Origin of the sequence: Modestobacter sp. L9-4, assembly GCF_019112525.1 — a bacterium.
Taxonomy (GTDB): domain Bacteria; phylum Actinomycetota; class Actinomycetes; order Mycobacteriales; family Geodermatophilaceae; genus Modestobacter.
Genome location: NZ_CP077800.1, coordinates 1424228 through 1481898, shown reverse-complemented (window position 1 = coordinate 1481898; position 57671 = coordinate 1424228). Strand labels below are relative to the sequence as shown.

Sequence of the window (57671 nt, the reverse complement as noted above, 5' to 3'; positions counted from 1 at the left end):
CCGTCGAGGCCGTCGAGACCCAGGCCCCTGAGGCCGAGGTCGCCCCCGAGCCCACCGGTCCGACCTTCGCCCAGCTGGGCCTGCCCCAGCCGCTGGTCACCGCGCTCGAGCGCAAGGGCATCCGCCACCCGTTCGCCATCCAGACCTCCGCGCTGCCGGACGCCCTCGCCGGGCGCGACGTGCTCGGCAAGGCCGCCACCGGCTCGGGCAAGACGCTGGCCTTCGGCCTGCCGCTGCTCGCCCGCCTGGGTGCCGAGCCGGGTCAGGGCCGCCGCGCACCGCGCGGGCTGATCCTGGTCCCGACCCGCGAGCTGGCCCAGCAGGTGCACGACAACCTGGCCCCCCTCGGCCAGTCCATCGGCGTGCAGCTCGCTGCCGTCTACGGCGGGGCCTCGATGTACCGCCAGATCCAGCAGCTCCGCCGCGGCGTGGACGTGCTCATCGCCACCCCCGGTCGCCTGCAGGACCTGATCAACCAGGGTGAGACCACGCTGGCCGAGGTCGTCGTCTCGGTCATCGACGAGGCCGACTTCATGTCCGACCTGGGCTTCCTCCCGGTGGTCAAGGAGCTGCTCGACCAGACCCGCACCGACGGCCAGCGGCTGCTCTTCTCGGCCACGCTGGACGGCGAGGTCGACACCCTGGTCCGCCGCTACCTCAAGGACCCGGCCCGCCACGAGGTCGCCAAGGCCGAGGACTCCGGTCCCCAGGCCGAGCACCTGGCCTACAGCGTGTCCTTCCCGGACAAGCTGAAGATCGCCGAGGCGATGGCCGCCCGTCCGGGCCGGATCATCATCTTCGTGCGCACCCAGCACGGTGCCGACCGGCTGGCGGAGAACCTGCAGCACGTCGGCATCAACGCCGAGCCCATCCACGGTGGTCTGCCCCAGGCAGCCCGTCGTCGGGCGCTGGAGGCCTTCACCGACGCCCGCAGCCCGGTGCTGGTGGCCACCGACGTCGCCGCCCGCGGCATCCACGTCGACGACGTGTCGCTGGTCCTGCACTACGACCCGCCGGCAGACCACAAGACCTACCTGCACCGCTCCGGCCGCACCGCGCGCGCCGGTGCCGCGGGTGTCGTGGTCTCCCTGCTGCTGCCCGACCAGGTGGGACAGGCCAAGCGCCGGTTCCGCCAGGCCAAGCTCGACCCGCCCGTGTCGCGGATCCGCCCGGGCGACGCCCCGATCGCGGAGCTCGTGGCCGGCGGCACGTTCGTCGAGCCGATCGTCCGTCCGGCGCGCTCCTCGAGCCGTCCGGCCGGTGCCTCCGGTGGGCGTCGTCCCTCCGGTGACCGTCCGGGTGGGTACCGCTCCGGTGGTGCCCCCCGTCGTCCCTCCGGCGACCGCGATCGCGCGTACGGAGACCGCCCCTCGGGCGAGCGCTCCTACGGCGACCGGGATCGCTCGGCCGGTGCCCCCTCCGGCGACCGCGACCGCTCGTACGGAGACCGCCCCTCGGGCGAGCGCTCCTACGGCGACCGGGATCGTTCGGCCGGTGGCGACCGCCGTCCCGGTGGGTACCGCGGCTCGGCCGAGGGGCAGCGCTCCTCGGGTCGGCCCGCCCGCCCGGCGCGCTCCTACTGACGTAGGACCCCTTCCCCCCTCGGCACGTCCGGGGCGGGGGAGGGGCCGGCCGTCCTGACCGGCGGCACCTGAGAACGGCGACGGCCGGCTCCCGCACTGCGGGGGCCGGCCGTTGCCGTTTCCTACGGCCCCGCTGCCGGGGCCTGTCCTCAGCGCTGCACGTCGCTGCGCAGGACCAGTGCGGTGGCGACGTCGGCGACCACGTCGTCCCAGGCCGCGGCCAGTGCCGGCGACTCCTCGGCCGACAGCGGGGCGCCGGGCTCGGACTCGCCCCGGGCCACCGCGCGGCCCAGCGGCGCCCCGGCGCCGAGCAGCTGCTGCACCCGGGCCAGCCCGGCGTACTCGGCCAGGTCCAGGGCGCCCTCGGCCGGCTGCACCAGCGCGGAGTGACCGACCAGGCCACCGGCGCCGCGGGCCACCTCGGCGAGCACCTCGGTCAGCTCGGTGAGGTCGTAGCGGTCCTCGTCGGCCGGCAGCGGCATGACGTCGGTGTCGGCGACCTCCGGCCACGAGGCGATCTCGCTGAGGTCGTGCCGCTCGTCGCCGGCGCAGAAGCGGGCGAGGTCGACGGGTGAGGGGAAGACGAACACCTGCCCGTCCCGGCCGAGGAAACGGGCGCGGTCCTCGACGTAGCAGCGCAGGGTCACGCCGCTGACCTGCGGGGTCACCACCTCGACCGGGAGGATGCCGACGGCCTCCCAGAACTCCTGGGCCGCGGCGACGGCGGCCGGGCTGGCGGTGAGCCCGCTGCCGCTGCGGATCGTGCGGATGCCGGCGGTCGCCGCCTCCGCCGGGGCGGCCGCGGTGGACCCGGCGGCCGGGCGGGCAGCGGGGGCGACGTCCACGTCGTCGTCCTCGTCGTCGTCCAGCTCGTCGAGGTCGGCCGGCTCCGCGGTGCGGGACTCGGCCTCCTCCGCCGCAGAGGGGTAGTCGTCGACGGAGACGGTGCCCGCGCCGGACCAGTCGAGGTGGTCGTCGAGGTCCTCCAGGACGTCCTCCCACAGCTCGTCGATCGCGGTGCCGAGCCGGCTCCAGCTCTCCTCGCCGTCCCGGCCGACGAAGGCATCGATGCCCAGGCCCAGGGCGGCGGCCTCGGGACGGGCGACCAGCTCGGCGACGGCCTCGAAGCCGGTCTCCTCGTCGTCGTCCTCGTCGTCCTCGTCGCCGGTGGCGGCGTCGCAGCACTCGGCGAGCCGGCCGACCATGTCCAGCACCGCGGCCAGCTCGTCGACGGCCCAGCGGTCGGGGTTCTCGGCGACGACGTCGTAGACACCGTCGAGGTCGTAGCGGTGCTCCTCGTCCGGCGTGAGCTCAGCTGCGGCCAGGCCGGCGACGACCGGCCAGACCGGGTGGTCGGCCAGGTCGTGGTCGGTGCTGGTGCGGCAGAACGCCGCCAGCGCCGCCGGCGAGGGGAACAGGTGCACGACCGCGGTCGGCCCGGCCTCGGGGTCGTCGTCCGGGCCGGGGTCGACGGTGCCGCCGAGGAAGGCCTGCCACTCCTCGCCGTCCTCCTCCCACGGGGGAGCCCACAGGGTGTAGCCCGTGCGGTCGTCGAGAGTCAGGGCGATGGGGACGATGCTGGGCCTGGCCACCCGCCCATCCTGCCGGGTCGGACTGTGAGTCCGCATGGCGGTGCTCGCCGGGGTGGCTGCACCCCCATCGGGTGCCAGTCGGAGGACCCCGTCCTCCCCGACCCGCCGCGAGCGCCGGGCCGGGACCCGGGACGGGGCCTCACACGCCCATGGGATGCCAGACCGACTTCGTCTCCAGGAAGGGGCGCAGCCGCGACAGCCCGGGGTCGCTGCTCCAGTCCGGCTCCTCGGCCGGGGCGCGCAGCACCCGCTTGACCGTGCCGGCGGCCGAGCGCTCCAGCTCCATGGCCAGCGGCCCGGCGGTGCCGGCCAGGTCGATCGCGTCGACGTCGGCGTGCTCGGCCAGCCACGGGCCGATCTCCGCGGCGTCGCCGGTGAGCAGGTTGACCACCCCGCCCGGGACGTCGGAGGTGGCCAGCACCTCGCCGAGGGTGATCGCCGGCAGCGGGCGGCCCTTCGAGCTCACGACGACGGCGGTGTTGCCGCCGGCCAGCACCGGGGCGAGCACGCTGACCAGGCCGAGCAGGCTCGACCGCTGGGGCGCCAGGACGGCGACGACCCCGGTGGGCTCGGGCATCGAGAAGCCGAAGTAGGGGCCGGCGACCGGGTTGCTGCTGCCCAGCACGGCGGCCAGCTTGTCGGTCCAGCCGGCGTACCAGACCCAGCGGTCGATGGCGGCGTCCACCTCGGCCCGGGCCTTCGAGCCCGACAGCCCCTCGCCGGCGGCGACCTCCTCGGCGAACTGGGCTGCGCGGCCCTCCAGCACCTCGGCGACCCGGTAGAGCACCTGACCGCGGTTGTAGGCGGTGGCCGCCGACCACTTGGCGAACGCACTACGGGCGGCGACGACGGCGTCCCGGGCGTCCTTGCGGGAGGCCCAGGCGGCGTTGGCCAGGAAGTGGCCGCGGGCGTCGGTCACCTCGTAGGTGCGGCCGGACTCCGAGCGGGGGAACGCCCCGTTCACGTACAGCTTGTAGGTCTTGCGCACGGTGAGCCGGTCGGACATCAGGCGTCGCCCTTCAGGTACGCGGCCAGGCCCTGCCGGCCGCCCTCGCGGCCGTAGCCGGACTGCTTGTAGCCGCCGAACGGCGAGGTCGGGTCGAACTCGTTGAAGGTGTTGGCCCACACCACGCCGGCCCGCAGCTTCGAGGTGATGGACAGGATCCGGGAGCCCTTCTCCGACCAGACGCCGGCCGACAGCCCGTAGGTGGAGTTGTTCGCCTTGGCCACCGCCTCGTCCGGGGTGCGGAAGGTGAGCACGCTCAGCACCGGGCCGAACACCTCGTCCCGGGCGATCCGGTGGGCCGAGGAGACGCCGGTGAAGACGGTCGGCTTGAACCAGTACCCGCGGGCCGGCAGGTCGCCCTCGGGCTGCCAGCGCTGCGCGCCCTCGGCGTCCCCGGCGGCCACCAGCTCGCGGATCCGCTCCAGCTGCGGCGCGGAGTTGATCGCGCCGAGGTCGGTGTTCTTGTCCAGCGGATCGCCCACCCGCAGCGTGCCGATCCGCCGCTGGAGCGCGGCCACGACCTCGTCGTGCACCGACTCCTGCACCAGCAGCCGGGAGCCCGCGCAGCAGACGTGGCCCTGGTTGAAGAAGATGCCGCGGACGATGCCCTCGACGGCCTGGTCGACCGGGGCGTCGTCGAAGACGATGTTGGCCGCCTTGCCGCCCAGCTCCAGGGTGAGCCGCTTGTGCGTGCCGGCCACCGTGCGGGCGATCGAGCGGCCCACCTCGGTCGAGCCGGTGAAGGCGACCTTGTCCACGTCGGGGTGGCTGACCACCGCGCGGCCGGTCTCCCCGGCGCCGGTGACGATGTTGACGACGCCCGGGGGCAGGTCGGCCTGCTGGCAGATCTCGGCGAACAGCAGCGCGGTCAGCGGCGTGGTCTCCGCGGGCTTGAGGACGACGGTGTTGCCGGTGGCCAGCGCCGGGGCCACCTTCCAGGCCAGCATCATCAGCGGGAAGTTCCACGGGATGACCTGACCGGCCACGCCGAGCGGGCGCGGGGCCGCACCCAGGCCCGCGTGCTCGAGCTTGTCGGCCCAGCCTGCGTGGTAGAAGAAGTGCGCCGCGGCCAGCGGGACGTCGACGTCCCGGCTCTCCCGGATCGGCTTGCCGTTGTCCAGGGTCTCCAGGACGGCGAACTCCCGCGCCCGCTCCTGCAGCAGCCGGGCGATGCGGAACAGGTACTTGCCGCGGTCGGCCGGGCGCATCGGGCCCCAGGTCTTCACGAACGCCCGGCGGGCGGCGCGCACCGCGCGGTCGACGTCGGCGTCGGAGCCGGTCGCGACCTCGCTGAGCACCTCCTCGGTGGCCGGGTTGACCGTCTTCAGCGGCGTGCCGGTGCCCTCGGTGAACTCGCCGTCGACGAACAGCCCGTAGCTGGGCCGCAGGTCGACGAGGGAGCGGGACTCCAGGGCCGGGGCGTACTCGAAGATGCTCATCAGTCGACGCTCACGTGGTCGGGGCCGGAGTAGTGGCCGGTGCGGAGCTTCTGCCGCTGCAGGAGCAGGTCGTTGAGCAGGCTGGAGGCACCGAGGCGGAACCAGTCGGGGGACAGCCAGTCCTCGCCGACGGTCTCGTTGATCAGCACCAGGTGCTTGACGGCGTCCTTGGTGGTCTTGATGCCGCCGGCGGGCTTGACCCCGACCTGGCGGCCGGTGGCGGCGCGGAAGTCGCGCACGGCCTCCAGCATCACCAGGCAGACCGGCAGGGTCGCCGCGGGGGAGATCTTGCCGGTGGAGGTCTTGATGAAGTCACCGCCGGCCAGCATCGCCAGCCAGGACGCGCGGCGGGCGTTGTCCAGGGTGACCAGCTCCCCGGTCTCCAGGATGACCTTCAGGTGCGCCGGTCCGCAGGCCTCCTTCACCGCCACGATCTCCTCGTAGACGTCGAGGTAGCGCCCGGCCAGGAAGGCGCCGCGGTCGATGACCATGTCGATCTCGTCGGCGCCGTTCGCCACGGCGTCCCGGACGTCGGCGAGCTTGACCGCGCGGCTGGCCCGACCGCTGGGGAACGCGGTGGCGACGGCGGCGACCTTGATGCCGGTGCCGGCCAGCGCCTCCTTCGCGACCCCGGCGAGGTCGCCGTAGACGCAGACCGCGGCGACCGCCGGGCAGCTGGGGTCCTCGGGGTCGGGGCGGCGGGCCTTGGCGGCCAGGCTGCGCACCTTGCCGGGGGTGTCCGAGCCCTCCAGCGTGGTCAGGTCGACCATCGAGATGGCGGTGTCGATCGCCCACGCCTTGGCGGTGGTCTTGATCGACCGGGTGCCCAGCACCGCCGTGCGCTGCTGGGCGCCCACCTGGTCGACGCCGGGCAGCCCGTGCAGGAACGCGCGGAAGGCGGCGTCGGAGCGGGTCACGTCGGCGAAGGGGTCCGGCGGCGTGCCGGCCGGGCCGCCGACCGCGGGCTCGTCACCGGCCAGCGCGTTCGGGTCCAGCACGTGGGTCATGCCCGTCATTCTCCACGGCCGACGGTGCCGGCCCCGGGTCCGCTCCCGCCGGAGGTGCCCCGGTCAGGCGGTGGACCGGCCGTACGGCAGGTCCCGGTGGGGTCACGGCGTCGCCGTGCCGTGCAGCCGCCGGGCGTACCGGGCGTAGCTGCGCCGGGCCAGCCGCGGCACCACCACCCGCGGCACCAGCGGGGCGTGCGCCAGCATCCCCCGGACCACCTCGGGGTCGGCCCGGTACATGATCATGCCGAAGACCAGCGGCAGCTGCCGGCGCGGCAGCCCGTCGACGCCCTCCTCCCCGAGTCGCTGCCACTCCGTGGGGGTCATGTGCACGGCGGCCAGCGGCAGGAGGTGCTCCTCCTCGGCCGCCAGGTGCTCGGTGGTGCGGGCCAGCAGCGCCTCCAGTGCGGTCGCCAGGTCGTCGCGCTCGGCGGCTCCGGCGGTCGCCCGCCAGGCGGTCACGGCGGCGGTCACGTCGGACTGCGCCCGGGCGATGCCGTCGTGCTGGCTCTCCATCCGGGCCACGGTGTCGCGGTCCGCCGCCGGAAGGCGCGGCCCGAGCACCGGCCAGAGCAGCCGGTCCTCACCGGTGTGGTGGTGGTGCAGCAGGGCGCCGAGGAGGTCGACGTGGTCGGCGACGACGGCGGCGCGCGCCGTGTCCCCGGACGTGACCGCGCGGACCAGCGCCGGGGCCTGGCCGAACTCGCGGCGGAACGAGTCGTGCACGACCACCATGTCGCGGGTGTCGACGGTGGTGGGCGGGTGAGCGGTCATGGGGTTCCCGTCCTGACGGGGTGAGGAGCACGGACCTGGCGGGTGACGCTGGCGACGAGCCGTCCGGGGCGTGCAGCTCCCGCACCGGGACGGCGGCCCGGAGAGCCCCCGGGCAGGTGGACACGCCCCGCGGTGGACGTCACCGTCCGTGTCCCTCACCGGTGACCGTCCTCAGTCCTCCGGTGGTGGTCAAGACCCCGGCGCGCGGCAGAGCGGTCCTCGTCGTCGGGACGGCGGGTCGTCCGGTACGGGTGCCCCGCCCCGGTGCCGTCCGGTGTGCACCGGCTCCCGGGGGACCGCTCCGACGAGCGCTGGTCGGCGGGGCGCCCACCGGCCGTGTGGAACGGTGGGGTGCATGACGCCTCAGGTCCGACGTCGTCCGCTGTCCGCCGCCCTGACCTGGACCACCGCCGTCCCGGTGCTCGCGCTCGTCGTGCTGGCGCTCACCTGGGGGCGGTACCTGCCCGCGGTGCTGTCGGTGCTCGTCGCCGTCGTCCTCATCGGCGCGGTGCTCGCTGCCGTCCACCACGCCGAGGTGGTCGCCCACCGGGTGGGGGAGCCCTTCGGGTCGCTGGTGCTGGCCGTCGCGGTGACGATCATCGAGGTCGCGCTCATCGTCACGCTGATGATCTCCGGCGGGGACGACACGGCCACGCTCGCCCGCGACACCGTCTTCGCGGCCGTGATGATCACCTGCAACGGCATCCTCGGCCTGTCCATCCTGCTCGGGGCACTGCGCCACGGCACCGTGTCGTTCAACGCCGAGGGCACCGGCGCCGCGCTGGCCACGGTCACCACCCTCGCCGTGCTCAGCCTCGTGCTGCCGACCTTCACCACGGCCGCCTCCGGGCCGCAGTTCTCCCCGGGCCAGCTGGCCTTCGCCGCCGTCGCCTCGCTGGCCCTCTACGGCGCGTTCGTGCTCACCCAGACCGTCCGGCACCGCGACTTCTTCCTGCCCGTCGCCGAGGACGGCCGCGTGCTCACCGACGACGACCACGCCGACCCGCCGTCCGCCCGGGCGACGCTCACCTCCCTCGGTCTGCTGCTGGTCGCCCTCGTGGCCGTGGTCGGGCTGGCGAAGGTCGAGTCGCCGGCCATCGAGGACGCCGTCGCCGCCGCCGGGTTCCCGCAGTCGTTCGTCGGGGTGGTCATCGCACTGCTCGTGCTGCTGCCGGAGAGCATCGCCGCGGCCAAGTCCGCCCGCCGCAACCGGCTGCAGACCAGCCTCAACCTCGCCTTCGGCTCGGCGATGGCCAGCATCGGCCTGACCATCCCGGCGATCGCGCTGGCCACCATCTGGCTCGACGGCCCGCTGCTCCTGGGGCTGGGCTCCACGCAGGTGGTGCTGCTGGGCGTGACCGTGGTGGCCGCCGTCCTCACCGTGGTGCCCGGCCGGGCGACCCGGCTGCAGGGCGTGGTGCACCTGGCGCTGCTGGCCAGCTTCGTGTTCCTCGCCGTCAACCCCTGAGGGAGGAGCCCGCTGCCCCCACGCCACGCCCCGCGCGGCGCGGGCCCCTGCAGCGGGGCCGGGAGAAGGGGTCGCCACGGCCGTTACCGTGTGCGCGTGCAGCTGACCGTCGTCGACCACCCGCTCGCCCGTGCCCGTCTGTCGAGGATGCGCGACGAGCGCAGCGACAACGCCACCTTCCGCGCCGCGCTGCGGGACCTGACGACGTACCTCGTCTACGAGGCCACCCGCGACCTGGAGGTGGCCGAGGACCGGATCACCACCCCGGTCACCGCGACCACCGGCTACCGGCTGGCCAGCCCGCCGCTGATCGTCCCGGTGCTGCGCGCGGGCCTGGGCATGGCCGAGACCGCCCACAGCATGCTGCCGGAGTCGCAGATGGGCTTCGTCGGCCTGGCCCGCAACGAGGTCACCTTCGAGCCCGAGCCCTACATGGCCTCGCTGCCGGCGACGCTGGTCGACCGGCACGTCTTCGTCCTGGACCCGATGCTGGCCACCGGCGGCTCGCTGGTGAACTGCTGCACCCTGCTCACCGACCGCGGCGCCACCGACATCACCGTGCTGTGCGCCCTCGCCGCCCCCGAGGGCCTGCAGCGGCTGGAGGAGTCCGGCCTGCCGCTGCGCGTCTTCACCGCCAGCGTCGACGAGCGGCTCAACGAGCACGCCTACATCGTCCCGGGCCTCGGCGACGCCGGTGACCGCCAGTTCGGCGCGGTCTGAGGTGCGCTTCGCCGTCCTGGGCACCGGGTTCTGGGCCCGCACCGTGCACGCCGCCTCGCTGGCCGGGCACCCGGGCGCGGAGCTCGTGGGCATCTGGGGCCGGGACCCGGCCAAGGCGCAGGAGGCCGGCGCGGAGTTCGACGTCCCCGGCACCGACGACCTGGACGCGCTGCTGGCCGACGTCGACGCGGTGAGCATCTCGCTGCCCCCGGACGTGCAGGCCCCGCTCGCCGAGCGCGCCGCCGCGGCCGGCAAGCACCTGCTGCTGGAGAAGCCGGTCGCACTGTCGGTCGCCGCCGCCGACCGGGTCGTCGACGCCGTCGAGGCGGCCGGGGTCGCCTCGGTCGTGTTCTTCACCAACCGCTTCCGGACAGCGACCTCCACCTGGCTGGAGCAGGCCGGCCGGACCACGCTGACCGGCGGCTCGGTCACCTGGCTGGGCTCGCTGGCCGGCACCCCCTTCGACGCGTCACCGTGGCGGCACGAGCACGGCGCCCTCTGGGACGTCGGCCCGCACGCGCTGTCGCTGCTGGTGCCCACCCTCGGCCCGGTCACCGCGGTGCAGGCCGGTGCCGGGCTGGGCGACCTGGTGCACCTGGTGCTCACCCACGCCGAGGGCCGCACGAGCACCGTCAGCGTGAGCTCCACCGCCGCCCCGCTCTCGGCCGGCATCGAGTCCTGGGTGCACGGCGACGCCGGCCGGCTGGTGCTGCTGCCGGAGTCCGACACCGCCACCGAGGCCCACCGGGTCGCCGTCGACGAGCTGCAGGCTGCGGCCCTGACCGGGGGAGCGCACCCCTGCGACGCGGCCTTCGGCCGGGACGTCGTCCGGGTGCTCGAGGCCGCCCAGCGCTCGCTGGCCAGCGGCTGCCGGGAGACCGTGACGGCGTGACCGTCTGGGAGTGGTACGTCCGCCGCGGCCGGATCGACCGGCGCACCTGGTGGCTGCAGTACGCCGTGCCGCTGGCCGTGCTGAGCGTGCTGGCCCTCTTCGCCGACCTGGCGCTGGGCAACAGCGACCTGCAGGAGCTGGCGGCCGGCCGGTCGGACTACGGCGCGATCGTGGTCACCGTGGGGCTGCTGACGCTGCCGGCGTCCATCTCCGGCAGCGCCACCCGGCTGCACGACCGCGGGCTCCCGGCCTGGCTGCTGCTCATCGCCCTGGTGCCGCTCTTCGGGCAGGTCGCGCTGCTCGTGCTCACCGGCTTCGTGCGCGGGGACGCGAAGCCCAACCGGTACGGCCCGCCGCCGGGCCCGCCGCCCGGCGCCCCACCGGCGCCGCTGCCGGACGGGCCGCTGTACGTGCCGCCGACCTGGAAGTGACCGGCTAGAGCCCCAGTGCCGCCGACATCTCGGTGCGGAGCCGGTCCAGCTGGTCCGCACCCTGCTCGCGCGCGGCCGGCACCCCGGCGGCGTCCGGCACCGGGACGACGGTCTCCAGGTAGGCCTTGAGCTTGGGCTCGGTGCCGCTGGGGCGCACGATCACCCGCACGCCCTCGCCGCGCAGCCGGACGGCGTCCACCGGCGGGTCGGCCTCGGCCAGGTCGGTGACCTCGACGTCCCGGCCGAGCAGCTGCGCCGGCGGGGTGGCCCGCAGCCGGGCCATCGCGCCGGAGATGAGCGTGAGGTCCTCGACCCGCACCGACAGCTGGCCGGTGGCGTGCAGCCCGTGCTCCAGTGCCAGTTCGTCGAGCCGGCCGGTGAGCGTGCGGCCGTCGGCGGCGAGCTCGGCGGCGAGCAGCGCGACGGCCAGGGCGGCGGAGACGCCGTCCTTGTCGTGGGCCACCGACGGGGTCACCGCGTAGCCCAGCGCCTCCTCGTAGCCGAAGACCAGCGGCGCCTGCGCCGAGCCGGCGCGGATGATCCACTTGAAGCCGGTCGGGGTCTCCGCGGCGGGCACGCCGTGCGCGCGGGCCAGCGCACCCAGCAGCGAGCCGCTGACCAGCGACCGGGCGTAGGTGCCCTGCACGCCGCGGCGCAGCAGCCAGTCGGCCAGCAGGACGCCCACCTCGTCACCGGTGAGCTGCCGGCCGTCGCAGACCACCGAGCAGCGGTCGGCGTCGGGGTCCTCGGCGATGGCCACGTGCGCCCCGGCCTGCACCGCCAGGTCGACCAGCAGGTCGACCGCGCCGGGCTCCTCCGGGTTGGGGAAGGCGACGGTCGGGAAGTCCGGGTCCGGCCGGTCCTGCTGGGCGACGGCGTGCAGCGGGGCGAAGCCGGCGGCCTCGAACACCCGGCGGGTGGTCGCCGAGCCGACTCCGTGCATCGCGGTGTAGGCCACCCGCAGCCCCTGCCGGGCGGCCAGCGGCACGCGGCCCGGCTGCAGCGCGTCGACGACCCCGGCCACGTAGTCGGTCTCGACGTCGTCGCCGAGGGTGCGCCAGTCGTCGGACAGCGGCACCTCGCGGGCCGGGCCGACCGCGGCGATGGCCGCCTCGACCTGCCGGTCGGCCGGCGGCACGAGCTGCGCGCCGTCGCCGAGGTAGACCTTGTAACCGTTGTCCTGCGGCGGGTTGTGGCTGGCGGTCACCATCACCCCGGCCACCGCGCCCAGGTGCCGGACGGCGAAGGAGAGCACCGGCGTGGGCAGCGGGCGGGGCAGCACCTGCACGGCGAACCCGGCGGCGCTGAGCACCGCGGCGGACGTGTGCGCGAACTCGGCGGAGCGGTGCCGGGCGTCGTACCCGATGACCACCCCGGCGCCGGTGTGGCCCGCCGCGGCCAGCCAGGAGCCCAGCCCGGATGCGGCGCGGGTGACCACGGCGGCGTTCATCCCCGCGGGTCCGGCGCGCAGCGGGCCGCGCAGCCCGGCGGTGCCGAAGGTCAGCGGGCCGGTGAAGCGGCGGGCGAGCTCGGCCGCGGCGCCGGGGTCCAGGTCAGCGGCAGCGACCAGCGCCTCGACCTCGGCCCGGTCGCCGGCGTGCGGGTCGTCGGCGGCCCAGGCGCGTGCGGTGTCCAGCAGGGTCATGCCCGGCCTCCAGCGGCCTGCGCCGCGACGACGTCGACGTCCATGTCCGGCAGCGTGTACTCCCCGCCCACCCGGGCGTGCACCGGGTCGGCGAGGTCGGCCTCGCCGTGCGCGGCGACCAGCGCCGCGGCGTAGCGCTCGGCGTCGTCGGCAGGGGAGTACCCGAGCGCGCGGGCCGCGGTGAGGTCCCACCAGCCGCGGGTGTTGGCCGAGACGCCCCAGACGACGCGGTAGCCCGGCGAGGGTGCGGTCAGCGCCGCCTGCACCAGCCGCACGGTGTCCCCGGGGGAGAGCCAGGTGGCCAGGTGGCGCACCGCGAGCGGCTCGGGCAGGGCGCTGCCGATCCGCAGGCAGACGACGTCGAGGCCGTAGCGGTCGGCGTACAGCGAGCCGAGCGCCTCCATGGTCACCTTCGCCACGCCGTAGTAGGTGTCCGGCCGCGGCGGGGAGGCGGCCTCGGTGAGCAGCCCCACCGCCGGGCGCGGGGTCCAGCCGGTGGCGTGGTTGCTGCTGGCCAGCACGACCCGCTGCACCCCGGCCCGGCGGGCGGCCTCGAGCGCGACGTGCGTGCTCTCGACCTGGCTGTGCTCGATCGCGGCCCAGGTGGACTCGGTCGCGATGCCGGCCAGGTGCACCAGCGCGGTGGCGCCGGTGGCGGCGGACAGCACCGCGTCGGGGTCGGTGGCGTCGGCGACCCGGTGCTCCTCGCCCGGCCGGGGGTCGGGGACGTCGACGACGTCCAGGCCACGGACCGACCAGCCCAGCTCCGGGAGCCCGCCGCGCAGCCAGCTGCCGATCCGCCCGGCGGCGCCGGTGACCAGGACGGTGCCGGTCACGGCAGCCGGCTGATCAGCTGCACCAGGAACTCCCCGAGCCGGCCCGCGGCGGCGCGCCCGGCGTCGAGCACCTCGACGTGGTCCAGCGCCTGACCGGTCATGCCGGCGGCGGCGTTGGTGACCATCGACAGGCCGAGCACCTCGACGCCCGCGGCGCGGGCCGCGATCGCCTCGAGCGCGGTGGACATGCCGACCAGGTCCGCGCCCATGGTGCGCAGCATCCGGATCTCGGCCGGGGTCTCGAAGTGCGGACCCGGGAGGGCGGCGTAGACGCCCTCGACCAGGCTCGGGTCGATCTCCTGCGCCAGGGCCCGCAGTCGCGCCGAGTACAGGTCGGTGAGGTCGACGAAGGTGGCGCCCACCAGCGGCGAGGTCGCGGTGAGGTTCAGGTGGTCGCTGATGAGCACCGCCTGGCCGACGCGGTGGTCCGGCGACAGCCCGCCGGCGGCGTTGGTCAGCAGGACGGTGCGGACCCCGGCGGCGGCCGCGGTGCGGATGCCGTGCACGACCGGCTGCACGCCGCGGCCCTCGTACAGGTGGGTGCGGCCCAGGAACAGCAGCACCCGGCGGCCGGCGACGGAGACCGAGCGCACCTCACCGCCGTGACCGCTCACGGTGGGGGCCGAGAAGCCGGGCAGCTGCCCGATCTCCACGCTGGCCAGCGTCTCGCCGAAGGCGTCGGCGGCGGGCGCCCAGCCCGAGCCCATCACCACGGCGACGTCGTGCTGGCCACCGAGGGCGGTGGTGAGGTCCTCGGCGGCGCGGGCGGCCAGGACGGCGGGATCGGCGGGATCGGTCTTCGGCGTGCTCACGCCGCGACGCTAACGCAGCTCGCGGCGGGCCGGTCGGGTCCGGGCCGGTCGCCGCTCGACCGGTGACCGGCGGCCGGGCTGCCTAGACTCCGCACCGTGCAGATCCCCTTCCACTCGTCCGAGCGCTCGAGCCTGGGGGTCGAGTGGGAGCTCCAGCTGATCGACCGGGAGACCCGGCAGCTGACCGCCGGGGCCGTCGGGGTCCTCGCCGACCTCACGCCCGCCGGCCTCGAGGAGCACCCCAAGGCCAAGTACGAGCTGCTGCAGTCGACCGTGGAGATCATCACCGGCATCTGCGGCACGGTGGCCGAGGCGAAGGCCGACCTGGCCGGCACGCTGGCCGAGGTGGTCGCCGCCGCCGACGCCCGCGGCCTGGGCGTGATGTGCGCCGGCAGCCACCCGTTCACCCCGTGGGAGAGCCAGCAGATCTCGCCCAAGGAGCGCTACGCGCAGCTGGTCGAGCGGATGCAGTGGGTCGTCCGGCGGATGCAGATCTTCGGGGTGCACGTGCACGTCGGCGTCCGGTCGGCGGAGAAGGTCGTCCCGATCGTCAACGCGCTCACCGGCTACGTGCCGCACTTCCTCTCGCTGTCGGCGTCCTCGCCCTACTGGGACGGCATCGACACCGGTCTGGCGTCGGCACGCGCGCTGGTGTTCGAGGGCATGCCGACCGCCGGGCTGCCCCACCAGCTGTCCGACTGGGCGGAGTTCGAGCAGTACATGGCCACGCTGATCGCCAGCGGTTCGGTGGAGAGCGTCCGCGAGGTGTGGTGGGACATCCGCCCGCACCCGGACTTCGGCACCGTCGAGCTGCGCATCTGCGACGGCCTGACCAACCTCGACGAGATCGGCGCGGTCGCCGCGCTCGCCCAGTGCCTCGTGGAGAGCTTCGACCAGCGGCTCGACCGCGGCGAGACCCTCCCCGTGCCGGCCGGCTGGGTCGCCCGGGAGAACAAGTGGCGCGCGGCCCGGTTCGGCCTCGACGCCTCGATCGTCGTCGACGACGCCGGCACCGTGCGCCCCGTCCGTGAGGCGCTGGACGAGCTGGTCGAGGAGCTGCTGCCGGTCGCCCGGGAGCTGGGCTGCGAGGCCGAGCTGCTCGACGTGCGCCGGCTGGTCGCCACCGGTGGGTCCGCGGCGCGGCAGCGCGCCGTCGCCGCCGCCTCCGGGGGCGCCCTCGAGCCGGTCGTGGACAGCCTGCTGGCCGAGATGCGGGACGGCCTCCCGTCGGCGACGCAGGAGTGAGCGGGGACGACGTGCGCACGGCGGGGGTCGACGGCGCGGGACGTCCGGGCGAGGACGGCCGGGGCGCGGCGGTCGACGGCTGGTCGCGGGTGCACCAGACCGAGCTGGTCGCCGTGCGGCGGCACCTGCACGCCCACCCCGAGCTGGGCTTCGTCGAGCACGAGACCACCGCGTTCCTCGAGTCGCGGCTGACCCGGGCCGGGCTGCAGCCGCGCCGGCTCAAGGGCGGCACGGGACTGGTCTGCGACGTGGGCGGCGACCCGGACGCGGGTCCGGTGGTGGTGCTGCGCGCCGACATCGACGCACTCCCGCTCACCGACCTCAAGGACGTCGCGTACGCCTCCACCCGGCACGGGCTGGCCCACGCCTGCGGCCACGACGTGCACACCACCGTGCTGCTCGGCGTCGCGCTGGCGCTGGCCTCGCTGGACGACCTGCCCGGCACGGTGCGCTGCGTGTTCCAGCCGGCCGAGGAGCAGGTGCCCGGCGGTGGGCTGCAGGTCGTCGAGGAGGGCGTGCTGGCCGGGGCGACCCGGGCCTTCGCGCTGCACTGCGACCCCTCGCTGGACGTCGGGAAGGTGGGCCTGCGCACCGGCGCGATCACCGCCGCCTGCGACCGGGTGGAGGTGACGCTCACCGGACCCGGCGGGCACACCGCGCGCCCGCAGCTGACCGTCGACCTGGTGCACGCCATGGGCCGGGTCGTCACCGAGGTGCCCGGGCTGCTGTCCCGGCTGGTCGACCCGCGCTCGGCCCTGTCGATGGTCTGGGGTGCGGCCAGCGCCGGCGTCGCGGCCAACACCATCCCCGAGACCGGCCAGCTGCGCGGCACGCTGCGGGTGCTGGACCGCTCGGTGTGGGGCCAGGCCGAGGAGCTGGTGCGCCGGCTGGTCACCGAGGTGGCCGAGGCCTCGGGCGCCGGTGTGCAGATCGACTACGTCCGCGGGGTGCCGCCGGTGGTCAACGACCCGCGCAGCGTCGCGCTGCTGCGGTCGGCGGCACTGGAGACCGTCGGCAGCGAGGGCGTGGCCCTGTCGCCGCAGAGCATGGGCGGGGAGGACTTCGGCTGGTTCGCCGAGGTGCTGCCCATCGCGCTGGCCCGGCTGGGCACCCACGGCGGCGGCCAGCCGCTGGACCTGCACCGGGGCACCTTCGACGTCGACGAGCGGGCGATCGGGGTGGGGGTGCGGCTGATGGCCCGCGCCGCGCTGCACGCGCTGTCCGCCGACGCCGCCCCGGCCACTCTCGACCCCCGGTAGCGTCTGCCCCTCGCGACCGGAGAGGCGGCACCCACTCGATGAGCACCCCCGACCGGCCGGCACCCGCGACCGCGGACGTGCCGGCGCCGCCGGCTCTGCCCGAGGACCTCGTGCTGGCCGGTGACTTCCCGCCCGCCACCCGCGCGCAGTGGCGTGACCTGGTGGCCGGGGTGCTGCGGAGGTCGGGCCGGGACGTCGCCCCCGAGGCCGTCGAGGACGCGCTGCGCCACCCGGTCGCGACCGGGGTGACCGTCGGGCCGCTGTACACCGCCGAGGACGCCGGCGAGCTGCCCGCGCTGGCCGGCCTGCCGGGCCGGCCGCCCTTCGTCCGCGGCTCCCGCGCGGGCAGCGGCGACCCCGGCGTGCCCGCCCGCTGGGACGTGCGCCAGCGGCACGCCGACCCCGACGTCGTCCGCACCACCGAGGCCGTGCTCGCCGACCTGGAGAACGGCGTCTCCTCGCTGTGGCTGGTGCTGGGCGCGGGTGCGGTGCCGGTGGAGGCGCTGGGCCGGGTGCTCGACGGCGTCCTCCTGGACCTGGCGCCGGTGGCGGTGCAGGGCGGCGTCGCCGCGGCGGAGGCGTTCCTGGACCTGGTCGAGGGCCGCACCGACCTGGCGGCGGGTGGCTCCCTGGGCCTGGACCCGCTGGGTGTGCAGGCCGCGACCGGGCAGCCGCAGGACCTCACCGTGCTCGCCCCCCTGGCCCGGCGGGCGCAGACGCACCCGGGCCTGCGGACGGTCGTCGTCGACGGCACGGTGTTCGCCGGCGCGGGCGGGTCGGTGGTGGAGGAGCTGGGCTGCGCTACCGCCGCCGGGGTGGCCTACCTGCGGGCGCTCACCGAGGGCGGGCTGGACGTCGACGAGGCGTTCGGCCAGCTGGAGTTCCGGCTGTCGGCCGGTGCCGACCAGTTCACGACCATCGCCGCGCTGCGCGCCGCCCGCCGGGTCTGGGACCGGGTCGGTGAGGCCAGCGGGGCCTCGCCCGATGCCCGCGTCCAGCGCCAGCACGCGGTCACCTCCGACGTGATGGTCACCCGGCACGACCCGTGGGTGAACATGCTGCGCACGACGGTCGCCTGCTTCGCCGCGGGCGTGGGCGGTGCCGACGTCGTCACCGTGCAGCCCTTCGACGCCGCCCTCGGCCTGCCCGACGCCTTCGCCCGCCGGATCGCCCGCAACACGCAGAGCCTGCTGGTCGAGGAGGGGGCGCTGGCCCGCGTGCTCGACCCCGCAGGCGGCTCCTGGTACGTCGAGTCGCTGACCGCCGCGCTGGCCGAGGCGGCGTGGGCGTGGTTCACCGAGATCGAGCGGGCCGGCGGGCTGGCCGCGGCGCTGGCCGACGGCCTGGTGGCCGAGCGGGTCGCCGCCGTCTGGGCGCAGCGGGCCGACCGGGTCGCGCACCGCACCGACCCGATCACCGGCGTGAGCGAGTTCCCCGACCCGGCCGAGGTGCTGCCGGTGCGCCGTCCCGCCGCCGTGCCGCCGTCCGGCGGGCTGCCCCGGGTGCGCGCGGCCGCGGCGTTCGAGGAGCTGCGCGACCGGGTCGAGGCGGTCGAGCCCCGCCCGGCCGTGTACCTGGCGACGATCGGCCCGGCCGCCCGGCACACCGCCCGGGCCGGCTTCGCGGCCAACCTGTTCGCCGCCGGCGGCCTGGCGACCCCCACCGGTGACGGCGCGAGCGGGCTGGCGGGTGCGACGGTGGCCTGCATCTGCGGCACCGACCGCGACTACGCGGCCTCCGCCGCCGACCTGGCCGCCGAGCTGCGGGCCGCCGGCGCCACCCAGGTTTGGCTCGCCGGCACCACCGAGGTCGAGGGCGTCGACGGCCACCTGCACACCGGCTGCGACGCCCTGGCCGTGCTGACCACCGTCCTGGCCGAACTGCTACCTGGCCAGGTCGGCCGACCCGGCTCCGAGGAGGTGCAGGCGTGAGCGCGATCCCCGACTTCGGCGACCTGGAGCTGGGCAGCCCGGCTCCCGACGGCACGGACTGGGCCGCGGCCTACGAGCAGGCGACCGGGCACACCGTGGCCGACGCGACCTGGCAGACGCCGGAGGGGATCGCCGTCCCGCCGCTGGCGACCGCGGCCGACCTGGCCGGTGCCGACCTCCTCGACACCCTCCCGGGCGTCCCGCCGTTCCTGCGCGGGCCCTACCCGACGATGTACACGACCCAGCCGTGGACGGTGCGCCAGTACGCCGGGTTCTCCACGGCCGCGGCGTCCAACGCCTTCTACCGGCGCAACCTCGCCGCCGGGCAGAAGGGGCTCAGCGTCGCCTTCGACCTGCCCACCCACCGCGGCTACGACTCCGACCACCCGCGCGTGGTCGGCGACGTCGGCATGGCCGGGGTGGCGATCGACTCGATCCTGGACATGCGGCAGCTCTTCGACGGCATCCCGCTGGACCGGATGAGCGTCTCGATGACCATGAACGGCGCCGTGCTGCCGGTGCTCGCCCTCTACGTCGTCGCGGCGGAGGAGCAGGGGGTGAGCCCGGACCAGCTCACGGGGACGATCCAGAACGACATCCTCAAGGAGTTCATGGTCCGCAACACCTACATCTACCCGCCTGGGCCCTCGATGCAGGTCATCAGCGACATCTTCGCGTTCACCTCCGCCCGGATGCCCCGGTACAACTCGATCTCCATCTCCGGCTACCACATCCAGGAGGCCGGGGCGACGGCCGACCTGGAGCTCGCCTACACCCTCGCCGACGGCGTGGAGTACCTCGCCGCCGGCCGGGGCGCCGGGCTGGACGTCGACGCGTTCGCCCCGCGGTTGAGCTTCTTCTTCGGCATCGGCATGGACTTCTTCATGGAGGTCGCGAAGCTCCGCGCCGGCCGGCTGCTCTGGGCCCGGCTGGTGCGGGAGGCCGGCGGCACGACGCCCAAGTCTATGTCGCTGCGCACCCACTGCCAGACCTCGGGCTGGTCGCTGACGGCGCAGGACGTCTACAACAACGTCGTCCGCACCTGCCTGGAGGCGATGGCCGCCACCCAGGGCGGCACCCAGTCGCTGCACACCAACGCCCTCGACGAGGCGCTCGCGCTGCCCACCGACTCCTCCGCCCGGATCGCCCGCAACACCCAGCTGCTGCTGCAGCAGGAGTCCGGGACGACGCGGGTCATCGACCCCTGGGGCGGCTCGGCGCACGTGGAGCGGCTCACCCGTGACCTCGCCCGGCGCGCCTGGGCGCACATCGAGGAGGTCGCCGCGCACGGCGGCATGGCCCGGGCGATCGACGACGGCATCCCCAAGCTGCGCATCGAGGAGGCCGCCGCACGCACCCAGGCGCGGATCGACTCCGGCCGCCAGCCCGTGATCGGGGTCAACCGCTACCGGGTCGAGACCGACGAGCCGATCCAGGTGCTGCGCGTCGACAACGCCGACGTGCTCGCCCAGCAGCGGGCCCGGCTCGCCGAGCTGCGGGCCACCCGCGACCCCCGCGCGGTGGAGGACACGCTGCGCCGGCTCACCGACGCCGCCCGGGCCGCCGCCGAGGGCCGCCGGGGCCAGGGGCTGGAGACCAACCTGCTCGCCCTCGCCGTCGACGCCGCCCGGGCGAAGGCCACCGTCGGGGAGATCTCCGACGCGCTGGAGGCCGTGTACGGGCGGCACGCCGGCCAGGTGCGCACCATCTCCGGTGTGTACCGCGACGAGGCCGGGGGGTCCGCCGCCGTGGAGGGGACCCGTGCCCGCGCGGCCGCGTTCGCCGAGGCCGAGGGGCGCCGGCCCCGGATCCTGGTGGCCAAGATGGGCCAGGACGGCCACGACCGGGGGCAGAAGGTCATCGCCACCGCCTTCGCCGACCTCGGCTTCGACGTCGACGTCGGCCCGCTGTTCCAGACCCCGGAGGAGGTCGCCCGCCAGGCGGTCGAGGCCGACGTGCACGTCGTCGGCGTCTCGTCGCTGGCCGCCGGGCACCTGACGCTGGTCCCGGCGCTGCGCACCGCGCTGGCCGACCTCGGCGCCGACGACGTCCTGGTCGTGGTCGGCGGGGTCATCCCGCCCGACGACGTCCCGACGCTGAAGGAGATGGGCGCGGCCGCGGTCTTCCCGCCCGGCACGGTCATCGCCGACGCGGCGCAGGAGCTGCTGACCACCCTCGCCGGGCGCCTCGGGCACGCATGACCGCACCCGACGTCCCGGCGCTGGTGGCGGGGGTGCTGGCCGGTGACCGGCGGGCGACGGCGCGGGCGATCACGCTGGTCGAGTCGACCCGTGGCGACCACCGCGACGCCGCCCAGGAGCTGCTCGGCGCGCTGCTGCCGCACGCCGGGGGAGCGCGGCGGGTGGGCATCAGCGGGGTCCCCGGCGTCGGCAAGTCCACCTTCGTCGACACCCTCGGGACGACGCTGACCGCCGCCGGCTCCCGGGTGGCGGTGCTGGCCGTCGACCCGTCCTCCACCCGGTCCGGCGGGTCGATCCTGGGCGACAAGACCCGGATGTCACGGCTGGCCGTCGACCCGCGGGCGTTCATCCGGCCCGCACCCACCGCCGGCACGCTCGGCGGGGTCGCCCGCGCCACGCGGGAGTCGATGGTGGTCCTGGAGGCCGCCGGGCACGACGTCGTCTTGGTCGAGACCGTCGGTGTGGGGCAGTCGGAGGTGACCGTCGCGGAGATGGTCGACTCCTTCCTGTTCCTCACCCTGGCCCGCACCGGCGACCAGCTGCAGGGCATCAAGCGCGGCGTCCTGGAGATCGCCGACGTCATCGCGGTGAACAAGGCCGACGGACCGGGGGAGAGCGACGCCCGTCGGGCTGCCCGGGAGCTCGCCGGGGCGGTGCGGATGCTGCGGGGTCCCGAGGAGCCCGTGCCGGTGCTCACCTGCGCCGGGCTCACCGGCGCCGGGGTGCCCGAGGTCTGGGCGGCGCTCGTCGCCCACCAGGACCGGCTCCGCGAGACGGGGGAGCTCGCCGAGCGACGCCGGTCGCAACAGGTGCGCTGGATGTGGCAGCTGGTACACGACGGTCTGGACCACGCGTTGCGCACGCACCCGGCCGTGGCGGCCCTGGCACCCCGGCTCGAGGCGGCCGTCCTGGCCGGTGGGCTGACCCCCGCCGCAGCCGGTGACCAGGTGCTCCGCACCTTCCTGACCAGCACGGACGCACCCCCGACCGACCCGCGGTAGCGACACCGGGACGGCGCCGGGAGGTCCGCGCCGCGTGCCCGCCGGCCCCCTGCAGGACGGTCCGGAGGGGGCCGGACGACGCCCCGCCGGCGGCCCGCCGGCTGTTAGGGTCCGGCCACGGCGCTGCCCGGTCGAGGCCGCGGCTCGCCGCCCCGCCGGGTGGTCCCGCACGGTGGGGACGCGCGTGACCGGACCGGCGCGGCGGGTGCCCATCCGCCGGGCCGTCGCCCCGCCCCGCAGCACCTGCCCGCCGCCCCGGCGCCGGGTCGACCAGTCAGGAGAAGACCGTCAGCACCCAGACGATCGTCGAGCCCCCGCGGACCGCAGCGCGGGCCGACGCAGAAGCCCCGGCCCGCGACCGGACGACGACCCTCCTGCTGGTCGGCGCGGGCCTGCTCGGCCTGGCCGGCGCCACCTACCTGGCCGCCGCCGGCAACGTGCTCGGCCTGAGCCTGCCGCGCAACGACCTCTGGTTCTTCGAGGTCACCGACCTCGCCCCCGAGCAGCAGGGCCGCTCGCAGGCGATCGTGCTGAACTTCGCCGCGCTCGGCGTCTGGGCGGTCGCCTGGCTGCTGGCCGGCCTGGCCGTGCGGCGCGGCACCTCGGTGAGGGCGCTGATGGTCCTGGGCAGCGTGTGGGTGGTGCCGCTGCTCGTCGTCCCGCCGCTGTTCAGCCCGGACATGTACGCGTACACCGCGATCGGCGCCTCGGTGCACCACGGCGTCGACCCCTACCTGGCCGGCCCCGGTGCGGCCGGTGACATCCCGGCCGTGCGCGGCGCCGAGCCGTTCTGGCGGTTCAGCCCCACGCCCTACAGCCCGCCGTTCATCGTCTTCCTCGCCGGGCTGTCCAGCCTGTTCAACGAGCACATGCTGCAGGTCCTGGTCGCGCTGCGGGTCGTCGCGGTCGCCTCCTGGGTGGCCCTGGCCGTGCTGACCAAGAAGCTCGCCGAGCGCTGCGGCGTCGACCCGACCCGCGCGGTCTGGCTGGGCATCGTCAACCCGCTGATGCTGGTCAACGGGGTGTCCGCCGGCCACAACGACATCGTCATGCTCGTGTTCCTGGTGGCCGGCATCCTGCTCGCGCTGGCCGACCGGCCGCTGCTGGCGGTGCTCTGCTGCGCCGCCGGGGCCAGCGTGAAGGTCACCGCGCTGATCGCCGTCTTCGTCATCGGTGTCGACTACGCCCGCCGCCAGCAGGGCCGGCTCGCCCAGCTCAAGGCGCTGGTGCTGTCCGGGCTGGTCGGTGGCGGCGCGTTCGTCGTCGCCGCCCAGCTGTCGGGCTACGGCTGGGGCTGGCTGGACAACCTGTCCTCGCCGGGCAAGGCGCTGATCCCGCTCTCCCCGCTGACCAGCCTGGCGATGGTGCTGGACCCGGTGGCCCCGCCGTTGGACAAGATCCGCTCGCTCGGCGTCCTGCTCGGCGGGGTGATCTGCCTGGTGCTGCTGACCCGGCTGCGCCGCTGGGGCCTGATCCGGGTGCTCGCGTGGGTGATCCTCACGGTGCTCGCCGTCGGCCCGGTCGTGTGGCCCTGGTACCTGATCGTGCCGGTGCTGCTGTTCGCCGTCGCCGGCAGGCCGCAGGAGCTGCTGTTCAGCATCATGGCCTCGGTCGCGCTGCTGTTCACGACGTTCCCCGGCGGGGAGCCCACCCTGGGCTACCTGGGCTGGCCGCGCGTGTTCAACATGTCCCTGGCGCTGTTCGCCGTCCTGCTGATCTGGGCCACCGCCACCAACGTGATGTCCCGCTGGCGGGACGAGAAGCGCGAGGACGAGCGGCAGCAGCTCACCGCTGCCGCGAGCTGACCTGCGGCAGCTGACCCGCCCGCGGGCGGGTCAGCTGTCGATCGAGCGGCAGTCGCGGTGGCGCAGCCCGGTCAGGTAGTCCGCGGGGGCGCCGGCGGCCTCCGCGGCGTCGGCGATCGCGCCCAGGTAGCGCGCCGAGGGCAGCCCGCCTTCGAAGGCGTCCAGCGCGTAGGCGTAGGCCACCACGTCGCCGGCCAGGGTGTGCACGCGCAGCCGGACCTTGCGGTACAGGCCGTGGTCGGCGCCCTCCCAGGCGTCCAGCGCGGCCTCGTCGGCGGCGGTGAGGTCGTAGAGCGCGACGAACACCCCGGAGCCGTCGGCGCCCTCGTCGGGCACCAGGGTCGCCAGGGCGCCCTCCCAGCCCACGTCCTCCGCGCCGAAGGTCAGGCGCCAGCCGGGGATCCAGCCGGTGCCGGAGAACGGTGCCGAGGGGCAGCGCTGCCGCATCTGGGCGGGGTCCATGTTCGAGCCGTACGCGGCGTAGAGGCCCATCCCCGGGAGCCTAGCCAGCCCCGGCCGGGGCTGCCCGCGTGGTGGCCGACAGGGGCGCCCAGAACTGGGACACTGGGCAGGCTGTCCCGTTCGGAGGAGGAACCATGACCCGCATCGTGATCATCGGCGGTGGCCCGGCCGGCTACGAGGCCGCGCTCGTCGCCGTCTCCCTGGGTGCGGACGTCACCGTCGTCGAACGCGACGGCATCGGCGGGGCCAGCGTGCTCACCGACTGCGTCCCGTCCAAGACCTTCATCGCCTCCGCCGGGGCGATGACCTCGGTGCGCGACTCCGCGGTCCTGGGTCTGCGCGGCACCGACCTGGACACCGTCAGCCTCGACCTGGCCGCGGTCAACCAGCGGATCAGGGGCCTGGCGATGGCCCAGTCCGCCGACATCCACGCCCGGCTTGAGTCCGAGGGCGTCCGCGTGGTCACCGCGCAGGCCCGGCTGGCCGACCAGGAGCCGGGGCTGGCCGCCCACCGGGTGCAGGTGCTCGACCGCGACGGCGGGGTCGCCGAGGAGATCGCCGGCGACGTCGTCCTGCTGGCCACCGGCGCCGACCCGCGGGTGCTGCCCGGCGCGGAGCCCGACGGCGAGCGGATCCTGTCCTGGCGCGACGTGTACGACCTCGACGAGATGCCCGAGCACCTCGTGGTCGTCGGCTCCGGCGTCACCGGTGCGGAGTTCGCCTCCGGCTACCTCGAGGCCGGCGTCCCGGTGACCCTGGTCTCCTCCCGCGACCAGGTGCTGCCCGGTGAGGACGTCGACGCCGCCGCCGTGGTCGAGCGGGTGTTCCAGTCCCGCGGCGGACGGATCGCCGAGCGGGGCCGCGCGGAGAAGGTCGAGCGCACCGAGAAGGGCGTGCGGGTCGAGCTCACCGACGGCCGCGTCGTCGAGGGCTCGCACGCGCTGATGACCGTGGGCACCGTGCCCAACACCGAGGGGCTGAACCTGGAGGCCGCCGGGGTCGCCGTCACCCGCTCCGGGCACATCGTCGTCGACCGGGTCTCCCGCACGTCGGTGCCGGGCATCTACGCCGCCGGCGACGTCACCGGGGTGTTCCAGCTCGCCTCGGTCGCGGCCATGCAGGGCCGGATCGCCATGTGGCACGCCCTCGGCGAGGCGGTCTCGCCGATCCGGCTCAAGACGGTCGCGGCCAACGTCTTCACCCACCCGGAGATCGCCACGGTCGGGGTGCAGGAGGAGTCGCTCACCGACGGCGCCGACGTCGAGGTGATCCGGCTGCCGCTGGCCACCAACGCCCGGGCCAAGATGGGCGACCTGCGCGACGGGTTCATCAAGCTCTACGCGCGGCGCTCCACCGACGTCGTCATCGGCGGCGTGGTCGTGTCCCCGGGCGCCTCGGAGCTGATCCTGCCGATCGCGCTGGCGGTCACCAAGGGGCTCACGGCCGGCGACCTGGCGCAGACCTTCGCCATCTACCCGTCGCTGTCGGGCTCCATCACCGAGGCCGGGCGCCGGCTGATGGGGATCGAGGACGAGCACAGCTGAGTCACCCGGGTGGGCGACAGCGCTCCACTCCGCGACCTCCCCGGTCGATACCAGAGGTGACCGCCTGACCTGCCCGGACCCACGGGTGGGTCGGCGGCCTACCGAGGAGTGTCCCGTGCGCCTGCCCCGCGTGAGGTCCGTGCTGCCCGCCGCCCTGCTGGCCGTCCTGACGGTCCCGCTGCTCACCGGCGTGCCCGCCCGGGCCGAGGTGGGCGTCCCGTCCGCCACCGAGGCCCCGGCCGGTGACCTCACCGCGGTCAGCGCCATCGTCGTCACCGACGACTCCGCGGAGGTGGTGACCCGGGAGGTCCCGCCCGCCGACGTCGCGGCCACCCGCGCCGAGCTCCGCGCCCAGCCCGGCGTCGTCAGCGTCTCCGTCGACACACCGGTGCAGATCGCCGACGCCGGCGACCCGGGTCGCGCGCAGCAGTGGGCACTGGCCGACCTCGGGCTGGACCCCGCGCCCCTCGGCGCACCCGACGGCTCCGACCAGCTCGTCGCCGTCCTGGACACCGGGGTGGCCGCCGACCACGAGGACCTGCCGGGACGCGTGCGGTGCGACCTGGGCGCGGACTTCGCCCCGGACGCGGCCACCGCCGACCCCGCCGGTGACGGCTGCCGCGACGTGCAGGGACACGGCACGCACGTCGCCGGCGAGATCTCGGCGGTGTCGGGCAACGGGATCGGCGTCGCCGGTGCCAGCGCCGCCCGGGTCATGCCGGTCCGGGTGCTGGACGCCAACGGGCAGGGCACGTCCTCCACGGTGGCCAGCGGCATCATCCACGCCGTCGACCACGGTGCCGACGTCATCAACATGAGCCTCGCAGGGCCGTGCAACACCCAGTACGACACCGCGGTGCAGTACGCCGTCGACCACGGTGTGGTCGTGGTCGCCGCCGCGGGCAACAACCGTCAGACGGGCAACCAGGTCAACTGCCCGGCCGCGTCGCCGGGGGTGATCGCGGTGTCCGCGACCGACGACCAGCGCGTGTCGGCCTCCTTCTCCTACTCCGGCCCGACCAACGTCGTCTCCGCGCCGGGCGTGGGCATCCTGTCCACCAACGGCCCGGCCGGCTACGCCAACCGCAGCGGCACCTCCATGGCCGCGCCCTTCGTGGCCGCCGTCCTCGCCCGCTACCGCCAGGGGCACCCCGCGGCGACGGTGGCCGACGTCCGGGCAGCGGTGATCGCCACCGCCATCGACCTCGAGACCCCCGGTCGGGACGACGACACCGGCTTCGGGCTGATCGACGGCTACGAGCTGCTGCGAGCGGCCGACGCGCCGCCTGCCCCGACGACGCCCTCGATGCCCACCGGGGTGACCGTGCGGCCGGGTGACGGCCGGCTGGAGGTGTCCTGGACGGCGGCGACCTCCGACGGCAGCCCGATCACCGGCTACACCGTCCACACCTCACCCGGTGACATCGTGGTCCGAACGACGGGCGCCACGACGGCGGTCGTGCCGGGGCTGACCAACGGCACGGCCTACTCGGTCCAGGTGGCGGCGGTCAACGCGGCGGGCCAGGGGCCGGTCAGCGAGACCAGCGCGCCGGTCGTGCCGGTGGCCGCGAGCCCGGTCCAGCGTGCCTACGACGCGAGCGGCGGCGTCCGGGGCCCGCTCGGTGCCCCGCGCACCGAGGAGGTCTGCGGTCTCGCCGGCGGCGGGTGCTCCCGCGAGTTCACCGGCGGGAGCGTGTACTGGTCACCGGCGACGGGGGCGCACTGGGTCCGTGGGGCCGTCGCCGGACGGTGGGCGGCCCTGGGCGGCGTCAACGGATCGCTGGGGTACCCGGTCACCGACGAGACGACGCTCGCCGGCGGTGCGGTGAACCACTTCCAGGGTGGGTCGGTCTACTTCTCCCCGGCCACCGGCGCGCACGCGGTGCGCGGCGCCGTCCGCGACAGGTGGGCGGCGCTGGGATGGCAGGCGGGCCCGCTGGGCTACCCGACCACCGACGAGGTCACCCTGGCCGGCGGAGCGGCGAACGTCTTCCAGGGCGGGTCGATCTACTGGTCGGGAGCCACCGGGGCGCACATGGTGCGCGGTGCGATCCGCGACCGGTGGGCGGCCAACGGCTGGGAGGTCGGGTCGCTGGGCTACCCGACCACCGACGAGGTCACCCTGGCCGGCGGAGCGGCGAACGTCTTCCAGGGCGGGTCGGTCTACTGGTCCGGGGCCACCGGCGCCCACGTCGTCCGCGGTGCCATCCGGGACCGCTGGGCGGCCAACGGCTGGGAGGTCGGGTCGCTGGGCTACCCGACCACCGACGAGGTCCGGCTGGCCGGGGGAGCGGTGAACCACTTCCAGGGCGGGTCGGTGTACTGGTCGCCGGCGAACGGCGCACACGCCGTCCGCGGTGCCATCCGTGACCGATGGGCGTCGCTGGGCTGGCAGGACTCTCGGCTGGGCTACCCCCGCAGCGAGGAGTACGCCGTCCCCGGTGGGGTGCGCTCGGACTTCGCGGGCGGCTCGATCGACTGGAGCCCGGCGGCCGGCGCCGTCGTCCGCTACCGCTGAGCGACTCTCCCCGCAGGACACGGCTCGCCGCACTGACCTGCGGGAACCTCGCCGTTACTGTCCAGCTCATGTCGCGTCACCACCCCCCGAGGCGCAGCCGAGCCTCGCTGCTGGCCCTGGCCGCGTTCCTGGTCACCGGACCGTTGCTGCTCACGGCGTCCCCGGCCGGTGCCGCACCGGCCGGGTCCGGCGGGCAGCCGGACGTCGTCGGGGCCCCTGGTGCTGCGGCCGTCGCCGTCCCGGACGTGCCGACCGGGGTCACCGCGTCCGGCGACGACGAGAGCCTGACCGTCTCGTGGACCGCGCCCTCGGCGGAGGGCGGGTCCCCGACGTCCTACACGGTCACCGCAGGTGTGTGGCGGGCCGGCGTCGAGTCCGACACCGTCAGCGTGACGGTCCCCGGCGCAGTGACCACCACTCGGGTGACCGGGCTGGTGCGCAGCTCGATCTACCGGGTGTCGGTGACCGCCGCCAACGAGGTCGGACCCGGGTACCCGAGCGTCCCCCTCACCACGCACACCACCGGCGGAGCCGTTCCCGACCCGCCCTCGTCCGTGACGGCGTCTCCGCTCCCCGGCAGCGTGCTGGTGAGCTGGCCGGTCCCGGCAGGCAACGGCTACCCGATCGACAGCTACACGCTCCGGGCCTACGCGAGCGGGTCCGCGGTGCCGCAACCGGTGCGCTACGAGGTGCTCCTGGAGTCGCCGGGACGTGCCGCCTGGGTACGGGACCTGACCCAGGGGACGGCCTACACGTTCACGGTCACCGCCACCAACGCAGCCGGTGAGAGCCGGCAGAGCGCGCCGACCTCCCCGGTGGCCCCCGGAGCCGGGGAGCCGACGCCCCCGTGGGCCCCGCAGCCGGTCCCGGTCCCCTCGGGTCCTCTGCTGTCCGGAGGGGCGATCGGCGAGGCCTACGAGGCTGCCGGCGGATCCGCCGGTCCCCTGGGTGGAGTGCTCGGCCAGGAGACGTGCGGCGAGCTGCCCGAGGACGGCTGCTACCAGGAGTTCCAGGGCGGGACGATGTACTGGACGCCGACCACCGGCGCCCACTGGCTCACCGGGCCGGTCGAGGACCGCTGGCTCGATGATGACGACGCCTTCGACCAGTTGGGCTTCCCGGTCACCGACCAGGTCACCCTGCGCGACGGAGCGGTGGCCCACTTCGAGGGCGGCTCGCTCTACTGGTCGCCGGGCACCGGTGCGCACCTCGTGCGCGGTGCGATCCGGGACAGGTGGGCGGCCCTCGGCTGGCAGGACGGGACGCTCGGCTACCCGACGGCCGACGAGGTCGCGTTGCGCGGAGGTGCGGTGACGCACTTCCAGGGTGGGTCGGTCTACTGGTCGCCGGCGACCGGTGCGCACGCGGTGCGGGGTGCGATCCGGGACAGGTGGGCGGCCCTCGGCTGGCAGGACGGGACGCTCGGCTACCCGACCACGGACGAGGTGGGGTTGGGCGGGGGTGCGGTGACGCACTTCCAGGGTGGGTCGGTCTACTGGTCGCCGGCGACCGGTGCGCACGCGGTGCGGGGTGCGATCCGGGACAAGTGGGCGTCCCAGAGGTGGCAGGGAGGGCCTCTCGGCTACCCGACCACCGACGAGGTCGTGCTCGCCGGGGGTGCGGTGACGCACTTCCAGGGCGGCTCGGTCTACTGGTCGCCGGCCACGGGTGCGCACGTCGTCAAGGGCGCGGTCCGCGACCGCTGGGCCTCCCTCGGCTGGCAGGACGGCGTACTGGGCTACCCGCTCACCGACGAGACCCTCCTCCGGCCGAGCACCACCAACGTCGTCGTGCACTTCCAGGGTGGCTCGATCTACTTCACGCCGTTCACCGGTGCGCATGCCGTCTGGGGTGCGATCCGGGACAGGTGGGCGTCGATGGGCTGGCAGGACTCGGTCCTCAGCTACCCGACGAGCGAGGAGTACGACGTCCCCGGTGGGCGGCGCAGTGACTTCCGCTTCGGCTCCATCACCTGGACGCCGGCGAAGGGGGCGGTCTCGAGCCGTTGACCTCCGGGGTCCGCGCCGGCCGGCGCGGACCCCGGCGGGTCAGCTCGGGTCGGTGATGGTGCAGAGGACCGCGCCGCTGGTGACGGCGGCGCCGACCTCGGCCGACAGCCCAGACACGACACCCGCCTTGTGCGCGGTGATCGGCTGCTCCATCTTCATCGCCTCCAGCACCACGACGAGGTCGCCGGCCGCGACCGTGGCGCCGTCGGCCACCGCGACCTTCACGATCGTGCCCTGCATGGGCGCGGTGAGGGAGTCCCCGGAGGCCGCCTGACCGCCCGAGCCACCCGAGCGCTTGCGCGGCTTCGCGGCGCCCGCCACGGGCGCCGCACCGCCGGCGGCCAGGCCGGCCGGCAGCGAGACCTCCAGCCGGCGGCCACCGACCTCGACGACGACGGTCTGCCGCGGCTCGGGCTCCTCGCCCTCCACCGGTGCAGCCGACCAGGCCGGCACCTGGTTGTCCCACTCGGTCTCGATCCAGCGGGTGTGCACGGTGAACGGCTCGCTGGTGAAGGCCGCGTCGCGCACCACGGCCCGGTGGAACGGGACGACGGTGGGCATGCCCTCGACGACCAGCTCGTCCAGCGCCCGGGCCGCCCGCTGCAGCGCCTCGGCCCGGGTGGCGCCGGTGACGATCAGCTTGGCCAGCATCGAGTCGAACGCGCCGGCCACCTCGCCGCCGGCCTCGACGCCGGAGTCCCAGCGCACGCCGGGGCCCTGCGGCACGACGAGCCGGGTGACCGGGCCGGGCGCGGGCATGAAGTTGCGGCCGGCGTCCTCGGCGTTGATCCGGAACTCGATGCTGTGGCCGCGGGGCGTGGGGTCCTCGGTGATCTCCAAGGGCAGGCCCTCGGCGATGCGGAACTGCTGGCGCACCAGGTCGATGCCGGCGGTCTCCTCGCTGACCGGGTGCTCGACCTGCAGCCGGGTGTTGACCTCCAGGAAGGAGATCGAGCCGTCGGTGCCCACCAGGTACTCGACGGTGCCCGCGCCCACGTAGCCCGCGGCCAGGCAGATCGCCTTGGCCGAGGAGTGGATGCGCTCGCGCTGCTCGGCGGTGAGGAACGGCGCGGGTGCCTCCTCGACCAGCTTCTGGTTGCGGCGCTGCAGCGAGCAGTCGCGGGTGCCCACCACGATCACGTTGCCGTGCGTGTCGGCGAGCACCTGCGCCTCGACGTGCCGCGGCCGGTCCAGGAAGCGCTCGACGAAGCACTCGCCGCGGCCGAAGGCGGAGACGGCCTCGCGGACGGCGGAGTCGAACAGCTCGGGGATCTCCTCGAGCGTGCGGGCCACCTTCAGCCCACGCCCGCCGCCACCGAACGCCGCCTTGATGGCCACCGGCAGCCCGTGCTCACGGGCGAAGGCGACGACCTCGTCGGCGTTCTCGACCGGGTCCTTGGTGCCGGGCACCAGCGGGGCGCCGGCAGCCATCGCGATGTGCCGGGCGGCCACCTTGTCGCCCAGGTCGACGATCGCCTGCGGCGAGGGGCCGATCCAGGTCAGCCCGGCGTCGATCACGGCCCGGGCGAAGTCGGCGTTCTCCGAGAGGAAGCCGTACCCGGGGTGGACGGCGTCCGCGCCGGACCGCCGGGCGGCGTCGATGATCTTGTCGATGACCAGGTAGGAGTCACCCGGGGTGGTGCCGCCGAGGGCGAAGGCCTCGTCGGCGGAGCGCACGTGCAGGGCGTCCCGGTCCGGCTCGGCGTACACCGCGACGCTGGTCAGCCCGGCGTCCCGGCAGGCACGCGCCACCCGCACCGCGATCTCGCCGCGGTTGGCGATCAGGACCTTCTGCACGTTCGCACTCCCTCGAAAGACGTCGCGAGGACTCTAACGAGCGCTCGGACGGCGGTCGCCGGGGTCAGGGTCCTCAGCTCCCGCAGTCGAGCTCCAGCTCGATCGAGCCCGACGGCTGGTCACCGGAGGTCAGCGGCGCGGCGAGGGACAGATGACGTCCGGCGACGTCGTACCGGCCGGTGGCCAGGGTGGAGGTCGCCGCGAAGCCGACGTCCTCCAGCACGACCGTCGCGCCGGCCGGGGCGACGGTGAGCGTGATCCGGGCGGTGTCGGCCGTGCCCTCGATGCGCGTGGTGCCGCCGTCGTGGGTGCAGGTGCCGGTGAAGGGCTCCCGGACCTCGCCGACGCCGGCGTAGGCGAGCACCGCCGTCCCGGTGGCCGGTCCGGTCGGCAGTGCGGCGAGCGCGGAGGCCTCTGCGGGGCCGGCCGGTGTGGCCACCGGGTCCGTCGGAGTCGGTACCGGGTCCACCGGGGAGGGGGCTGACGACGCCGACGCGGCGGGGGAGGAGCCCGGGCCGGCCACCGGCGCGGACGGCCCGCTGGAGCAGCCGCCGGCCGCGAGCAGCACGGCCGGGAGGACGGCGCTGACGAGCAGGGCGCGCCTCACGGCGCCGCGGTGGTCGGCGACGGCTCAGCGGCCGGGGACTCCGGCATGGGCGTGGCGGTGGTCGTGGGCGCGACGGCCGGGGGTGTCGGGGTCGTGACCGGTGCGAGCCCACCGGGCTGCGGCTCGGCCGGTACCACCGGAGCCGACGGCAAGGGGGCAGGCGCAGGGGCGGGCGCGGGTGCAGGCGCGGGCACGGGTGCCGGCGCAGGCGCAGGCGCAGGCGCGGGTGCCGGGGCCGGTGGGGGTGCTGGCGCGGTCCGCGGCGTGAGGGCGGTGGCCGTCGGGCTCGGTGCGTCAACTCGGACGACCTGGCCCGAGGACGTCAGCGTGAGACTCCCGTGTTCGAAGTCGACCCGGGTGCCGGTGCCGACCGCGTAGGGGTCGCTGATCGGGTAGCCGAGCAGGCCACGCTCGGCACCGCTGGAGGTGTACGCGGTGAGCAGCGCGCCGCCCAGGGCGTGCCCGCCGGTGCCGGGCGACCAGTAGACCGAACCGCCGGCGAACCGGCCGAGCGCACCGCCGTACAGGCTGATCTCGTCACTGGTCGGATAGCCCAGCCAGCCTCGCTCGTTCCCCAGCCGGCTGTAGGCGGCGAGCACCTGGCCGTGCACCTCGTGGGCCCCGGTGGAGGTCGACCAGTAGACGTGGCCGCCCTGGAAGCGGCCCAGCGCACCGCCGGCCAGCCGCTGTTCGTCGCTGGTGGGGTAGCCGAGGAACCCGTTCTCGTACCCGAGCCGGCTGTAGGCGGCGAGCACCTGGCCGTGCACCTCGTGCGGCCCGGTGGCCGGCGACCAGTAGACGTAGCCGCCCTGGAAGAGTCCCAGCGCGCCGTTGCGGAGCCGCACCTCGTCGCTGGTGGGGTAGCCGAGCAGACCGCGCTCGTACCCGAGCCGGCTGTAGGCGGCGAGCACCTGTCCGTGCACCTCGTGCGGCCCGGTGGCCGGTGACCAGTAGACGTAGCCGCCCTGGAACCGGCCCAGCGCGCCGCCGGCCAGCGGCAGCTCGTCGCTCGTGGGGTAGCCGAGGAGCCCGTTCTCCGCCCCCAGCCGGTCGAAGGCGGCCCGGACCTGCCCGTGGACCTCGTGGGCCCCGGTGGGCGGCGACCAGTAGACGGCTCCGCGCTCGAAGAAGCTGAACGCGCCGCCGCGCAGGGGGACCTCCTCACCGGTGGGCAGGCCGAGGACGCTGCCGGCGCCGCCCAGCTGGTACCAGAGGTCGCCGATCAGACCCTGCACCCGCGGCACCAGCCCGGCCGGGAACATCCGCTGCACGATCCGTGTCGTGGACGCCTCGGTGTGCGCAGCGCCCTGCCACCCCTCGTCCCGGGCCAGGACGACGACCACGTACCGCGCGTCGGGCCCGACCAGGCCGGTGGAGTGCCGCCAGATGAAGCCGTCGGAGAAGCAGCACATCCAGCCCTGCTTGACGCCCACGCTGTCCCGCGGCAGGCCGTCGTGCAGCCCGAACCACTGGTAGACGCCGTCGGTGCCGCGGTCGGTGGCCCGGCGCAGCTGGTCGACGATGAAGTCGCGGTCGGCGCCGTCCAGGCCCCCGCGACCGGAGAGCATGCCGTCGTAGAAGCCCGTCATGTCCCGGGCGGTGACCTGGGTGAGCCCCCAGTACCGCGGGTTCGCCGGCGCCGCGGTCTCGGCGAGCCCGTAGCGGGCCTTGACGTCGGTGACGATCCCGCTGCCGCCGAACCGGCTCCACAGGCTGCTGGCCGCGGCGTCGTCGGAGGAGCGCAGCATCAGCCCGAGGGAGTTCCGGTCGGCGTCGGAGAGCCGGATCTCGCCGGTGCGTGCCCGCCGCAGCACGCTGTCGGCGATGAACAGCTTGACCAGCGACGCGGAGCCGAACCACTGGTGGGCGGTGGGGCCGTTGTCGCTGTAGCGGCCGGTGCGCCGGTCGTACACGGCGATGCCGGCGGTGGTGCCCCGGGCCGCGGCCTCGGCACTGCCGGCGTCCACCAGGGACTGGGCGGCGTCCGCCCGGGCGACCCCGCCACCACCGGTCAGGAACGACAGTGCCACCAGGGCGGTGAGCAGGACAGCTGAGCGGCGCATCACCGGCAGTCTGCCTGCCGCGCCACCGGCATGCGGAACGGTTGGGACCGCTGTGACCGGTGGGGCTCAGCGCGACCAGAGGTCGGTGATCGGCACCCCGAGCCGCGCCAGCTGGGTGCGCAGCAGCGGCAGCGACAGGCCGACGACGCCGGACGGATCGCCCTCCACCCGGCGGACGAACGGCGCACCGAGCCCGTCGAGGGTGAACGCCCCGGCGACGTGCAGCGGCTCGCCGGAGCCGACGTAGGCCTCCAGCTCCTCCGGCGTCGGGGTGGCGAAGTGGACGACGGTGGAGGAGACCCCGACGTCCCGCGCGGCGATCGTCCCGCCGGAGACGTCCAGCACGGCCTGGCCGGTGTGCAGGGTGCCGGTGCGCCCGCCCATCCGCTGCCAGCGCACCCGCGCCTCGGCGGCGTCGGCGGGCTTGCCCAGCGGCTCGCCGCGGAACTCCAGCAGCGAGTCCGCACCGATGACCAGCGCGTCGTCGGTCTGCGCGGCGACCGCCCGGGCCTTGGCGGTGGCCAGCAGCGCGACCAGCTCGGCCACCCGGGGGGCGGTGACCGCCGACTCGTCGACGCCGCTGACCACGACGTCGGGGGAGATGCCGGCCTGCCGGAGCAGGGCCAGCCGGGCCGGTGACTGGGAGGCCAGCACCACGCGCCGGGTCATGCCGGGCCGCCTGCCGCGCGCCAGCCACCGGGGCCGGGCTGCGACGGCCGGCGCAGCACACCGGTGCGCGAGGCCCAGCCGCCGACCGCGGCGGGACGACGGCGGGCGGTCCGGGCCTGCGACAGGGCCGCGACGACGACGGCGAGCGCGGCCAGCTCCTCCGCCGACGGCTCGCCCTTCACGACCTGCAGCAGCACGGGTGCGCTCACAGCGGGATGTTCCCGTGCTTCTTCGGCGGCAGCGTCTGGCGCTTGTTCGCCAGCAGCCGCAGCGCGCGGACGACGTGCACGCGGGTGTGCGAGGGCGGGATCACCGCGTCGACGTACCCCCGGTCGGCGGCGATCCACGGGTTGGCCAGGGTGTCCTCGTACTCGGTGACCCGCTCGGCGCGCAGCGCCTCCGGGTCCTCGGCAGCGGCCAGCTCGCGGCGGTACAGCAGCCCGACCGCGCCCTGGGCCCCCATGACCGCGATCTGGGCGGTAGGCCAGGCCAGGTTCACGTCGGCGCCCAGGTGCTTGGAGCCCATCACGTCGTAGGCCCCGCCGTAGGCCTTGCGGGTGATGACGGTGATCAGCGGGACGGTCGCCTCCGCGTAGGCGTAGAGCAGCTTGGCCCCGCGCCGGATGATGCCGTTCCACTCCTGCGACGTCCCGGGCAGGAAGCCGGGCACGTCGACGAAGGTGAGGACCGGGATGTTGAAGGCGTCGCAGGTGCGCACGAACCGCGCGGCCTTCTCGCTGGCGTCGATGTCGAGGGTGCCGGCCAGCTGGGTGGGCTGGTTGGCCACCACGCCCACCGGGCGGCCCTCGACCCGGCCGAAGCCGACCAGGATGTTGGGCGCCCACAGCGCCTGCACCTCGAGGAACTCCTCGTCGTCGAGCACGTGGGTCACGACGGTGTGCATGTCGTAGGGCGTGTTCGGGGAGTCCGGGATGAAGGTGTCCAGCTCCCGGTCGGCCTCGGTGAGCGCCTCGGGCAGGGCGACGTCGACCGAGGCGACCTCGATGGCCGGCAGCGGGTCGAGGTTGTTGCTGGGCAGGTGGGCCAGCAGCGCCTTGACGTAGTCCAGCGCGTCGGCCTCGTCCTCGGCCAGGTAGTGCGCGACCCCGGAGCGGGTGTTGTGGGTGCGCGCCCCGCCCAGCTCCTCCAGCGTCACGTCCTCGCCGGTCACGGTCTTCACGACGTCGGGGCCGGTGATGAACATCTGGCTGGTCTTGTCGACCATCACGATGAAGTCGGTGAGCGCGGGGGAGTAGACGTGCCCGCCGGCCGCGGCGCCCATCACCAGCGAGATCTGCGGGACGACGCCGGAGGCGTGCACGTTGCGCCGGAAGATCTCGGCGTAGAGGCCGAGGCTGACCACGCCCTCCTGGATGCGCGCGCCGCCGCCCTCGTTGATGCCGATGACCGGGCAGCCGTTGCGCAGCGCGAGGTCGAGCACCTTGACGATCTTCTCGCCGTAGACCTCGCCGAGGCTGCCGCCGAAGACCGTCACGTCCTGGGAGAACACGCACACCTGGCGGCCGTCGACGGTGCCGTAGCCGGTGACCACGCCGTCGCCGTACGGACGCCGGGCCTCCATGCCGAAGTTGGTGGACCGGTGCCGGGCGAACTCGTCGAGCTCGGTGAACGAGCCCGGGTCCAGCAGGGCGTCGATCCGCTCCCGGGCGGTCATCTTGCCCGCGGCGTGCTGCTTCTCCACCGCGCGTTCGGAGCCGGCGTGCGTCGCCGCCTCCACCCGCCGCTCGTACTCGGCCAGCTTGCCGGCGGTCGTGTGCGGGTCGGGAGCAGGCGCTCCCGCGTTCTCCGGTTCGGCGGCACTCACAGCGCCGTAGCGTAGGTGACGTGCCCGACGCCGCCTCCTCCGCAGCTCCCCACCCCGACCGACCGGCGTTGGACGCCGCCGCGCTGACCGCGGCGCTGACGGGGTCGAGCAGCCTGTGGCGGGCCGTGGAGGTCGTCGAGGAGCTGGGCTCCACCAACGCCGAGCTGGTCGCGCGGGCGGCCGCCGGGGAGCCGGCCGGGCTGGTGCTGGTCGCCGAGCACCAGGTCACCGGCCGGGGCCGGCTCGACCGCACCTGGACCTCCCCGCCGCGGGCCGGGCTCACCGTCTCGGTGCTGGTGCGCCCCGACGTCCCGGCCGCCCGGCGGGCCTGGTTGTCGCTGCTCACCGGGGTCGCGCTGGCCGAGGCGGTGGCCGAGGTGGCCGGCGTGCGCGCGTCGCTGAAGTGGCCCAACGACCTGCTCGCCGCCGACGGGGCGAAGCTGGCCGGCATCCTGGCCGAGGGCACCGGGCAGGCGGTGGTCATCGGCACGGGTGTCAACGTCTCCACCCGGGCCGACGAGCTGCCGGGGACCGGCACGTCGCTGGAGCTGGCCGCCGGCGCCCCGGTCGACCGCGGCGCACTGCTGCTGGCCTGGCTGCGCGCCTTCGAGACCCGCTACACCCGCTGGGAGCAGGTGCTCGGCGACCCGGTGAGCTCGGGCCTGGCGCGGGACTACCTGGCCTGGTGCTCCACCGTGGGCACGACCGTCACCGTCACCCTGCCCGACGGCTCGACCCTCGACGGGGTCGCCGAGGCCGTCGACTGGGACGGCCGGCTCGTGGTGCGCACCGACGACGGCGTGGTCGAGCTGGCCTCCGGCGACGTGCGACACGTCCGGCCCACCCGCCGCGAGGGGTGACGAGGCCGCGCGGGTCGGTCATCCTCGTCGGGTGCCCTATCCCGACAAGGTCCTCGGGGACGACGAAGAGGTCGTCCGTCACCTGCACCCGCACTGGCTGACCGTCGCCTGGCCCGTCGTGCTGTTCCTCGTGCTGGTCGGGGCCACGTCCTTCGGTGCCGCGCTGGTGCCGGCCGGGGAGCAGCAGGGGACCTGGCGGCTGGTCCTGGTGGCAGCGGCGCTGGTCGTGGGGGTCGTCTTCGTCGCCGTCCCGCTGCTGCGCTGGCGCACGACGCACTACGTCGTCACCACCCACCGGCTGCTGTACCGCACCGGCGTCCTGTCCCGGCACGGCCGCGACATCGGGCTGTCGCGGATCACCGACGTCTCCTACCGGCAGAGCCTGTGGGACCGGGTCGTCAACTCCGGCACGGTCTCGATCGAGACGGCCGGGGAGGGCGGCGCGACGGTCTTCTCCGCGATCCCGGACAGCGACGGGGTGCAGCAGCTGCTCGCCCAGCTCGTCGAGGAGGACGCCGACCGGCGGGCCGGCCGCGGCGGTCCGGCGTCCGGCCACCACGACACGTACGACACCTCCCACGACGACGCGCACGACCCCTGGGACACCGCCGACGGGCAGCACCGCACCGAGCGCTTCTGATCCGGTCCGCGGGTCCGGCCGGGAGGCCGCGTCCGGTCCTGTCGGAGGGGCGACCTACCGTGCGGGGCATGCGGCTGCTGCACACCTCCGACTGGCACGTCGGCCGTTCCCTGCACGGCACCGACCTGCTCGCCGAGCAGGAGGCGGTGCTGGGTGCACTCGCCGACGTCGTGGCCGCCGAGTCCGTCGACGTCGTGCTCGTCGCCGGTGACGTCTACGACCGCGCGGTGCCCTCCGCGGACGCGACCGGGGTGTTCAGCCGGGTCGTCAACCGGCTCATCCGCGCCGGCGCGCAGGTCGTCCTCACCCCGGGCAACCACGACTCCGCGCGGCGGCTCGACACGCTGTCGGAGGTCCTGGCCGCCGGCGGGCTGCACGTCCGCGCCGACACCCCGCGGCTCGACGAGCCGGTGCTCCTCGCCGACGGGCACGGGCAGGTCGCGGTCTACGGGCTGCCCTACCTGGAGCCGGAGATCGCCCGCCACGAGCTGGGCCTGCCCTCGGCCCGCAGCCACGAGGCGGTGCTGGCCGCGGCCATGACCCGGGTCCGGGCCGACCTGGCCCGGCGGCCCGGCGTCCGGTCGGTCGTGCTGGCGCACGCCTTCGTCGGGGGCGGCCAGCCGAGCGACAGCGAGCGCGACATCGCCGTCGGCGGGGTCGACCTGGTCCCGGCCGGGGTCTTCGACGGCGTCGACTACGTCGCCCTGGGCCACCTGCACCGGCCGCAGTCGCTCAGCGACCGGGTGCGCTACAGCGGTTCCCCGCTGGCCTACTCCTTCGGCGAGGCCGGGCAGCAGAAGCAGGCCTGGCTGGTCGACCTGGACGCCGACGGCCTCGGCGGGGTGCGCGCCGTGCCGCTGCCCACCCCGCGCCGGCTCACCGTGCTGCGCGGTGAGCTGCCCGAGCTCCTCGCCGACCCGGACCTGGAGCCGGTCGAGGAGCACTTCGTCTCCGTCGAGCTCACCGACCCGGTCCGCCCGGTCGACCCGATGCGCCGGTTGCAGGCCCGCTTCCCGCACTGCGTGCACCTGGAGTGGACCGGCTCCGGCCCGGGCAGCGACACCCGCAGCTACACCGAGCGGATGGCCGGCCGCAGCGACCTCGAGGTGGCCGGCGAGTTCGTCAGCCACGTCCGCGACGGGGTCGAGGCCAGCGCCGCCGAGCGCGAGCTGCTCGGCCGCGCGCTGGCCGCCGCCGCTGCTGCCGAGGCGGCCCTGTGAGGGTGCACCGGCTCGAGCTGACCGCCTTCGGCCCGTTCGCCGACACGGTCGCCGTCGACCTCGACGAGGTCGGCCGCGACGGGCTGTTCCTGCTGTGGGGCCCCACCGGCGCCGGCAAGACGACGCTGCTGGACGCGGTCGTGTACGCCCTCTACGGCACCGTCCCCGGCGCACGCGGCCAGGAACGCCGGCTGCGCAGCGACCACGCCGGGCCCGCCGTCCGCACCGAGGTGCAGTGCGAGGTCACGCTGGGCGGCGAGCGCCTGCTGGTGGTCCGCCGTCCCGAGCAGACACGGCCCAAGCTCAAGGGCACCGGGGTGACGAAGGAGCAGGCCAAGCTCACCGTCCAGCGGTGGACGGGCGACAGCTGGGAGCCGGTGAGCACCCGCATCGACGAGGGGTCCGAGCACCTGCGCACCCGGCTGGGGCTCTCCGCAGAGCAGTTCTGCCAGGTGGTCCTGCTGCCGCAGGGCGACTTCGCGCGGTTCCTGCGCGCCGAGCCCGAGGAGCGGGGTCGGCTGCTGCAGACCTTGTTCGACGTCACCCGTTTCGGTGCGGTCGAGGGCTGGCTGGACGAGCAGCGCCGCACCGCACGCGATCAGCTCGACCAGGCGCGGGTGCAGGCCAGCACCCTGCTCGCCCGGGTCGCCCAGGTCGCCGACGTGGAGGTGCCCGAGGAGCTCGCACCCGACCTGGTGGGCGCCCGGGCGTCGGCAGGCGCAGGGTCCTGGGTGCACCGCGTGCGCACCCAGGCCGCCGAGCAGCTGCGAGCACGAGAGGCGGCCGCCGCCGAGGCCGCCGCCGAGGTCGTCCGGGTCGACGCGGCGCTGGCCGCGGCCCGGGCCGAGGTCGACCGGCACGTCCGCCGCGACCGCGCCCGCGCCGAGCACGCCCGGCTGGCCGCCGAGGCCGCCGAGCTCGAGCCGCTGCGCGCGCTGCTGGAGGCCGGCACCCGCGCCGAGCCGGTCCGCGACGTGCTCGAGGCCGCCGGGCGCGCGGCCCTGGACGCCGAGCGCGCCGCCGAGCAGCTGGTGCAGGCCCGGGTGTCCTGGACCGCGGTCGCGGCCGGCCGCCCCGCCGACGCCCTGCTGGCCCGGGCCCTGCGCGACGAGGCGGCCTTGCTGCGTGCCCTGCTCCCCGAGGTCGACCGGGCAGCCGCGCTCACGGCGATGATCGGCCGCGGCGCCCGCCGGGTGGAGGACCTGGGACGACGCGCCACCGCCGACGACGCCGCGGCCGAGAGCTGGCCGGCGCGGGTGCTCGCCCAGGAGCAGGTCGTGGCGGCCGCCGCGGAGGCGGCCGCGCAGCTCCCCGGGCTCACCGCGGCGCTGGAGCGCGGCCGGGCCGCGGTGCAGGCCGCCGCTGCGGCGGCCGAGCTCACCGACCGGGTGCGCGCGCAGCACGACCGCGCCCGCGCGGCCCGCGAGACCTGGCTGGACGCCCGCGAGCGCTGGACCGACCTGCGGGTCCAGCGGCTGGAGGGGATGGCCGCCGAGCTGGCCGCCGGTCTCGCACCCGGCGCCGACTGCCCGGTCTGCGGGTCGCTCGACCACCCGCGGGTGGCCGAGCACACCGGTCCCGTCGTCACCCAGGCCGACGAGGACACCGCCCGGGCCGGCGCCGACCGGCTGGAGGCCGCGCACCGCACCGCTCAGCAGCAGGCCGAGCAGACCGAGCGGGAGCTGGCCGCGCTGCGCGCCCAGGCCGGTGAGATGCCGCTCGCCGACCAGCAGGCGGCCCTCGCCACGACGACCGAGGAGGAACGGGCGGTCCGCGAGCGGGCCGCGGCGCTCCCGGGCGCCCGCCGGCAGCTCGCCGTGCTGGTCGCCGAGCGTGATGCCGCCGCCACCGCCCGCGCGGCCACGCGCGAAGAACTGGCGCTCGCCCGCGCCGAGCTGACCGCGGCCGGTGAGCAGCTCGCCGACGTGCAGCAGCGGCTGGCCACCGCGCAGGGCACCGACACCGGCATCGCCGCCCGGGCCGACCGGCTCACCGGCGAGGCCGAGTGCTGCGAGGCGCTGCTGGACGCCGAGGGCGCCGAGCTGCGCGCCCGCACCGCGGCCGACGCGGCGCAGCGGCTGGCCCGCGAGCGGGTGGTCGAGGCGGGCTTCGCCGACCTGATGGACGCCGCCGGCGCGCTGCTCGACCGCGGCCGGGCCGACACCATCGGCCGCCGGGTGGCCGGGCACGACCAGCAGTGGTCGGTGGTCACCGCGACCCTCGCCGAGCCCGAGCTGGCCGACCTCGCGCCGCGGCCGGACCTCGACGCGGCCACGGCCACCTGCCGCACCGCCACCGCCGCCCGGGAGGAGACGGTGGCCGCGCTCGCCCAGGCCGGCAGCCGCGCCGGCGCCCTCGACGCGCTGGCCGCCGACCTCACCGCCGTAGAGGTGGAGCTCGACGAGCGGCGGGCCGCCGCCGAGCAGGTCACCGCCCTGGCCGACCTGGTGAACGGCCGGGGGGCCAACACGCTGCGGATGCGGCTGCAGTCCTTCGTGCTCGCCGCCCGGCTCGAACAGGTCGCGGAGGTCGCCAGCCGGCGGCTGCGGGACATGTCCGGCGGCCGCTACACGTTCCTGCACAGCGACGCCCAGGGCCGGCACGGTGCCCGCGGTGGCCTCGGGTTGGACGTGCTCGACGAGTACACCGGGGTGCGCCGGCCCACCAAGACCCTGTCCGGTGGGGAGAGCTTCATGGCCTCGCTCGCTCTCGCCCTGGGGCTGGCCGACGTGGTCACCGCCGAGAGCGGCGGTGTGCAGATCGACACGCTCTTCGTCGACGAGGGCTTCGGCACGCTGGACCCGCAGTCGCTGGACGCGGTGATGACCGTCCTCGACGAGCTCCGCCGCGGTGGGCGCACGGTCGGGGTCATCAGCCACGTCGAGGAGCTGCGCACCCGGATCACCAGCCGGCTGGAGGTCGTCACCGGCCGGGAGGGCTCCCGGCTGGCCGGCTGACCTGCGGGCCGGCGTCGGCCGCAGCGCGGCGGCAGTGCGCTCCGGCGCAGTCCGTCCGGCCGGTGTGGCTGCAGACGACGGCGGCCCGGACGTCGTCGTCCGGGCCGCCGTCGTTCACGGGATGATCAGGACTGGCCGGTCACCGCGGGCTCGTCCAGCGGGTGCCGCGTCGGTGCGGGCGCTGCGTGCGCACCTCGCGGATGTGCGCCAGCCTGCGCCGGCAGCTCGCGGGTGCCGGGCTGCGTGTCCGTCGGCCAGGCGTCGGAGCCCCAGCCATCGGTCAGGACGCGGTCGCCCAGGACCCGGTCGTCGAAGTGCCGGGTCTCGGTGGCCCAGGTGTCCGACACCCGCGTCGCGTCCCGACCCAGGCTCGCGGTGGTCCGGTCATCGGCGCCGCGGCTGTCGAGGGTCCGGGCGAACGCGTGGTGCGGGACCGGTGCGTGGTGCGGGAGACGGTGGGACTGCGGCGGGACGGTGGCCGGCTGCGCGGCACCGGCCGGGCGGACGCGGGGGAGCGGGATGTGCGGCTGGTCCTCGACCGGCTGCCCGTCAGCGGCAGCCGTGACCGGCTGCGGGGCGGCGGACGGCTCGACGGCCGGCTGCGCGCTGCTCGCGGCCTCCACCTCGGCGACCTTCGTCGCCGAGACCCTCGCCTCGGCCGGGGAGCGGCCGACCGACCGCAGCGAGTTCAGGGTGGCCTTGCGGAGGCGCGAACCGAGTGGCTTCTCCACCCCGTAGTGCAGCGCCAGCGCGGCCAGCAGGCACACGGTGGACGCCAGGCCGACGGCGATCCAGCAACCGTGGGCCTCACGGGTCTTGGCGATCACGAACCAGCCGAGGTTCTCGTGGATCAGGTACAGCGGGTAGGTGAGCGCGCCGGCCAGCGTCATCCAGCGGGCGCTCAGGCCGGCGAGGGGGGTGAGGGTCACCAGCGCCACGAGGGCGAAGCAGGCCACGCAGATCAGCCCGACGGTCAGCTCGGAGGCCTCCCACGGCGTCTCGTCGGTCAGCAGCGGCGGGTAGTAGTCGAGGCAGAAGTTGAGCGCGAACAGCACCTGCATGCCCACGAGCAGCCAGGTCAGCAGGTCGTGGCCGTCGCGGTAGATGACGTACAGCAGCATGCCGCCGGCGAAGAAGGGCGCGAAGTCGGGCATCAGGGCCGCGGCGAGGAGGTCCGAGTGCAGGTTCTGGGCCACCGAGGCGACGATCGGCCACAGGGCGCAGAACGCGATGATCCGGCCGCGCGTCATCCCGACGAGCATCAGCACCGCGATCAGGGCGTAGAACCGGGCCTCGTACCAGAGCGTCCAGTAGGAGCCGTCGATGTCGGGCCGGGCGAACGACTCCTGGAACATCGTCAGGTTCAGCAGGCCGTTGGCCAGGCTGATGTCCTTGTGGAAGAACGTCATGCCCTCGGGCCACACGTAGACGACGAGCACCAGGCTGACGACCACCGCGACCCAGTACGCCGGGAACAGCCGGCCCACGCGGGAGGCGACGAAGCTGGGCACGTCCCGGCCCCAGGAGCTCATCAGGAGCACGAAGCCGCTGATGACGAAGAACAGCGGTACGCCCATCCGGCCGTACATGGTCCACTCGCCGACCGGGGCCAGTTCCTCCGGCGCCGGGCCGTTCCAGCCGGGGCTGTCCCGTGCCGTGAAGTGGAAGCCCACCACGATCACCGCGGCGAGCAGCCGCAGGACGTCGAGGGCTCCGAGGCGGCCACGGCGCCGGGTCGCGGTCTGCTTCGTCACGGGGCGGTTCCTCCTGATCGGGTCAACCGGCGGCCGGGGCCATCCGATTGCACAGGGCGCCCGGAACGGTGTTCTCCGTGACTGCCGATGTTGACGCTAACGCCCGAACCGTCACCGATCCGTGATCGAAACGCATGAAGGGGGACCGTCCGTCACATCCGTACCACCCTCCCCGCACAGGTCCTCCGACGAGCCGCTGACCTGGGCGGACGCCCTGGCGCGCAGTCGTCGCCCGTGAGATCGCGGCGTGTCGCGCGGTGGGACCCGCGGCGCGGCGGGACGGACACGCCGAGGGGGTCACGGACACGGGCCGACGCCTGGTGCGCCGGCGGAGCAGCACCGACGTCCTCGTCCGGGACGCACGGACGCCTCCTGGTCGGCGTCCCTGCGTCCCGAGGCGTTCGTTGCCCACCGGGGCCGACGCGCGGCGTGTTCCCCAGGGTCGGTGTGCGTGCGTCCTGGGAGCGGGGGCTGCCCACCCCGGGAACGCCGACGGGGAGCCGGCGCGAGTGCGCCGGCTCCCCGTCGGGAGGTCTGTCGTGCCCGGGCGGACCCGAACTGCCTGGGCTCAGGCGGCCCGGGCGGTGGTGCGGCCGGCGGCGGCAGCCTGCCGCTCCTCCTGCTGCTGCCGGTGGGCGATGGCGGCCGGCGCGTCGGCGGCGACGAACACCCAGCGGCGGTAGGCGAGGAACCGGATGACCGTGCCGAGCCCGATCGAGACCAGGTTGGTGATCTGCAGTGCCAGTGCGCCGTCCTGGCCCAGCGGGTAGCGGACCGCGGCGACCATCACGAGGCCGATCAGCAGCGTCACGCCGTTGACCATGAAGAAGATCGTGTACTCACGCCGCACGCCGGTGCGGGCACGGTGGGAGAACGACCAGAACCGGTGCCCCAGGTACGCCAGCGTCATCGAGATCAGCGTGGTGACGAGCTTGGAGGTCACCGCGCCGATCCCGGCGTGGGCGTAGAGGAGCTGGAAGAGACCCAGGTCGATGACGAGGCAGACAGCCCCGACGACACCGAAGGCACTCAGCTCCTTGAGCAGCAGCCGCCATGTCAGGCCGGCACGACTGAGGAGGCGCTCGAGGAGGGGCACGTGAAGACTGTAGGACGGTCACGCGGCCGCCGTCGGCGCGGACGTCGTCGCGTGTTGGTCCGTGCAACCGGGCCGCACCCCTTCGCGGGGGTGAAACCGCAGCTCAGGACCGGATCCAGCCGCGGTCCGGGGTCCACGGGTGGTGTGACCGGTTCGTCCGCCATGCCTCTCCGGCGCGCACGTCCCCCAGGTACACCAGCAGTCCCAGCAGCCTCTGCACTGACCGGACGCCGGGTGCCCCGTGGCCTAGCATCGCTGCCGATGACTGAGAACACGCTGGGTGGGCCGATCACCGACGCCGAGTCCCCGCAGCTGCAGCGAGTGCTGGTCGTGATCCCGACCTACAACGAGCGTGAGAACGTCGGCCCCATCGTGCAGCGCACGCACGCCGCCGTCCCGACCGCGCACGTGCTGGTGGTCGACGACGGCAGCCCCGACGGCACCGGCGACCTCGCCGACGACATGGCCGCCGCCGACCCGCGCGTGCACGTGCTCCACCGCACGAGCAAGGCCGGGCTGGGCGCCGCCTACATCGCCGGGTTCGGCTGGGGCATCGGGCAGGGCTACGACGTCCTGGTCGAGATGGACGCCGACGGCTCCCACGCCCCCGAGCAGCTGCCCGACCTCCTGGCCGCGCTGGACCGCGCCGACGTGGTGCTGGGCTCCCGCTGGGTCGCCGGCGGCAAGGTCGTGAACTGGCCCAAGAGCCGCGAGGTCCTCTCCCGTGGCGGCAACCTCTACACCCGCGCGGTGCTCGGTGCCGGGCTGCACGACGCGACCGGTGGCTACCGGGCGTACCGGCGCAGCGCGCTGGAGGCCATCGACTACGCCAGCGTCGAGTCGCAGGGCTACTGCTTCCAGGTCGACCTGGCCTGGCGCGCGGTGCAGGCCGGGTGCCGCATCGTCGAGGTGCCGATCACCTTCGCCGAGCGCGAGCGCGGCGAGAGCAAGATGAGCGGCTCGATCGTCCGTGAGGCCCTGTGGCGCGTGACCGTGTGGGGCGCGGAGTACCGCACCCAGAAGCTGCGTGCGCGTGTCCGCGGCCTGCGCAACGGCCGGACCGGCAGCCCCGTCGCCTGACCTGCCCCACCTGACCTTGACGCGCCCGACCGGCGTCGGCGTCGTCCCACGAGAGGGAGCCGTCCGCCCGGACGGCTCCCTCTCGTGCGTGGTGCCGGTGCCCTCCCGGTAGCGTCCTGCCCCGATGAACGCACCCACCGACCCGCGCACCGGGCTGCCCGTCGTGGCCATGGTCGGCGGCGGCCAGCTCTCCCGGATGACCCACCAGGCGGCCATCGCGCTGGGCCAGTCCCTGCGGGTGCTGGCCGCCTCGCCCGACGAGTCGGCCGCGCTGGTCGCCGCCGACGTGCAGCTCGGCGACCACCGCGAGCTGGCCGACCTCCAGCGGCTGGCCGAGGGCGCCTCCGTGGTCACCTTCGACCACGAGCACGTGCCGACCGCGCACCTGAGGGCACTCGAGGACGCCGGCCACCGGGTCGCCCCCGGGTCGGCCGCGCTGGTGCACGCCCAGGACAAGCTCGTGTTGCGGCGCGCGCTCGCCGCGGCCGGTGAGCCGCAGCCCGCCTGGGCCGAGGTCGCGACCGTGCACCAGGCGACCGCCTTCGCCGACGAGGTCGGGTGGCCGATCGTGCTGAAGACCCCGCGCGGTGGCTACGACGGCCGGGGCGTGTTCGTCGTCCCCGGGCCCGACGAGGTCGCCGTCCTGCTCGAGCGGCACGGCACGCTGCTGGCCGAGGAGCGCGTGCCCATGGTCCGCGAGCTCGCCGCCCAGGTGGCCCGCTCGCCGTTCGGGCAGGTCGCCGTCTGGCCGGTCGTGCAGACCGTGCAGCGCGACGGCGTCTGCAACGAGGTGTACGCGCCGGCGCCGGACCTGGACGACGAGCTGGCCACCGCCGCCCAGGAGCTCGCCGTGCGGCTGGCCGACTCCCTCGGCGTGGTCGGCATGCTCACCGTCGAGCTGTTCCAGACCGCCGACGGCGTCCTGGTCAACGAGCTGGCCATGCGCCCGCACAACTCCGGGCACTGGACGATCGAGGGCGCTCGCACCAGCCAGTTCGAGCAGCACCTGCGCGCCGTCCTGGACTACCCGCTGGGCTCCACGGCGATGACCGCGCCGGTCGTGGTGATGGCCAACGTGCTCGGCGGCGAGGCGGCCGACGAGGCGTGGGCCGGGCCGGGTGTCGACGAGCGCGTGCACCACCTGATGGCGCACTGGCCCGACGTGAAGCTGCACTGGTACGGCAAGGGGCAGCGCCGGGGCCGCAAGCTCGGGCACGTCACCGCACTGGGCACCGACCTGACCGAGGTCCGCGCCCGGGCCGTGGCGGCGGCGCGGTACCTCGCCGACGGCGTGGTCGACCCTGCGTTCGCCTTCGACGAGGAGCACTGAGCAGATGAGCGACACCCGGGACCCCGTCGTCGGCATCGTCATGGGCAGCGACTCCGACTGGCCCACCATGACCCCGGCCGCCGAGGCACTCACCGAGTTCGGCGTCCCGTACGAGGTGCACGTGCTCTCCGCGCACCGCACGCCGCGGCGGATGCTCGACTACGCCGAGGCCGCGGCCGGTCGCGGGCTGCGGGTCATCGTCGCCGGCGCCGGGGGAGCGGCCCACCTGCCCGGCATGGTCGCTGCCGCCACGCCGCTGCCGGTGATCGGTGTGCCGCGGCCGCTGGGCCAGCTCGACGGCATGGACAGCCTGCTGTCGATCGTGCAGATGCCGGCCGGCGTGCCGGTCGCGACCGTGGGGATCGGCGGCGCCCGCAACGCCGGGCTGCTGGCCGTGCGCATCCTGGCCGCCGGCGACCCGGAGCTGCGCGCGGCCGTCGAGCGCTTCCAGGCGGCGCTGGCCGACTCCGTGGTGGAGCGCGACGCGCGTCTGCAGCAGCAGCTGTCGGACTGACCCGCCCCGCGGCGGACACGACGACGCCCGCCGTCCCCGGGATGCGGGGGCGGCGGGCGTCGTCGTGCGGCGGCGTGCGGGCGGTCAGCCGCGGGTGACCCGGCCCGACTGCCGGTCGAGCACCAGGGTGCCGCCCTCGAACCGCTGGGTGACGGTCGCGCCGGTGGTCACCGGGTCGCCGGTCGGGTAGCCCAGCTTCCCGGTCTCCCAGCCCTGCGCGGCCCAGGCGGCCTGGACCGGGCCGCTCAGCGGATGTGCGCCGGTGGCCGGGCTGAAGTACGTCCAGCCGTTCTGGAACGCCTGGTAGCAGCCGTTGCGGGCCAGGCCGCAGACCTCGTCGGTGACCGGGTAGCCCAGGGGGCCCTGCTCCGCGGCCTGCGCCGTCCAGGAGTCGCGGACCGCACCCCGCACGAGGTGCGCCCCCGTGCCCGCCGTCCAGTAGAGGCTGCCCCGCTCGAACCGCTGCGAGCAGCCGCCGCCGGTCAGCCCGCAGACCGCATCCCCGGTCGGGTAGCCGAGGGCGCCGTTCTCCCAGCCGAGGGCCGCCCACGCGGCCTGGAGCTGACCGGTCAGCGCGTGACCGCCCCCGGCCGGGCTGAAGTAGACCCACCCGCCCTGGAACGCCTGGTAGCAGCCGTTGCGCGCCAGCCCGCAGACCTCGTCGGCCAGCGGGTAGCCCAGCGCGCCGCGCTCGGCGCCCTGTGCGACCCACGCGTCGCGGACGGCGCCGATCACCTGCCGGGCCCCGGTCGACGCGGTCCAGTAGACCGACCCGCCCTGGAACTGCTGGGCGCAGCCGGCGCCGGTCAGACCGCACACCTGGTCGGCGACCGGGTAGCCCAGCAGACCGGTCTCGTAGCGCTGGGTGCTCCACTTGTCGAGCACGGGTCCGGTCAGCACGCGGACGCCGGTGCCAGGGGAGAAGTAGACGGCCCCGCCCTGGAACCACGTGAAGCAGCCGCCCCCGACCAGGCCGCACACCTCGTCGCTGGTCGGGTACCCCAGTGCGCCGTCCTGCGCGCCTCGGGACACCCAGACGTCGCGGATCGCGCCGCGGACCATCCGGGCGTCGGTGTCGGCGGAGTCGTAGACGCTGCCGCCCTGGAACGTCTGGGTGCAGCCGCCGGCGGCCAACCCGCACCGCTGGTCGTCGGTCGGGTGGCCGAGGTCGCCGGACACCCCGCCCCAGCGGGTCCAGGCCACGTGCACCGCCCCGGTCACCGCGTGGGTTCCGGTGGTCGCTGAGGTGGTGACGGTGCCGCCCTGGAACCTCTGCGTGCAGGCGCGGTCGGGCAGGCCGCACACGGCGTTGCCGGTCGGGTAGCCCAGGGCGCCGGTCTCGAAGCCCTGCGCGGCCCAGACGTCGCGCAGCGGGCCGTTGGCCACGACCTGCCCGCCGGTGGCGGTGGAGGAGTAGACCGTGCCCTGCTGGAAGGAGGTGAAGCAGCCGCCGCCGGTCAGCCCGCAGACGGTGTCGCCCACGGGGTAGCCCAGCGCGCCCCTCTCCCAGCCCTGGGCGGCCCAGGCGTCCCGGCCCGGACCGCTGGCCACCACGTGCACGCCGGTGGCCGGCGACCAGTAGACGGCGCCGCGCTGGAACTCGCTGAAGCACCCCCCGCCGCTCAGGCCGCAGACCTGGTCGGACACGGGATAGCCCAGCGAGCCGGCCTCCCAGCCCCAGGTGCCCCACTTCTCCTTGATCACCCCGCGCACCGACCAGGCGCCCGAGCCGGGGGAGTCGTAGACCGTCGCGTTCTGGAAGTCCTGGTAGCAACCGCCGCCGGCCAGGCCGCAGACCTGCTCGCCGACCGGGTAGCCGAGCGTGCCGGTCTCCCACCCGAGGGCGCCCCAGTGGTCGCGGACGTCGCCCTGCACGACCCGGGCGCCGGTGGCCGGGGTCCAGTAGACCGAGCCGCCCTGGAACACCTGCCAGCAACCGCCGCCGGCCAGACCGCACATCGTGCCGCTGACCGGGTAGCCCAGCGCGCCGTTCTCGCGGCCCTGGGCTGCCCACCGGTCGCTCACCGGGCCGTCCAGGACGGTCTGGGTGCCGGTCGCCGGGGCGTAGTAGATCGAGCCCTTCTGGAACCGGCTCCAACAGCCGTCGCCGACCAGGCCGCAGCTCTCGTCGGAGAGGGGGTACCCGAGAGCGCCGCCCTCCCAGCCGGAGGCGGCCCAGGCGTCCTTGATCAGCCCGCGGACCGACCAGGCGCCGGAGGCGGGGGACCAGTAGGCCATCCCCTTCTGGAAGTTCTGATAACAGCCACTGCCCACCAGGCCGCAGACCTCCTCGCCCGTGGGGTACCCGAGCGAGCCCGTCTCCCAGCCCAGCGCCGCCCACCGGTCGCGGACCAGCCCTTTGACGATCTGCGCGCCGGTGCCGGGTGACCAGTAGACGGAGCCCTTGGCGAAGGCCTGGTAGCAGCCGCCGTCGGCCAGGCCGCAGACGACGCTGCCGCTGGCGGTGCCCAGCACCGTCGAGGCGCCCGGTGCCAGCGCGCGCGTGACGACGGCGTTGCCGCCCGGCGACTGCGTCGAGCCGAACCAGTCGGTGTAGTAGAGCCAGAAGTTGCGGTTGCCGTACGCGCCGCACGGAGCACTGCCGTAGCCGGCGGCCAGTGCGGCGGCGTTGGGCTGGTAGGGCGTGTAGACGTACAGGCCGGCCGTCGCCTGGTTCTCGATGTAGACCTGGGAGCCGCCGCAGCCGGCGTCCGGGTTGTACTGCACGTAGTTGTTGCGCCCGGCGCGGTAGTTGCGGGTGCCGGCGGTCGCCGCGTAGACCTTGAACACGCGGACGCCGTAGTAGATCTGCTTGGCGAACCCGGCGTAGGCCGGGTCGCAGGGTGCGGTGTCCGGGCAGGCGAAGCCCAGCGCGGCGTCGTAGCCGCGCACGGTGGGGCTCGTCTTGCGGATGAGCCCCTGCTCCTTCTCCATGATCACGAGGATCGCCCGCTGGCTGATCCCGCAGGCCCGGCCGACCTTCGCGATGACCGAGGCGGCGCTCTCCTGCCGCGCCCCGGCGTAGCCGCTGCAGTAGGCGTCGGCGGCGATGGTCGGGGTGTCGAGACGGATGTCCTTGATGCAGGGCATCGCCGCAGCCCGGCAGTTGGCGCCCTTGGCGGTGAGGAAGGCCTGGATCTCCGGCTCGGCCATCGCCGCGCCGTCGAAGAACATGTTGTCGCTGATGATGTTGCCCGGCCGGAACTGGCTCGCGTCGGCAGCCAGCGCCAGGGCGGGGGCGGTGGCTGCGGTCGTGTCGGCCGGACTGCGACCGGCCGGCGAGCTGGCCCCGCCCAGCACCGCGACCAGGGCGAGCGCCAGCACGGCGACGAGCAGTCCGAGCCGCCGTGCCCAGGCCCAGGACGACGCCCCCGGCCGGGGGATCACGGGACGGACACCCCGGTCACCGGGGACCGCCCCTCCGCCGTGGCGGAGGTGTAGGACACGACGGCCTGCCAGTCACCGGCGGAGAGCTGGTCGCCGGTGACGATCATCGGCGCGCAGCCGGTCGTGGTGGCGTCGCCGGCGGCCGGTGCGGTGACGGTGCGGGTGGTCGACCCGAGGGTCAGCGTCGCGGTGCAGGTGCCACCGTCCTCGATGACGCCGGACACGAAGGCGTTGACCTCGACCGAGGCGGTGCCGGCGTCCCAGCCGGCGTAGGTGATGACGACGTCGGCGCTGCCGGGGGCGGCGGTGTCGGGCCGGTCGGTCGCGACGGCCGTCGGGATCTCGGTCGGCCCGAGCGAGGCCGTCGCGGCCGGCACGACGGTGGACGAGGTCGTGGCGGCGGTGGTCCGGGGCGCCGTGGAGGTGGCGGCGGCCGCGGACGGCTGCTCAGCGGCCGTGGCCGTGGCGGTGGTGGTCGCGGTGCTGGTGGCCGGTCCGGCCGCGGCCGCGGTGCCGGGCGCGTCACCCCGGCCAAGGAGGACGGCTGCGGCGACGACGGCCAGCACGAGGACCGACACGAGCGTCACGCCGGCCCGACTGCGGGATGGTGCGGACATGGTTCCCCCAGGGGTGGAGCTGGTCCTGCACGGCAGGACGGGCGTCGAGCGGCACGGCCGCCTCCGGCACGCAGACGCGGGCGGGGACGGGTGGAGGGCCGGTCGGAGGACGTCCTGATTATGGGTGACCGACCCGCTGCGGAGCGTCAGGACACGTGGTAGAGGACTGGCCCTCGGAGGAGGTGGCCCACCGGTCCCGCCCGCCTCAGGCGCACCGGCCGGTGCGAGGTCGCCCTCGCACCGGCCGGTCGTGAGCGGCGGCTCAACGGGCGAGGACGACGGCTCCCGTGCTGGGCGTCCACACGATGGAGCCGCCCTGGAAGTCGGTGCGCCGACCGCCGGAGCCGGCGTACTCGTCGCTGGTCGGGAAGCCCAACGACGACCGTTCGGCGCCCAGCTCGTTCCAGCGGTCGCGGATCGCGCCCATCACCAGGTGCACGCCGGTGGCCGGCGACCAGTAGACCGAGCCGCGCTCGAAGTGGCTCACCGCGGCGCCGCCGGGCAGCGCCAGCTCGTCGGTGGTGGGGTAGCCGACCGGGCCGGCCTCCCAGCCGCTGGCCGCCCACACGTCGCGGATGGCCCCGCGGACGACGTGCGCACCGGTGGCCGGCGACCAGTAGACGGAGCCGCCCTGGAAGTGGGTGACGGCGCCGTTGCGCAGGGGGAGCTCATCGGTGGTCGGGTAGCCCAGTGGGCCGGCCTGCCAGCCGCTGGCCGCCCAGGCGCTCCGGATCAGCCCACGGACGACGTGCGTGCCCGTGGCGGCCGACCAGTAGACCGAGCCGCCCTGGAAGTGGGTGACGGCCCCGCCGGGCAGCGCGACCTCGTCGGTGACCGGGTAGCCCAGCGACCCGGCCTGCCAGCCGTTGGCCGCCCACAGGTCACGGATGGCCCCGCGGACAGCGTGCGCGCCGGTGCTCGGCGACCAGTAGACGGACCCGCCCTGGAAGTGGGTGACCGCGCCGCCGCCGGGCAGCGCGACCTCGTCGGTGACCGGGTAGCCCAGCGGGCCGGCCTGCCAGCCGCTGGCCGCCCAGGCGTCCCGGATCAGCCCACGGACGACGTGTGCGCCGCCCCCCGGCGACCAGTAGACGGAGCCGCCCTGGAAGTGGCTCACCGCCCCGCCGGCCAGCGCGACCTCGTCGGTGGTGGGGAAGCCCAGTGTCCCGCCCTGCCAGCCGAGCGAGGCCCACTTGTCGCGGATCGCCCCCTGCACCGAGTGCGCGCCGGTGGTCGTGGACCAGTAGACGGAGCCGTTGCGGAAGTGCTCGGCCGCCGCGACGTCGCCGAAGTTGGTCTCGGCGGTCACCGCCGGGCCCAGGGCGCCGGCCGCGCCGCCACGCGAGGCCCACAGCGCCTGCACCGGGGAGACCGGGCCGGTGCCGTCGGCGACCCGGAGCGTGCCGTCGCCGTTGCGCAGCAGCGTGGCGATGCCCATCCGGCGCGGGTTGGGCACCGGGCCGCCGATGTTCTCACCGAGCCAGAACGTCGCGTAGGCCATGCGAAGGCTGCCGTCGGCGGCCACGAACGCCGAGGAGCCGCCCGGCCCCTGCGCCGTCCCGTTGCTCGACAGCAGCGGCACCTTCGCCGCGGCCCGCTCGCAGGGGGCCAGTGGTCCGTTGCGGCAGATCGCGTAGCCGCTGGCGTAGCTGCTGTGCCCGATGCGGTCCAGCGGGTCGGAGAGGTTGGCCGAGTAGAAGAGGTAGGTCGTGCCGCCGAACCTCACCATCGAGGGGTTCTCGATGGTGAAGCCCTCCCACGGGGAGGCGGAGTCGGTCTCGAGCAGCTTCACGACGGGCGCGCCCGGCTTCGGCAGGCCGTTGCTGCCCAGCTCGACGGCCTTGAGGGAGGACGGGTGGTGGTCGACCTTCCCCGAGGACTTCCACATCAGGTAGTCCTTGCCGGTGGCGTCGTCGTGGTAGCCGGCCGGGTCGATCGAGCCTCCCGGGTCGACCGCCGCGTCCTCGCACTGGATCGGCCCGCCACCGCTGACGTCACGGAAGGGGCCCAGCGGCGAGGTGGCCGAGGCGACGGTCAGGCAGAAGCGCCCGTCGGAGTACAGGACCGGGGAGTAGGCGTACCAGGTGCTGCCGATCGGGAACACGCCCGGCGCCCAGTAGTTGCGGTCGACCCAGGAGTCGGCTGCCCGCACGCCCCAGGTCGGACGGCTGACCAGGGCGTCGTTGTTGTTGAAGGCGCTCCAGCCACGGTCGAGCGTGCTCAGTGGCAGCCTCGACGCCCAGCTCTGCACCTCGGCCGGGACGGAGCGGTCGGTCAGCGGGTCGAAGCCGTTCTGGTACGGCACGCTCCCGGGCGGGGCGTACCGGGGGTGGACCTTCCAGGTCCGCAGGTCGGTGCTGGTCAGCACCGGGAGCACCCGGCCACCGACCGGTGAGGCGTAGGCGTAGTACGTGTTCCCCACCCGGACCACGGTCGGGTCGCCGAAGTCGCCGTTCCAGACGGTGTCCGGTTCGAACCACCCGTAGGCGGGGGGCAGGGCCGTCACCCCGGCGTCGTCTGCGGCTGTCGTGAGCGGCGTCTCCGTGGCGGGCGGCTGGGCCAGCGTCAGGACGCCGCCGAGCAGGACGGTGGCCGCGGCCAGCGCGGCGACCGTCCGGCGGGGGGTACGGGTACGGGAACGCACGGGTCCTCCAACGGTCGTCGGCGCGACCGGTGGGTCCCGCCTCACTCGTGTTCGGCACCGGCGCGGGCATCTTGAGGTGGCGGACGGGCGGATCACCCGATGCGGTACGGCACCGGCCAGGCCGGTGACGGTGCGTGAGGGGGCGAGGGCCGCCGCGGAGCGGTCGTTCAGTCGAGCAGCCGGGACACCCCGGCCAGCCGGGAGTCCCCGGCCATCGACGCCAGCCACGCCGACCAGCCGGGCCGGGCCCGCATCGACTCCAGTGCGCTGCGCGCCGCCGCCCGGTCGCCGCGCCGGGAGGCGGCCAGCGCGGCGTAGAGGTCCCGGGCGCCCTCGGGGGCGAAGACGGCGAGCGTCTCGTAGTCCCGCTCGTCGTAGGCGCGCTGCAGGTTGCGGAGCATCCGCAGCTGGGCGACCGGGTCCCCGGAGTCGTCGACCCGCAAGTCGAGCCGGACGCCGTCGTCGTCGTCGGTGGCCGGGCCGCCGCTGACCACGTGCAGGGCCGCGGACTGCCGGCCGCGGAGGTCGCCGCCGGCGTCCTGCCCGGCGGTCAGCGCGGCGAGCAGCCGGTCGGCGAGCGAGCCACCGGTCACGGAGAAGGCCTGGGACATGGCCGGCAGGACGTCGGCGGAGGCGAGCATGTTGCCCTGCACGCTGAAGCCCTCGCCGAGCAGGTGCCCGCTGACCGGCATCGACCCGCGCCCGGTGTCGGCGGCCACCTGCCCGGCCGCGTCCAGGACGGCGACCTGCCGGTCGACGTCCTCGGCGGCGTGCGACGCCCGGCGCACCAGCTCCTCCGGGGACGACCCCTCGGCGAGCGCGGCCAGCAGCGTGCCGCCCAGCCCGCGCCGGCTGCGGGCCTGCACCGCGACGATGCCGACGCCGGGCCGCACGCTGGGGACCGCGCGGCCCACGGCGAGGATGCAGGAGGACACGGCGATGCCGAGGTCGCCGGTGGCGGGGTCCCGGGCGAGCACCGAGAAGGTCACGTGCGCTCCCGGTGCAGTGCTGGGCGGGCGCGGGTCAGGCCGGGCGGCCCAGCTCGCGGATGCCGTCGAGGGAGAGCCCGAGGGTAGCGGTGACCCGCTCGGTCGCGGCGCGGTGCGCCAGGCCCGACGGCGCCGCGGCCCGGCACAGCACCAGCGAGGCGCCGGCGGCCAGCGGGGCCAGCAGCCAGGCCACCGGGCCGGCCTCGGTGGCCGCCCGCTCGTCGACCATCACCCGGTCGCCGGCGGCGATGCCCAGCCGGCCGGCGAGCTCGGTGGCGGTGTCGGCGAGGCCGGCCAGCGTGAGCGACCCGCCGCCGAGCACCAGCCCGGTGCCCGCGGGGTCCACCGGCTGCCAGGGGGAGAAGACGTCGCCCTGGCCGCGGACCTCGAGCGCGAAGTCCCGGGCCGGGCCGGTGTAGCCGGTCATCCCCATGCCCAGCGGGTGCAGCGACAGCCCGAGCAGCTCGGCCAGGCCGAGCTCCTCCAGCGGCGGCAGCCGGTCGGCGTCGGCCAGCACGACGTCGGCGGCGGTGAGCCGGTCGTCGTCCTCGGCGGCGGTCTCCAGGACGGCGGCCCCGCAGCTCCAGGTGCCCAGCAGCACGGCGGCGGTCTGCCAGTGCACCGGCAGCGCGACCCCCACGGTGCTGCCCGGGCCGACGTCGAACTCCTCCTGCAGCAGGTTGGCCGTCTTGGCCACCCAGTTGGCCAGCGTGGTGGCCGACAGCTCGGTGCGCTCGCCGGAGACGTCGTCGTAGAACGTGACCAGCGGCGCGGCCGCGTCCCGGCGGAGCGCCGCGGCCAGCAGGGTGGCGGGAGTGCTGGGGGGAGAGGTGGGCACGGGACCAGAGTGACAGCTCCGGACGGACAGGTCCGCCCGGGACCGGCGTCCGGTGTGCCGGCGCGGTTAGAGTTCGTCCCCGATGACTTCTGCACGCGGGAACCGCCTCGTCCGACTGGACCACGCGGTGCTCCGGTCGACCCGCCGCGCCCTGGGCTCGACGCCCGCCGTCCCGGCCGCCCGGGCGATGTCCCACTTCGGTGAGCACGCCCTGGGCTGGATCGCGATCGGGGGCCTGGGCTGGCTGTCCGGTCGCCGGCGCGACGAGTGGGCCGCCGGCGTCACCGGTGTCGTCGCCGCCCACGCCGCCGGCGTCGTGGTCAAGCGGGTGGTGCGCCGCGTGCGCCCGGCCCTGCACGACGTCCCCGCGCTGGTGTCGACCCCCAGCCGGCTGTCCTTCCCCAGCGCGCACAGCACCTCCACCGCGGCGGCCGCCGTGGGCTTCGCGCCGATGCTGGGCGCGCCCGTGATGGCCACGGTGACCGGCGCGATGCTGGTCTCCCGCGTGCTGCTGGGCGTGCACTACCCGACCGACGTGGTCACCGGGGCCGCGCTGGGGGCCACCGTGGCCACTGTCGTCCGGCGTCGGCTCCTCCCTCGTCCC

General features: G+C 75.3%; 44 protein-coding genes (2 of these 44 running past the window's edge). 22 read left to right on the top strand and 22 right to left on the bottom strand.

Translation table 11 applies throughout. From position 1 onward, the window contains the following. On the top strand, nucleotides 1-1583 hold the 3' portion of the coding sequence (locus KUM42_RS06815; RefSeq protein WP_237496035.1) for a DEAD/DEAH box helicase. The gene continues 55 nt to the left of window position 1, outside the view; 1583 of the gene's 1638 nt are visible here — the last part of the coding sequence; its start codon lies off the left edge, out of view; its stop codon occupies nucleotides 1581-1583. Between the two features lie 149 nt (nucleotides 1584-1732). Here the strand turns inward: KUM42_RS06815 and KUM42_RS06810 are convergent, their stop codons facing one another. The 5 genes from KUM42_RS06810 to KUM42_RS06790 all read right to left on the bottom strand — a co-directional run bounded on the left by KUM42_RS06810 (nucleotide 1733) and on the right by KUM42_RS06790 (nucleotide 7401). Next, nucleotides 1733-3175 (bottom strand): hypothetical protein, encoded by a 1443-nt coding sequence (locus KUM42_RS06810; RefSeq protein WP_237496034.1) that lies wholly within the window; start codon nucleotides 3173-3175, stop codon nucleotides 1733-1735. A 139-nt stretch (nucleotides 3176-3314) separates the two neighbouring features. Then, nucleotides 3315-4181, bottom strand: coding sequence for an aldehyde dehydrogenase family protein (locus KUM42_RS06805; protein WP_237496033.1), 867 nt, complete (start codon nucleotides 4179-4181; stop codon nucleotides 3315-3317). Continuing rightward, nucleotides 4181-5620 carry an aldehyde dehydrogenase family protein gene (locus KUM42_RS06800; protein WP_237496032.1) on the bottom strand — a complete coding sequence of 480 codons (1440 nt, stop codon included), beginning with the start codon at nucleotides 5618-5620 and terminating at the stop codon, nucleotides 4181-4183. The genes KUM42_RS06805 and KUM42_RS06800 overlap by 1 nt, the downstream gene beginning before the upstream one ends. Continuing rightward, nucleotides 5620-6627, bottom strand: coding sequence for a deoxyribose-phosphate aldolase (deoC, locus tag KUM42_RS06795; protein WP_237496031.1), 1008 nt, complete (start codon nucleotides 6625-6627; stop codon nucleotides 5620-5622). The genes KUM42_RS06800 and deoC overlap by 1 nt, the downstream gene beginning before the upstream one ends. A gap of 102 nt (nucleotides 6628-6729) precedes the next feature. After that, nucleotides 6730-7401 (bottom strand): hemerythrin domain-containing protein, encoded by a 672-nt coding sequence (locus tag KUM42_RS06790; protein WP_237496030.1) that lies wholly within the window; start codon nucleotides 7399-7401, stop codon nucleotides 6730-6732. Between the two features lie 355 nt (nucleotides 7402-7756). Between KUM42_RS06790 and KUM42_RS06785 the strand changes: the two genes are divergently transcribed. The 4 genes from KUM42_RS06785 to KUM42_RS06770 all read left to right on the top strand — a co-directional run bounded on the left by KUM42_RS06785 (nucleotide 7757) and on the right by KUM42_RS06770 (nucleotide 10912). After that, nucleotides 7757-8869: a calcium:proton antiporter gene (locus KUM42_RS06785; protein ID WP_237496029.1), complete on the top strand. Its 1113-nt coding sequence runs from the start codon at nucleotides 7757-7759 to the stop codon at nucleotides 8867-8869. A 96-nt stretch (nucleotides 8870-8965) separates the two neighbouring features. Next, complete coding sequence (gene upp, locus KUM42_RS06780; RefSeq protein WP_237496028.1) at nucleotides 8966-9589, top strand: uracil phosphoribosyltransferase; 624 nt, start codon at nucleotides 8966-8968, stop codon at nucleotides 9587-9589. Further along, nucleotides 9564-10481 (top strand): Gfo/Idh/MocA family protein, encoded by a 918-nt coding sequence (locus KUM42_RS06775; RefSeq protein ID WP_237496027.1) that lies wholly within the window; start codon nucleotides 9564-9566, stop codon nucleotides 10479-10481. The genes upp and KUM42_RS06775 overlap by 26 nt, the downstream gene beginning before the upstream one ends. Next, on the top strand, nucleotides 10478-10912 hold the full coding sequence (locus KUM42_RS06770) for a DUF805 domain-containing protein (protein WP_237496026.1): 435 nt from the start codon (nucleotides 10478-10480) through the stop codon (nucleotides 10910-10912). The genes KUM42_RS06775 and KUM42_RS06770 overlap by 4 nt, the downstream gene beginning before the upstream one ends. Nucleotides 10913-10916: 4 nt before the next feature. On the opposite strand, the gene KUM42_RS06765 is transcribed toward KUM42_RS06770, so the two are convergent. From KUM42_RS06765 to KUM42_RS06755, 3 genes are read right to left on the bottom strand one after another with little or no spacing between them, the layout of a single operon-like run. Further along, nucleotides 10917-12557: a phospho-sugar mutase gene (locus tag KUM42_RS06765; protein ID WP_237496025.1), complete on the bottom strand. Its 1641-nt coding sequence runs from the start codon at nucleotides 12555-12557 to the stop codon at nucleotides 10917-10919. Then, nucleotides 12554-13393: an NAD(P)-dependent oxidoreductase gene (locus KUM42_RS06760; RefSeq protein ID WP_237496024.1), complete on the bottom strand. Its 840-nt coding sequence runs from the start codon at nucleotides 13391-13393 to the stop codon at nucleotides 12554-12556. Before KUM42_RS06760 ends, KUM42_RS06765 begins: the two co-directional genes overlap by 4 nt. Next, entirely contained in the window at nucleotides 13390-14205 is an 816-nt protein-coding gene (locus tag KUM42_RS06755; protein WP_237496023.1) for a purine-nucleoside phosphorylase, read from the bottom strand. The genes KUM42_RS06760 and KUM42_RS06755 overlap by 4 nt, the downstream gene beginning before the upstream one ends. A 96-nt stretch (nucleotides 14206-14301) precedes the next feature. Here KUM42_RS06755 and KUM42_RS06750 point away from each other — a divergent pair, with 96 nt between their 5' ends. The 6 genes from KUM42_RS06750 (at nucleotide 14302) to mptB (ending at nucleotide 23647) form a co-directional block, all read left to right on the top strand. After that, nucleotides 14302-15450, top strand: coding sequence for a glutamate--cysteine ligase (locus KUM42_RS06750; protein WP_237496022.1), 1149 nt, complete (start codon nucleotides 14302-14304; stop codon nucleotides 15448-15450). Beyond that, nucleotides 15447-16709: an amidohydrolase gene (locus tag KUM42_RS06745; RefSeq protein ID WP_237496021.1), complete on the top strand. Its 1263-nt coding sequence runs from the start codon at nucleotides 15447-15449 to the stop codon at nucleotides 16707-16709. Before KUM42_RS06750 ends, KUM42_RS06745 begins: the two co-directional genes overlap by 4 nt. A gap of 38 nt (nucleotides 16710-16747) precedes the next feature. Then, nucleotides 16748-18640 carry a methylmalonyl-CoA mutase subunit beta gene (locus tag KUM42_RS06740; protein ID WP_304610757.1) on the top strand — a complete coding sequence of 631 codons (1893 nt, stop codon included), beginning with the start codon at nucleotides 16748-16750 and terminating at the stop codon, nucleotides 18638-18640. Beyond that, complete coding sequence (gene scpA, locus KUM42_RS06735; protein WP_237496020.1) at nucleotides 18637-20841, top strand: methylmalonyl-CoA mutase; 2205 nt, start codon at nucleotides 18637-18639, stop codon at nucleotides 20839-20841. Before KUM42_RS06740 ends, scpA begins: the two co-directional genes overlap by 4 nt. Next, complete coding sequence (gene meaB / locus KUM42_RS06730; protein ID WP_237496019.1) at nucleotides 20838-21842, top strand: methylmalonyl Co-A mutase-associated GTPase MeaB; 1005 nt, start codon at nucleotides 20838-20840, stop codon at nucleotides 21840-21842. Before scpA ends, meaB begins: the two co-directional genes overlap by 4 nt. Before the next feature lie 437 nt (nucleotides 21843-22279). Further along, nucleotides 22280-23647 carry a polyprenol phosphomannose-dependent alpha 1,6 mannosyltransferase MptB gene (gene mptB, locus KUM42_RS06725; RefSeq protein ID WP_237496018.1) on the top strand — a complete coding sequence of 456 codons (1368 nt, stop codon included), beginning with the start codon at nucleotides 22280-22282 and terminating at the stop codon, nucleotides 23645-23647. 30 nt (nucleotides 23648-23677) lie between these two features. Here the strand turns inward: mptB and KUM42_RS06720 are convergent, their stop codons facing one another. Further along, nucleotides 23678-24139: a gamma-glutamylcyclotransferase family protein gene (locus KUM42_RS06720; protein WP_237496017.1), complete on the bottom strand. Its 462-nt coding sequence runs from the start codon at nucleotides 24137-24139 to the stop codon at nucleotides 23678-23680. Nucleotides 24140-24177: 38 nt separating this feature from the next. Here KUM42_RS06720 and KUM42_RS06715 point away from each other — a divergent pair, with 38 nt between their 5' ends. The 3 genes from KUM42_RS06715 (at nucleotide 24178) to KUM42_RS06705 (ending at nucleotide 30180) form a co-directional block, all read left to right on the top strand. Continuing rightward, the gene (locus tag KUM42_RS06715) at nucleotides 24178-25653 is read left to right on the top strand and encodes an NAD(P)H-quinone dehydrogenase (protein ID WP_370629341.1); all 1476 of its coding nucleotides are present in this window, start codon (nucleotides 24178-24180) and stop codon (nucleotides 25651-25653) included. A 115-nt stretch (nucleotides 25654-25768) separates the two neighbouring features. Then, entirely contained in the window at nucleotides 25769-28171 is a 2403-nt protein-coding gene (locus tag KUM42_RS06710) for a S8 family serine peptidase (RefSeq protein WP_237496015.1), read from the top strand. Between the two features lie 68 nt (nucleotides 28172-28239). Further along, nucleotides 28240-30180, top strand: coding sequence for a fibronectin type III domain-containing protein (locus KUM42_RS06705; RefSeq protein ID WP_237496014.1), 1941 nt, complete (start codon nucleotides 28240-28242; stop codon nucleotides 30178-30180). A gap of 39 nt (nucleotides 30181-30219) precedes the next feature. On the opposite strand, the gene KUM42_RS06700 is transcribed toward KUM42_RS06705, so the two are convergent. From KUM42_RS06700 to KUM42_RS06675, 6 genes are all read right to left on the bottom strand, one after another. Continuing rightward, entirely contained in the window at nucleotides 30220-31977 is a 1758-nt protein-coding gene (locus tag KUM42_RS06700; RefSeq protein WP_237496013.1) for a biotin carboxylase N-terminal domain-containing protein, read from the bottom strand. A 73-nt stretch (nucleotides 31978-32050) separates the two neighbouring features. Next, nucleotides 32051-32584 (bottom strand): hypothetical protein, encoded by a 534-nt coding sequence (locus KUM42_RS06695; RefSeq protein WP_237496012.1) that lies wholly within the window; start codon nucleotides 32582-32584, stop codon nucleotides 32051-32053. Then, nucleotides 32581-34647 carry a serine hydrolase gene (locus tag KUM42_RS06690; RefSeq protein WP_237496011.1) on the bottom strand — a complete coding sequence of 689 codons (2067 nt, stop codon included), beginning with the start codon at nucleotides 34645-34647 and terminating at the stop codon, nucleotides 32581-32583. The genes KUM42_RS06695 and KUM42_RS06690 overlap by 4 nt, the downstream gene beginning before the upstream one ends. Nucleotides 34648-34713: 66 nt before the next feature. Then, nucleotides 34714-35316, bottom strand: coding sequence for a nucleoside triphosphate pyrophosphatase (locus KUM42_RS06685; protein ID WP_237496010.1), 603 nt, complete (start codon nucleotides 35314-35316; stop codon nucleotides 34714-34716). Continuing rightward, nucleotides 35313-35525, bottom strand: coding sequence for an acyl-CoA carboxylase epsilon subunit (locus KUM42_RS06680; protein ID WP_237496009.1), 213 nt, complete (start codon nucleotides 35523-35525; stop codon nucleotides 35313-35315). Before KUM42_RS06680 ends, KUM42_RS06685 begins: the two co-directional genes overlap by 4 nt. Then, nucleotides 35522-37141 carry an acyl-CoA carboxylase subunit beta gene (locus KUM42_RS06675; protein WP_237496008.1) on the bottom strand — a complete coding sequence of 540 codons (1620 nt, stop codon included), beginning with the start codon at nucleotides 37139-37141 and terminating at the stop codon, nucleotides 35522-35524. Before KUM42_RS06675 ends, KUM42_RS06680 begins: the two co-directional genes overlap by 4 nt. Nucleotides 37142-37161: 20 nt before the next feature. On the opposite strand from KUM42_RS06675, the gene KUM42_RS06670 reads away from it, so the two are divergent. From KUM42_RS06670 to KUM42_RS06655, 4 genes are all read left to right on the top strand, one after another. Then, nucleotides 37162-38001: a biotin--[acetyl-CoA-carboxylase] ligase gene (locus KUM42_RS06670; protein ID WP_237496007.1), complete on the top strand. Its 840-nt coding sequence runs from the start codon at nucleotides 37162-37164 to the stop codon at nucleotides 37999-38001. Nucleotides 38002-38032: 31 nt separating this feature from the next. Beyond that, on the top strand, nucleotides 38033-38641 hold the full coding sequence (locus KUM42_RS06665; protein WP_237496006.1) for a PH domain-containing protein: 609 nt from the start codon (nucleotides 38033-38035) through the stop codon (nucleotides 38639-38641). Between the two features lie 68 nt (nucleotides 38642-38709). Continuing rightward, nucleotides 38710-39861, top strand: a complete 1152-nt coding sequence (locus KUM42_RS06660; protein ID WP_237496005.1) for an exonuclease SbcCD subunit D — start codon at nucleotides 38710-38712, stop codon at nucleotides 39859-39861. After that, a complete protein-coding gene (locus tag KUM42_RS06655; RefSeq protein WP_237496004.1) occupies nucleotides 39858-42818 on the top strand; it encodes an AAA family ATPase in 2961 nt (986 codons plus the stop codon). Before KUM42_RS06660 ends, KUM42_RS06655 begins: the two co-directional genes overlap by 4 nt. A gap of 125 nt (nucleotides 42819-42943) precedes the next feature. Here KUM42_RS06655 and KUM42_RS06650 read toward each other — a convergent pair whose 3' ends face one another. Together KUM42_RS06650 and KUM42_RS06645 are read right to left on the bottom strand one after the other, a co-directional pair. Beyond that, nucleotides 42944-44572, bottom strand: coding sequence for an acyltransferase (locus KUM42_RS06650; protein ID WP_237496003.1), 1629 nt, complete (start codon nucleotides 44570-44572; stop codon nucleotides 42944-42946). A 568-nt stretch (nucleotides 44573-45140) separates the two neighbouring features. Then, entirely contained in the window at nucleotides 45141-45668 is a 528-nt protein-coding gene (locus tag KUM42_RS06645) for a GtrA family protein (protein ID WP_237496002.1), read from the bottom strand. Nucleotides 45669-45929: 261 nt separating this feature from the next. On the opposite strand from KUM42_RS06645, the gene KUM42_RS06640 reads away from it, so the two are divergent. From KUM42_RS06640 to purE, 3 genes are all read left to right on the top strand, one after another. Next, entirely contained in the window at nucleotides 45930-46748 is an 819-nt protein-coding gene (locus KUM42_RS06640; RefSeq protein WP_237496001.1) for a polyprenol monophosphomannose synthase, read from the top strand. A 124-nt stretch (nucleotides 46749-46872) separates the two neighbouring features. After that, nucleotides 46873-48078, top strand: coding sequence for a 5-(carboxyamino)imidazole ribonucleotide synthase (locus tag KUM42_RS06635; protein ID WP_237496000.1), 1206 nt, complete (start codon nucleotides 46873-46875; stop codon nucleotides 48076-48078). A gap of 4 nt (nucleotides 48079-48082) precedes the next feature. Then, entirely contained in the window at nucleotides 48083-48592 is a 510-nt protein-coding gene (gene purE, locus KUM42_RS06630; RefSeq protein ID WP_237495999.1) for a 5-(carboxyamino)imidazole ribonucleotide mutase, read from the top strand. Nucleotides 48593-48676: 84 nt separating this feature from the next. On the opposite strand, the gene KUM42_RS20250 is transcribed toward purE, so the two are convergent. The 5 genes from KUM42_RS20250 to KUM42_RS06595 all read right to left on the bottom strand — a co-directional run bounded on the left by KUM42_RS20250 (nucleotide 48677) and on the right by KUM42_RS06595 (nucleotide 57067). Beyond that, entirely contained in the window at nucleotides 48677-51979 is a 3303-nt protein-coding gene (locus tag KUM42_RS20250; protein ID WP_304610755.1) for a hypothetical protein, read from the bottom strand. Continuing rightward, nucleotides 51976-52566 (bottom strand): hypothetical protein, encoded by a 591-nt coding sequence (locus KUM42_RS06610; RefSeq protein ID WP_237495998.1) that lies wholly within the window; start codon nucleotides 52564-52566, stop codon nucleotides 51976-51978. The genes KUM42_RS20250 and KUM42_RS06610 overlap by 4 nt, the downstream gene beginning before the upstream one ends. A 292-nt stretch (nucleotides 52567-52858) precedes the next feature. After that, nucleotides 52859-55240, bottom strand: a complete 2382-nt coding sequence (locus tag KUM42_RS06605) for a family 43 glycosylhydrolase (RefSeq protein ID WP_237495997.1) — start codon at nucleotides 55238-55240, stop codon at nucleotides 52859-52861. A 167-nt stretch (nucleotides 55241-55407) separates the two neighbouring features. Then, nucleotides 55408-56229, bottom strand: coding sequence for a DUF1028 domain-containing protein (locus KUM42_RS06600; protein ID WP_237495996.1), 822 nt, complete (start codon nucleotides 56227-56229; stop codon nucleotides 55408-55410). 34 nt (nucleotides 56230-56263) lie between these two features. After that, nucleotides 56264-57067: a TIGR03089 family protein gene (locus KUM42_RS06595; RefSeq protein ID WP_237495995.1), complete on the bottom strand. Its 804-nt coding sequence runs from the start codon at nucleotides 57065-57067 to the stop codon at nucleotides 56264-56266. 82 nt (nucleotides 57068-57149) lie between these two features. On the opposite strand from KUM42_RS06595, the gene KUM42_RS06590 reads away from it, so the two are divergent. Beyond that, a protein-coding gene (locus tag KUM42_RS06590) for a phosphatase PAP2 family protein (protein ID WP_237495994.1) crosses the window boundary here: on the top strand, nucleotides 57150-57671 show its 5' portion. Its footprint extends 27 nt past the window's final position; only the first 522 of its 549 coding nucleotides appear in the window; its start codon is at nucleotides 57150-57152; its stop codon lies off the right edge, out of view.

Bases quoted from the DNA above. Each gene is read 5' to 3' on its own strand.
- KUM42_RS06805 (WP_237496033.1), bottom strand. From the start codon at position 4,181: ATGTCCGACCGGCTCACCGTGCGCAAGACCTACAAGCTGTACGTGAAC.
- KUM42_RS06800 (WP_237496032.1), bottom strand. From the start codon at position 5,620: ATGAGCATCTTCGAGTACGCCCCGGCCCTGGAGTCCCGCTCCCTCGTC.
- deoC (WP_237496031.1), bottom strand. From the start codon at position 6,627: ATGACCCACGTGCTGGACCCGAACGCGCTGGCCGGTGACGAGCCCGCG.
- KUM42_RS06790 (WP_237496030.1), bottom strand. From the start codon at position 7,401: ATGACCGCTCACCCGCCCACCACCGTCGACACCCGCGACATGGTGGTC.
- KUM42_RS06785 (WP_237496029.1), top strand. From the start codon at position 7,757: ATGACGCCTCAGGTCCGACGTCGTCCGCTGTCCGCCGCCCTGACCTGG.
- KUM42_RS06765 (WP_237496025.1), bottom strand. From the start codon at position 12,557: ATGACCCTGCTGGACACCGCACGCGCCTGGGCCGCCGACGACCCGCAC.
- KUM42_RS06740 (WP_304610757.1), top strand. From the start codon at position 16,748: ATGAGCACCCCCGACCGGCCGGCACCCGCGACCGCGGACGTGCCGGCG.
- meaB (WP_237496019.1), top strand. From the start codon at position 20,838: ATGACCGCACCCGACGTCCCGGCGCTGGTGGCGGGGGTGCTGGCCGGT.
- KUM42_RS06720 (WP_237496017.1), bottom strand. From the start codon at position 24,139: ATGGGCCTCTACGCCGCGTACGGCTCGAACATGGACCCCGCCCAGATG.
- KUM42_RS06705 (WP_237496014.1), top strand. From the start codon at position 28,240: ATGTCGCGTCACCACCCCCCGAGGCGCAGCCGAGCCTCGCTGCTGGCC.
- KUM42_RS06690 (WP_237496011.1), bottom strand. From the start codon at position 34,647: ATGCGCCGCTCAGCTGTCCTGCTCACCGCCCTGGTGGCACTGTCGTTC.
- KUM42_RS06685 (WP_237496010.1), bottom strand. From the start codon at position 35,316: ATGACCCGGCGCGTGGTGCTGGCCTCCCAGTCACCGGCCCGGCTGGCC.
- KUM42_RS06660 (WP_237496005.1), top strand. From the start codon at position 38,710: ATGCGGCTGCTGCACACCTCCGACTGGCACGTCGGCCGTTCCCTGCAC.
- KUM42_RS06640 (WP_237496001.1), top strand. From the start codon at position 45,930: ATGACTGAGAACACGCTGGGTGGGCCGATCACCGACGCCGAGTCCCCG.
- KUM42_RS06635 (WP_237496000.1), top strand. From the start codon at position 46,873: ATGAACGCACCCACCGACCCGCGCACCGGGCTGCCCGTCGTGGCCATG.
- purE (WP_237495999.1), top strand. From the start codon at position 48,083: ATGAGCGACACCCGGGACCCCGTCGTCGGCATCGTCATGGGCAGCGAC.